We start from the raw sequence: 57,671 nt of genomic DNA on the forward strand, positions 1-57,671 counted from the left end.
CGCCCACCGATAGCCCCTGGTCTTTCACCATCCGTACTACTTCCAGCTTGAAGCTGGCATCAAATTGTCGGCGTTGTCTTGTCATCTGTTTCCTCGTCGATATGGATTGTCACCCTATCGACCTGTCCGAGGAAATTAGACCACTGCAATAGCCCCCCCAAAAGCTCCTACACCCCCTGCACGCTACGCCCCCAACTTCCTCTTCAACAACTCATTCACCTGAGCAGGATTCCCCTTACCCTTGGTGGCCTTCATGGCCTGGCCGACCAGCGCGTTGAACGCCTTCTCTTTGCCAGCGCGGAACTCTTCCACCGACTTTGCATTGGCAGCCAGCACGTCGTCGATGATCTTTTCCAGCTCGCCCGAGTCGGACATCTGCTTGAGGCCCTTGGCCGCGATGATGGCGTCGGCGTCGGCGCCTTCCTCGCCCGCCCACATGGCCGGGAAGACATCCTTCTTGGCCGTGTTGTTGGACACCGTGCCGTCGGCAATGCGCACCAGCAGCTTGGCCAGCTGCGCCGGCTTGACCGGGGCGGCTTCCAGCGCGATGCCTTCGCGGTTGAGCAGCGACGACACGTCGCCCATCAGCCAGTTGGCAGCCGGCTTGGCATTGGCCGCGCCAGCTTCAGCGACCACCGCCTCGAAATAGTTCGCGAGCGACTTGGAGGCGGTCAGCACGCTGGCGTCGTAGGCGGACAGGCCGTATTGCGACACCAGGCGCGCTTGCATGGCCACCGGCAGCTCCGGCAACTCGGACTTCACGCGCTCGATCCAGGCGGCGTCGATTTCCAGCGGCAGCAGGTCGGGGTCGGGGAAGTAGCGGTAGTCGTGCGCGTCTTCCTTGGTGCGCATGGCGCGCGTCTCGCCGGTGTCCGGGTCGAACAGCACGGTGGCCTGCTGGATTTCGCGGCCGTCCTCGATCTCGGCGATCTGCCACTGGACTTCGTAGTCGATGGCCTGCTGCAGGAAGCGGAACGAGTTCAGGTTCTTGATCTCGCGGCGCGTACCCAGCTTGGGGCTGCCGTAGGGGCGCACCGACACGTTGGCGTCGCAGCGGAAGCTGCCTTCCTGCATGTTGCCGTCGCAGATGCCCAGCCACATCACCAGCGCGTGCAGGGCTTTGGCGTAGGCCACGGCCTCGGCCGAGCTGCGCATGTCGGGCTCGGTGACGATCTCCAGCAGCGGCGTGCCGGCGCGATTCAGGTCGATGCCGGTCATGCCGGCGAAATCTTCGTGCAGCGACTTGCCTGCGTCTTCCTCGAGGTGGGCGCGCGTGAGCTGCACGGTCTTCTCGTAGGTTTCGCCCTTCTTGCCTTCGACCTGGATGCTGATGCTGCCGCCCTGCACCACCGGCAGCTCGTACTGGCTGATCTGGTAGCCCTTGGGCAGGTCGGGGTAGAAGTAATTCTTGCGCGCGAAGATGCTGCGCGGCGCGATGGTGGCGCCGATCGCCAGGCCGAACTGGATGGCGCGCTCGACCGCGCCGCGGTTAAGCACCGGCAACACGCCGGGCAGCGCCAGATCAACCGGCGAGGCTTGCGTGTTCGGCGCCGCGCCGAAGGCGGTGGAGGTACCGGAAAAAATCTTGGAGGCCGTCGACAACTGCGTGTGCGTCTCGAGGCCGATCACCACTTCCCATTGCATGGCGGTATTCCTGTTCGTGTGCTGTATGTGTTGCTACTTGTTTGCTACGTGTGCCTACGTGTGGCTATGTACTGCTACGTCTTCTGTCACGGATTCGGGCTGGCCAGCCATGAATCCAGTTGCGCCAGCGCCGCATCGCGCGAGATCGGGTCGCCGCCCACGGTCACGCCCTGGCCGTGACGCGAGCCGTTAGGCACATCGCGCCGCACCCGCAGCGGCTCGGTGCCGTCAAAGCCGTGATACGCGCCGGGGTAGATCTCCAGGCGAAAACGCGCATCCGGCTGGCGCGCCGCGACCGCCTCGCGCAGCATGGCGCAGCGGGTGGCGGGGGTCCAGTCGTCGGCGCCGCCGGTCAGCAGCAGCAGGGGCGTGCGCAGGCGGTACTCATGCCGCTGCACCGCGCTCTTGCAGCCCGGGTAAAAAGCCACGGCGCGCTCGATCGCCGGTGCGCCCGCCGGCCAGTCGCGGCTGGCGTCGATGGCGCTAAGCACCGCCTGCGCGCCGTTGGACCAGCCCAGCAGCACGATATGCGCAGTGTCCACGCCGGGCTGCCGCGCGAGCCACTGCAGCGCCGCCAGCACATCGCCGCGCCGCGTGGCGTCGTCGATGTCGCGGCTGTCCAGGCGTTCGGTACAGATGCCGTCCGGTTTGCCGCGCGGGCCAAAACTGTCGGGCAGCAGCACCGCGTAGCCGCGCGCGGTCAGCCACTGCACGTACTCGCGGTAACGGCTCTGGAGCGCCGCCGCATCCGCGCCGCCACTGCGGTGCAAGCCCCCGCAGCCGTGCAGCGCAATCACCACGCGTACGGCCGGGACCGGGGCCGCGGCGCTGCGCTGCGGCGCGAACCAGTAGCCGCTGAGCGGCTGGCCGCCGTCAGCGCCCGGGAAACGCACCGTCTGCGCCGCCGGCATGGCGCGCTCGCCGGCCGCTGGAACCACGGCCTGCACCAGCACGGCGTGGCTTGCCAGCAGCAAGGCGCACGCGCTCAGGCTGAAGGCCTTCAGGCGAGCGGCGATGCAACCGTGGGCGGTTCGGGACATGGCGTTGGGCGGGTTCATCGGGTCTGCGCGCAGCCACCGCCGCCAGGCTCGAACATCACCGGCCAGGCTTCTTCGTAGATGCCCGGGGAGCAACGTGCCTCGCAATTGGCGTGCGCGAGCGTGACCCGGCGCGGATCCTGCCAGATCATCAGCTTGCAGGCGCTGCCGTCATTGGCGCGCAGCTCGATATGCGGCTTCTTCTGGGTCTGGCGGAATTCGGCCAGGTTGAAGCTGCACGAGCCGCGCTTGCCCACCCACAGCTTCCATGACAACTGCTGCACGGTGTTGTCCGCCACGCGCACCTGCGCATCCTCGCGAAAGCCGTCTTCCTCGGTGCGGCGGCAATCGCCGGCGAGGTCGATGTCGCGGCTGGCAATGGGCGGGGGCTTGCCGCCAAAGCGCGGCAGCGGGATGCAGGCCGCCAATGCAGCGGCCAGCCCGATGCCGAGCACGATGCGGGACAGCCAGCGCGCTGCGATCATGGCTGCGCGGGCCGGCGCAGGTGCCAGTCCGTTGCCTGCTGGAAGGCGTGCGCCGTTTGCAGCAGCTCGGCCTCGCCAAAGTAGTTGCCAATCAGCTGCAGGCCAACCGGCATGCCGCCCTCGCCCAGCCCGCAGGGCACGCTCATGCCGGGCAGGCCGGCCAGGCTGGTCGACAGCGTGAAGATGTCGGCCAGGTACATCTGCACCGGGTCCGCGCTCTTCTCGCCGAGCTTCCACGCCACCGTGGGCGCCACCGGGCCCATGATCACGTCGCACTGGGTGAAGGCGCGCTGGAAATCGTCAGCGATGATGCGACGGATCTTTTGTGCCTGCAGGTAATAGGCGTCGTAGTAGCCGTGCGACAGCACATAGGCGCCCACCATGATGCGGCGCTTGACCTCGGGGCCGAAGCCTTCGGCGCGGGTCTTCTTGTACATGTCCATCAGGTCGCGGTACTCGGCGGCGCGATGGCCAAAGCGCACGCCGTCAAAGCGCGACAGGTTGGACGATGCCTCGGCCGGCGCGATCACGTAGTACACGGGGATCGACAGCTCGGTCTTGGGCAGCGACACCTCGACCAGCGTGGCGCCCAGCTTTTCGTACTCGGCAAGCGCCGCGCGCACGGCTTGCTCCACGTCCGCTGCCAGGCCCTTGCCGAAATACTCCTTGGGCAGGCCGATGCGCAGCCCTGACAACGGCTTGCCGGCACTGGCGCCGGCCCGCGCCTGGCCCAGCAGGCGGGTGTAGTCCTCGTCGACGCCGCCCAGGGCGGGCGCAACGCTGGTGGAGTCGCGCTCGTCGAAGCCGGCCATGCCGCCCAGCAGCATGGCGCAATCCTCGGCGGTATGCGCCATCGGGCCGCCCTGGTCGAGCGAGGAGGCGAAGGCGATCATGCCGTAGCGCGACACGCGGCCATAGGTAGGCTTGATGCCGGTGATGCCGGAGAACGAGGCCGGCTGGCGGATCGAGCCCCCGGTGTCGGTGCCGGTGGCGGCAGGCGCCAGGCCGGCGGCCACGGCGGCGGCGGAGCCGCCCGAGGAGCCACCCGGCACGCGGCTGGCGTCCCAGGGGTTCCTGACCGGGCCGAAGTGCGAGTTCTCGTTGGACGAGCCCATCGCGAACTCGTCCATATTGGTCTTGCCCAGCGTGACCATGCCGGCGGCGGCGAGGCGCTCGACCACGGCCGCGTCGAACGGGCTTTCGTAGTTGGCCAGCATGCGCGAGCCCGCCGTGGCGCGCCAGCCACGGGTGACGAACACATCCTTGTGGGCGATCGGCACGCCGGTCAGCGGGCCGGCTTCGCCGCGCGCGCGGCGCGCGTCGGCGGCGCGGGCCTGCGCCAGGGTGAGTTCGGGGTTGACGTCGACAAAGGCGTTGAGCGCGCCGGCCTGCTCGATACGGGCCAGGTAATCGCGCGCCAGTTCTTCGGCGGAGACGGAGCGGGCCGCCAGCGCGTCGGAAAGCTCGCGCAGGGAGGTCACGGAAGTTGCGGAAAAGGGCATGTCGGTCGGTTTGGCTTGGCAGGTGATGGCTGCCGGCGCAGCCTGGAGGCGGCGCGGCGCAGCCGCTGGGTCGAGGGCCGGGGTGCGTCTGACCTTTATTCGATGACCTTGGGCACCAGGTAGAGGCCGCCTTCGGTGGCCGGGGCGGGACGCTGGTAGTCCTCGCGGCGGCTGGGCTCGGTGACCACGTCGTCGCGCAGCCGCTGCGACATCTCGCGCACCGCGGACAGCGGGTGGGCCAGCGGCACGATGCCGGTGGTGTCGACCGCCTGCATCTGTTCGACCAGGGAGAAGAATTGATTGAGCTGCACAAGCGTCTGCCCAGCCTCGTCATCGTTGATTTCGATGCGGGCAAGGTGGGCGATGCGCTTGACGTCGGATAGGTCGAGAGCCATGGCTTGGGGTCGGTGCGAAAGGCGATGCGGGCGCGGCCGGGGCGGGCCGGGCAAGTGCTGCCGGGAGCGCCCGGGAATCGTCAAAGTTACAGGTTTTTTCGAGGAAGAAGCCCCCGAAACAGGGGGAATTATAAGGTATCATTGCGCGTTGCCATCCTTTGGCCGCGCCTTCGTCACATTGGCGCAAAACCGCCTCCTCCGGAGCTTTTTGGGACACGCCGGCGGGACGCCCGGCGGCGTACTCCGGCACCCGGGCCAGCCAGCACTGGCCATGTGGCCCGACCGCCCCCGCCGGTGCGGGGTTGAAGGCACCCAAGGGATGACAGACAGGTTCCTCCGATTAGGCCGCCCCCGCCAGCAATTAATTTGTAATTGCAGCGCCGTTCCACCGAACTTTCGCGCGTGGTCTAATCAAAGGTTCCCGTAGAGGCTGCTTTCGCCACCTGGCAAAGCGGCCTTGGTTGGCGGCCCTGGCCCTGGCAGTTCGCAGCGTATGACAACGCGGACTGGCAACGGCGCCGGCCCCACCGGACGATCGGGGGCCTTAATACTACCCGTCGCTATGAATATCGTGGCTGGCCCCGCAGCGGCGCCGGCCACTTCGCATACTCGCGAACCACCAGAAAACAGGATTCCTGATGTTCGGATTTCTCCGCAGCTACTTCTCCAACGATCTCGCGATCGACCTCGGCACCGCCAACACCCTGATCTATATGCGTGACAAGGGCATCGTCCTTGACGAGCCGTCCGTGGTCGCCATCCGCCAGGAAGGCGGACCCAACGCCAAGAAGACGATCCAGGCGGTGGGCAAGGAAGCCAAGCAGATGTTGGGCAAGGTACCGGGCAACATCGAAGCGATCCGCCCGATGAAAGACGGCGTGATCGCCGACTTCACGGTCACCGAGCAGATGCTCAAGCAGTTCATCAAGATGGTGCATGACACCAAGCTGCTGCGTCCCTCGCCGCGCATCATCATCTGCGTGCCCTGCGGCTCGACCCAGGTCGAGCGCCGCGCCATCCGCGAATCGGCGCTGGGCGCCGGCGCCAGCCAGGTGTACCTGATCGAGGAGCCGATGTCGGCCGCGATCGGCGCCGGCCTGCCCGTGTCGGAGCCGTCGGGCTCGATGGTGGTGGATATCGGCGGCGGCACCACCGAGGTGGGCATCATCTCGCTGGGCGGCATGGTCTACAAGGGTTCGGTGCGCGTGGGTGGCGACAAGTTCGACGAAGCCATCGTCAACTACATCCGCCGCAACTACGGCATGCTGATCGGCGAGCAGACCGCCGAAGCCATCAAGAAGGCCATCGGTTCGGCGTTCCCTGGCTCCGAAGTCCGCGAAATGGAAGTCAAGGGCCGTAACCTGTCCGAAGGCATCCCGCGTGCCTTCACGGTGTCGTCCAACGAAATCCTGGAAGCCCTGACCGATCCGCTCAACCAGATCGTGTCGGCCGTCAAGATCGCGCTGGAACAAACCCCGCCGGAACTCGGCGCCGACATCGCCGAGCGCGGCATGATGCTGACCGGCGGCGGCGCGCTGCTGCGCGACCTGGATCGCCTGCTGGCCGAGGAAACCGGCCTGCCGGTGCTGGTCGCCGAAGACCCGCTGACCTGCGTGGTGCGCGGCTCCGGCATGGCGCTCGAGCGCATGGACAAGCTCGGCAGCATCTTCTCTTACGAATAAAGCGTAAGCAGAGGATTCGCACGTGGCGCGACGCGGCCTGCCGGACTACCTGGTCGGGGCAGCGCCTTGCCGCGCTACCCTCCCGACCCGGCCAGCCCCCGTGCACCACACCGCGCCGCGACGCCCCAGCCACTCCGGCTGGCGTGCCGCGGCGCGGTCGTGCCTGCGGCACCGGGGGACCTTTCTGCCAGCGCACGGGTAAATGGATTACACTCCGCCGCCGCTCTTCAAGCAGGGCACTTCCGCCGTTGCGCGCCTCGTCTTCTATGTGACGATCGCGCTGGCGCTGCTCATCGTAGATGCGCGCTTTGACGCCCTGCGCGTGGTGCGCCAGGTTGCCGCCACCGTGCTGATGCCGGTGGAGCGCACGGTGCTGGTGCCGCGCGACGCGCTGCGCGCCACCTTCGACTACGCCCAGTCATCCGCCACCCTCGCCAGCGAGAACCGCGACCTCAAGCGCCGCATGGTGACCGAGGCCGAGGGTTCGGTGCGCCAGTCCCAGCTCGAGGCCGAGAACAACCAGCTGCGCAAGCTGCTTGGCCTGGTGCAGCAGTCGGCCACGCCGGTGACGGCGGCCGAGATCCTGTACGACGCCCGCGACCCCTATAGCCAGCGCATCGTGATCGACCGCGGCAGCCAGCATGGCCTGCGCGCGGGCTACCCCGTGATCGACGAACGCGGGGTGATCGGCCAGATCACGCGGGTTTCGCCGTTCCAGTCGGAAGTCACGCTGCTGACCGACAAGGAGCAGGCCATTCCCGTGCAGGTAGTGCGCAACGGCTTGCGCAGCGTGGCCTTTGGCGGTGCCCGCGCCGGCCTGCTCGACCTGCGCTTCATGGCCGCCTCGGCCGACCTGCAGCAGGGCGACCTGCTGGTGACCTCCGGCCTGGACGGCACCTACCCGCCCGGCCTGCCGGTGGCCAAGATCGTCCAGATCGAGCGCAAGGCCGATACCGCCTTCTCGCGCGTGTACTGCGAACCGGTGGCCGGCGTGCGTTCGCACCGCCAGTTGCTGGTGATCCGCTACGAAGCGCAGTTACCGCCGCGCGAGTCCATCGACGGCCCACGCGACGCCAAGGAAGCGCGAAGCGTGAGGGCGAACCGCCCGGGCGTGCGGGATGCCGAACGCTCAGGAGAGCGGCCGGCCGAAAAGCCCGCTGAAAAGCCCGCCGCAAAGCCTGCTGACAAGCCGGCGGAAAAGCCGGCGGAGAAGCCCGCCGACAAGCCCGCCCCGGCCAAGGAGCCCAAGCGTTGACCAATCCCCAATACCTGCTGCGCCCGGTCAACCCCGCGTTTATCGCGCTGAGTTTCGTGCTGGCCTTCCTGTTCAACCTGATGCCCTGGGGGACCACGCTGTGGGTGCCCGACATGGTGGCGCTGGTGCTGGTGTTCTGGAACATCCACCAGCCGCGCAAGGTCGGCATGGGTGTGGCCTTCGCGCTCGGCCTGCTGATGGACGTGCATGACGCGCGCCTGCTGGGCGAGCACGCCATGGCCTACTCGCTGCTGGCGTACTTCGCCATCACCATCCATCGCCGCGTGCTGTGGTTCACGGTCTATACCCAGGCGCTGCACGTGCTGCCGCTCCTGTTCATCGCCCACGCTGTGCCGGTGCTGATCCGCCTGGCCATGGGCGCGCCGCTGCCCGGCTGGCAATTGCTGCTGGCGCCGGGCATCGAAGCGCTGCTATGGCCGCTGGCCACCGGCATGCTGCTGGCGCCGCAGCGCCGCAGTGCCGACGTGGACGAAACCCGGCCAATCTGACGCTTTACCCCAACCGAAGTCCCGCCGCGCCCCCTTGGGGGGACGCGGCAAACCGCAAGGCTGACGCAGTACCATGACCGAAATACGCAATGTCGAACAGGAGCTCGGCCGCTTCCGCATCCGCGTAGCGGCGGCGGGCCTGTTTGCCGTGATCTGCTTCGGCCTGCTGTTCAGCCGTTTCCTGTGGCTGCAGTGGTACAAGCATGACCAGTACTCGGCCAAGGCCGAGGATAACCGCATCTCGGTGGCGCCGATCGAGCCCAACCGCGGCATCATCATGGACCGCAACGGCGTGGTGCTGGCGCGCAACTATTCCGCCTACACGCTGGAAATCACCCCGTCCAAGCTGTCCGACACGCTCGACAACACCATCGAGGAACTGGCCCARCTGATCGACATCCAGCCGCGCGACCGCCGCCGCTTCAAGCGCCTGATGGAGGAGTCACGCAGCTTCGAAAGCCTGCCGATCCGCAGCCAGCTCACCGACGAGGAAGTGGCGCGCTTCTCCGCCCAGCGCTTCCGCTTTCCCGGCGTGGACGTGCGTGCCCGGCTGTTCCGCCAGTACCCGATGGGCGAGTCCGCCTCGCACGTGATCGGCTACCTGGGCCGCATCTCGCAGCGCGACCAGGAACGCATCGAGGCCATGGATGAGGCCAACAGCGCAGAAGGCGCCAAATACGATCCGCGCAAGGACGCCGACAACTACAAGGGCTCCAACTACATCGGCAAGATCGGCATCGAGCAAAGCTACGAGACCGAGCTGCACGGCCTGACCGGGTTCGAGGAAGTGGAAGTGAGCGCGGGCGGACGCCCCATCCGCACGCTGTCCACCTCCCCTGCCACGCCCGGCAACAACCTGATCCTGTCGCTCGATATCCGCCTGCAACAACTGGCCGAGGCGCTGTTTGGCGACAAGCGCGGCGCGCTGGTGGCGATCGAGCCGGCCACGGGCGACATCCTGGCCTTTGTCTCCAAGCCGACCTACGACCCCAACTTGTTCGTCGAAGGCATCGACACCAATACCTGGAACGAGCTCAACGGCTCGCCCGACAAGCCGCTCCTGAACCGCCCGCTGCGCGGCACCTACCCGCCCGGCTCCACCTACAAGCCGTTCATGGCGCTGGCGGCACTCACCACCGGCAAGCGCACCGCGGCCTGGGGCTTCCACGATCCGGGCTCGTTCACGCTGGGCAACCACACCTTCCGCGACGACAAGCCAGGCGGCCACGGCTGGGTGGACATGAACGCCTCCATCGTGCAGTCGTGCGACACCTATTACTACATGCTGGCGCGCGACATGGGCGTCAACGGCATCCACGACTTCATGAAGCCGCTGGGCTTCGGCCAGATTACCGGCATCGACATCGAAGGCGAGAGCCGCGGCATCCTGCCCTCCACCGACTGGAAGCGCCGCGCCTACCGCAAGCCCGAGCAGCAGAAATGGTATGACGGCGAGACCATCTCGCTGGGGATCGGCCAGGGCTACAACAGCTTCACCATCCTGCAGCTGGCCAACGCTACCTCCATCCTGGTCAACAACGGCATCGCCATGAAGCCCCACCTGGTCAAAGCGGTGGAGGACTCGGTCAGCCGCGAGCGCGAGCTCACCGTGCCCAAGGAAAGCTACCGCCTGCCGCTCAAGCAGTCGGATATCGACGTGATCAAGCGCGCCATGGTCGGCGTGACGCACTCGGGCACCGCCGCCCGCGCGTTCGCCGGCGCCGCCTATGAGTCCGCCGGCAAGACCGGGACGGCGCAGACCTTCACCATGGGCAAGAACGAGAAGTACAACCACCACGCGCTGGACGAGCGCAAGCGCGACCACGCGCTCTATACCGCATTCGCTCCGGCCGACAACCCGAAGATTGCGCTGGCGATGATCGTGGAAAACGCCGGCTTCGGCGGTGCCGTGGCCGCGCCGATCGCACGCAAGGTGATGGATTACTATTTGACGGGCAAGTGGCCGGAAGAGCTGGCGAACATCGCCCCGCCCGCGTCCGAACGCGCCGGCGGCAAGCCGCCCGTGGATACGCCCAGCGTATTTACCACCGGCCACACCGCCAGCATCGCCAGCGCCACCGTCATGGGCGCGAGCGAAGCCGCCGCCACCAGCGAAGGCGCCAGCGTGTCGGCGGCGCGGGTGGCAGCCCGTGCCGGCGCCCCCGCCGCGGCCGCCTCTGCCGTGGTGGCGCCGGTGATCGACCCCGCCGCCATCCCGCCCGCCTCGGCGGTGCAGACGCTGGACCAGCGCATGGCGCAGGCCCTAGGCCACAGCCGCCCGGCGCCGCCCCCCGCTCCGGCCGCGTCGCCCGTCATGGCGCCCGCCAGTTCGAAACCCCGCGCCAAACCGGCAACCGCGCCCGCCGCGGCCGGCGGCAACGCTTCACGCTGAAGGAGACGCGCCATGGATCGCCGCCGCGTCCTATCGTTCATCAAGACGGCCCTGACCGGCTTTGACAAGCCACTCGCGCTCATCGTCTTCCTGCTGTTCGCCACCGGCATCGTGGCGCTCTACTCCGCCGCCATCGACATGCCCGGCCGGGTCGAGGACCAGTTGCGCAACATCCTGCTGTCCTACCTGGTGATGTGGGTCATCGCTTACCTGCCAACCCAGACGCTGATGCGGGTGGCGGTGCCGCTCTATACGGTCGGCGTGGCCCTGCTGGTGGCGGTGGCCATGTTCGGCCTGATCCGCAAGGGCGCGCGGCGCTGGCTCTATGTCGGCATGGTGATCCAGCCCTCCGAGATCATGAAGATCGCCATGCCGCTGATGCTGGCGTGGTACTTCCAGAAGCGGGAGGGCTCGGTCAGGTGGTTCGACTTTGTGCTGGCGCTGGTGCTGCTCGGCGTGCCCGTGGGCCTGATCGCCAAGCAGCCCGACCTCGGCACCGGCCTGCTGGTGATGGCCGCCGGCCTCTATGTGATCTATTTCGCCGGCCTGTCGTGGAAGATCATCCTGCCGCTGCTTGCCATCGCGGTGGTCGCCATCACCGCGCTGGTCAGCTTCGAGCACGATATCTGCGCCCCCGGCGTGAACTGGCCAATCCTGCACGACTACCAGCAACACCGCATCTGCACGCTGCTGGACCCCACCACCGACCCGCTCGGCAAGGGCTTCCACACCATCCAGTCCATCATTGCCATCGGCTCCGGCGGCGTGTTCGGCAAAGGCTGGCTCAAGGGCACGCAGACGCACCTCGAGTTCATCCCCGAGAAGCACACCGACTTCATCTTCGCCGTGTTCTCCGAAGAGTTCGGACTGATCGGCAACGCCGTGCTGCTGGTGCTCTACCTGCTGCTGATCTTCCGCGGGCTGTACATCGCGGCCAACGCACCGACGCTGTTCTCGCGGCTGCTGGCGGGCTCGATCACGCTGATCTTCTTCACCTATGCCTTTGTGAACATGGGCATGGTGAGCGGCATCCTGCCCGTGGTGGGCGTGCCGTTGCCGCTGTTGAGCTACGGGGGAACGGCGCTGGTGACGCTGGGCATGGGCATCGGGATCCTGATGAGTATCTCGCGGCAAAAGCGGCTGATACAAACATAGCCTGGCGTGCGATTTGGCCGCTGAAATGACACCTTGCTAAGGTATCCTCTCTCCTTTGGAACGTTCACCTCCAAGGGCTCAAATGCGGCGCGTCGTATTTAATCAGAAGGGCGGAGTCGGCAAGTCGACCATCGTCTGCAACCTGGCGGCCATCAGTGCCAGCGAAGGCCTGCGCACCCTGGTCATCGACCTCGATGCGCAAGGCAACTCCAGCCAGTACCTGCTCGGCGCGCACGCCGCCGAGGCCACCCCGACGGTGGCCGACTTCTTCGAGACCGCGCTCACATACAGCTTCAAGCCGCTGGATGTCACCGCGTTCATCCACGCCACGCCGTTCGAAAACCTCGATGTGATGCCCGCCCATCCCGAGCTCGATACGCTGCACGGCAAGCTCGAATCCCGCTACAAGATCTACAAGCTGCGCGACGCGCTGATCGAGCTGGAAGACGCGTACGACGCCATCTACATCGACACCCCGCCCGCGCTGAACTTCTACACCCGCTCCGCGCTGATTGCGGTCCAGCGCTGCCTGATTCCATTCGACTGCGACGACTTCTCCCGCCGCGCGCTCTACACGCTGCTCGACAACGTGAAAGAGATCCAGCACGACCACAACGCGGACCTGGAAGTCGAAGGGATCGTGATCAACCAGTTCCAGCCGCGCGCCACCTTGCCGTTGCAACTGGTGGAGGAACTGGTCGGCGAAGGGCTGCCGGTGTTGAATTCACGGTTGTCGTCGTCCGTGAAGATCCGGGAGTCGCATCAGCATGCGATGCCGATGATTCACCTGGATCCGAGGCATAAGTTGGCGTTGGAGTATTTGGCGTTGCATCGGGAGTTGGTGGGATAGGGATTGCCATGAGGGGTTGGTCGCTGTTTCTTTTTGCGGCGATGGCTCTTGCACCCAAGGGCCGTACGGCAGCCCCCGCAGGGGGATGTCGTACGGTTTTTGGGTCCAAAAGCCATCACCGCTCAAATAAACAGCGAAAGCCCCCCAAAAACCCCTCCCCCCTACACCCCCTACCCCCCCACCCCCTTCATCAAAAAATCCCGACTAACCCCACCCCCAAGCTCATGGATCCTGCGAAGAAAATCGCTAAGCCACCCATGAATCCCGACAGAAAAAATATCCTCGATCCGAGTGAATTTAAGCTCGGCATGCAGTTTCCCCGCCCGCCGCTCCGTCTCCACTGACTGCGCATTGCGCACCTGCGCCAGCAACGAAACCACCTCCCGCAAACTGGCTGCCAGCGACCGCGGCATATCCGGATGCACGATCAGCAACTCGGCCACGCGCTCCGGCGTGACCACCGAGCGATAGACCTTGCGATACATCTCCAGCCCCGACACGGAGCGCAATACCGCGGCCCACTGGTAGAAATCGTCTTGCTGCAGGCCGAGGTCGGTGGCCTGGAACTTGACGTCGAGAATGCGCGCGGTATTGTCGGCGCGCTCCAGGAAGGTGCCCAGCCGCATGAAACAGTAGGCTTCGTCCTTGAGCATGGTGCCGGCTTCCACACCGCGCGTTAAGTGGGAGCGGAACTTGACCCACTCGAAGAACTGCGCCGGATCGTGGCGCAGGATGCCGTCGGCAACCATCTGCTGGACATCGAGCCAGGTGGTGTTGATGGTCTCCCACAGCGGCGTGGTGAGTGCGCCGCGCACGGCGCGGGCGTTTTCGCGGGCGGCGCGCAGGCAGGACATGATCGACGCCGGGTGGCTCAGGTCGCGCACCATGAAATCGATCACTTCCTCGTGCACGACCGCGCCGTGGTGCGCGGCGAATACCGGCGTGAGCTCCGTCACGTCGAGCATCGCCAGCCAGCCTTGCTGTGCCACCTCGGGTGATTGCGGCAGCATCGAAGCCTGGTAGTTGACGTCGAGCATGCGGGCGGTGTTTTCCGCGCGCTCGGTGTAGCGGGCCATCCAGAACAGGTGGTCGGCGGTGCGGCTTAGCATGGTGATTCCCCCTTTTCTCGGCAAACCCAGGCTACTGGCAAGCAATTGGCTTGCCAGCCGCTGACCGCGGCGCGGTGCCTACTCGACCGGCAGCACGCTGACCTCCACTTCCACATCGTGCGCGCCGCCGCCCACGATGACGCCGCGCAGCAGCGAGACATCGCTATAGTCGCGCCCGAACGCCAGCGTGACGTGGCTGGTGTCGGCCAGCACGTCGTTGGTGGGATCGAGGTCGACCCAGCCGGCCAGCGGGCAGTACACCGACAGCCACGCATGCGAGGCGTCGGCACCGATCAGCCTGGGCTGGCCGGGTGGCGGCTCGGTGCACAGGTAGCCGCTGACGTAGCGCGCCGCGAGGCCGAGCGAGCGCAGGCAGCCGATCATGACCTGGGCGAAATCCTGGCACACGCCGCTGCGCAGGCCGAAGGCTTGCAGCGCCGGGGTATCGACCTCGGTGGCGGTGGTCTGGTATTCGAAGTCGGCGTGCACGCGATGCATCAGGTCGATGGCGCCGGCCACCACGGGCACGCCGGGCGCGAAGCTGGCGAGCGCGTAGGCCTTGAGATCGGGATGCAGCGCCACGTTGGGCGAGGCGAAGCAGAACTCGCTTTCCGGCAGGAAGGGCTGCCTCGCGCGAAAGCGCAGCGCGGCGACGGCCGTCTCCCACGGCATGCTGGCGGCGGGGTCGAGCGACGCCCAGCGCGGCGTGACGCTGACTGTGCTCTCGCAGGCGAGCTGCATGTAGTCGTGCGGCACGTCGATGGTGAAGTACAGCACGTTGTTGCCGAAGGCGTYGATGTCCGCATGCTGGTGCGACGGCGGCGGCTCGATCTGCGTGCTGTGCGCGTGCACCGCCTGCCACGGGCAGGTCACCGGAAACACCACGGCGCGCTGCTGGGCGTTCTCCACCGGCGCGGAGTAATCGTAGATGGTTTTGTGATGAATCGTCAGCACGGAGGCCACGCGTTCTGGCGCGGGCTCGGCAACGCCTTGCGCCTGGCTCATCGACGCATTCATGGTTGCGCTCATGGCTGCGCCCCGACGCGGGTGCCGGCCATGCCGGCATGGCTGAAGTAGCGCGCACTGATTTCGTCTGAGAGCTGCACCATCATGTCAGTCAGTTGCTCGCATAGTTGCACCAGATTGGTGTATTTCCCGTCGGCGCCGCGCTGGCATAGTGCTTCCCAGCCGGGCAGCGTCTCCACGGTGGGCAGCCATTGCGGCAGCGGCACGCGCCCGGTGCCGGCCGGGCTGGCGGGCGGCGAGATCTGGCCGAGCTTGACGCGCAGCCGCGCCAGCAAGCCATAGAGCCCGCGCGGGTTGGTGGGTTCGATCACCAGCTGGTCGACCAGCGCGGGCACATCGGAGCGGCCCGGGTACAGCGCGCGGAAGGTCAGCGTGCTGTCGAACAGGTGCAGCAGCAAATCGAAGCAGGTCCGGTGCAGCAGCGCGCCGTTGTGCGCAAACACGCGCAGGAAGGTCGAGAGCGTGGCCACGCGCTCGATATGGCGGCCGATAAACAGCAGGCGCCAGGCTTCGTCGCGGGTCATGCGGTCGCCTTGCGCGCCACTGATGGCGGCGAGCTGCATGGACAGGTGATCCAGCGCCGCCAGCACGCGCGGGCGGTCGTAGATGCCCGCGTCGCCGGCACCGCCGAGGTTCCCCGCGCAGGCCGCCTCCATGGCATCGCCGAAATCGTTGCGCGCGGCCAGGATGGTGCGCCAGTGATCGTTGGACAGCCGGTTGCGGATCTCGGTGGCGGCGTGCACGTGGCTGGCCAGGTTCTGGCCCACGCTGGTCCAGCCGGCGCTTTCCGCCAGCGCGGATACCAGGCTGCGCTCGAACACGCGCAGCGAGGCGCGCGGCTGCGGCGCGCCGGTCGGCAGCAGGCCGCAGGCGAGCACCAGTTCGCCGATCACGTCGAGCGCGCTGTCGTCGCGGTCGTCGCTGCTTTCGATCGAGCCCAGCACCAGGCGGCACAGGCGTACGTTGTTTTCCGCGCGCTCGGCATAGCGGCCGGCCCAGAACAGGTTCTCGGCGGCGCGGCTGGATACCGCCAGCGGCTTGGCCGCCGGCCCGCGCGCCGCGCCGGCCATGGGGAACTGCAGCGGCGTGCCGCCCGGCTGCGCCGGCTGGCTCGACAGCACCCACGTGTCGACGCTGGAGCCGCCGAGCTGCATCGATACCGCCGGCTGCCCCTCGCCCGCGAGCCGGGTGAAGCCGCCGGGCATCACCTGCCAGCCGCCTCGTCCGTCGGCAATGGCATAGACCCGCAGCATGGCGGCGCGCGAGCCGATATGCGGCCCTTCCCAGCGCGGTGCGTGCGACAGCGGCAGGTCGGCCTGGATGGTGAACAGATCCGGCACCTGCTCGATGCGCTCGCGCCAGTCCGCCAGGCGCTGCAGCCCGCGCTCCATGCCCAGGCGCGGGCCTTCCCACGGCTGCGCCATGCCGCGCGGGTAGGTTGGCATCAGGAAGGCTTCGGTGAATTCCCCGAGCGCCTCCTCGCGCGCCGTGGCCTCGCCGCACCACCAGCTGGGCACGCCTGGCAGCAGCAATTCCTCGCCCAGCAGCGCGCGGGAAATGGCCGGCAGGAAGCCGTGGATGGCCGGCGTCTCCAGGAAGCCCGAGCCGGGCGCGTTGGACACCAGCACATTGCCCGCGCGCATCGCCTGCAGCAGCCCGGGCACGCCGAGCGTGGAATCCTGGCGCAGCTCGACCGGATCGCAATAGGCGTCGTCCAGGCGGCGCAGCACCACGTCGACGCGCTCCAGCCCGGCCAGCGTCTTCAGGTACACCACGTCGTTGCGTACCGTCAGGTCCTTGCCCTCGACCAGCGTGATGCCAAGGTAGCGGGCCAGGAAGGTGTGCTCGAAATAGGTTTCGTTATAGGGCCCCGGGGTGAGCAGCACGATGTGCTTGCTGACCGACGCGGCGGCGCCCGCCGCGGATTCCGGTGCGGGTGGCTGCGCTGCGGGCTGCTGCGCCAGCGTGGCCACCAGTTGCGAGAACGCGGCGGGCAGGCGCCGCACGCGCAGCTCGCGAAAGGCATCGGCGAACAGGCTGGAGATGATGAGACGGTTCTCCAGCGCGTAGCCCATGCCGGAAGGCGTCTCCGTGCGGTGGGCCATCACCGTCCAGCCGCCCTCCAAGGTATGCGCGAGGTCCACCGCGACGATATGCAGGAAGTTGCCGCCCGGCGGCTGGTAGCCCTTGAGCGGGCGCAGGTAGCCGGGATGGCCAAAGACCAGGCCGGCCGGCAGCAGCCCCTTGGACAGCAATGCCTGCGGCCCGTAGATGTCGGCCACCATGGCGTTGGCCAGCTCAGCGCGCTGCGCCACGCCGCGCTCGATCCGCTGCCAATCCTCCTCGCTCACCAGGAAGGGCAGCAGGTCCAGCGCCCAGGCGCGCGCACCGGCCTTGTCCGTGTTGTCGGCGTAGACGTTGTAGGTCACGCCGTTGTCGCGGATCTGGCGCGCCATGGCGGCGGCCTGCTGGTCAAGGCCGTCGATCCCTTCCTCGCCCAGTATCTGGAAAAAGCGCGCCCAGGGTTCGCGCAACCCGTCCCCGCATGCCCCCAGTTCATCAAGGTGCCCGGGCGGCACCGGCCGCGCGCGGTGCATCACCGCGTCGACGGCAGGGGCGGTTTCATCAAAAGGCAGGGACGGCTGAAGAGACACGGGGCGCGGCTTTGGGGGCGTGCCGGATCAGCGTTGTCGCAAATCCAGCGTGAACGGAAACTCGAGGCTGCGCCGGGGCGGTTCCACGCGCATCACGCCCGGCGTGTGGCCAAGCGTGAAGAAGCGTGTCAGGCGCCGGCTCTCAGCCTCGTACGCATTAACCGGGAAGGTCTCATAGCTACGCCCGCCCGGATGCGAAACATGATACTGGCATCCACCGATGCTGCGCCCCATCCATGTGTCGACAACGTCGAAAGTCAGCGGCGCATGCGAGGCGATGGTGGGGTGGAGCGCAGACGGCGGCGCCCAGGCGCGGTAGCGCACCCCGGCCACGAACTCGCCGACGCGCCCGGTGGGCTGCAGCGGTACCGCGCGGCCATTGACGGTGACCACATGGCGGCTGTCGTTCATGCCCAGCACGCGCACCTCGATGCGCTCGAGCGACGAATCCACGTAGCGCACGGTGCCGCCGGCACTGCCCTCCTCGCCCATCACATGCCAGGGTTCGAGCGCGGTGCGCAGCGTCAGCGACAGGCCACCGGCCGCGAGTTCGCCCACGCGCGGGAAGCGGAACTCGAAGTGCGGCGCGAACCAGGCGTTGTCGAACGCGAAGCCGGCTTCGCGCATCTCGGTGAGCACGTCCTCGAAGTCCATCTGCACGAAGGTGCCGAGCAGGAAACGGTCGTGCAGCTCCGTGCCCCAGCGCGTGAGCCGCCCGCGATAGGGCTCGCGCCAGAAGCGGGCCACCAGCGCGCGCAGCAGCAGCTGCTGCACCAGGCTCATGCGCGCATGCGGCGGCATCTCGAACGCGCGCAGCTCCAGCAGGCCGAGCCGGCCGGTGGGGCCGTCGGGCGAATAGAGCTTGTCGATGCAGAACTCGCTGCGGTGGGTGTTGCCGGTGACGTCGATGAGGATATTGCGCAGCGCACGGTCAACCAGCCACGGCGGCATGTGCGCGCCGACCCCACCCTCGGCGCCGCAGAGCCGGTCGAGCTGGTGCTGCAGCTCGGCAAAGGCGATCTCGAGCTCGTAGAGCTGGTCGTTGCGCGCCTCATCCACGCGCGGCGCCTGGCTGGTCGGGCCGATGAACATGCCCGAGAACAGGTAGGACAGCGAGGGATGGTTATGCCAGTAGGCGATCAGGCTGGACAGCACATCGGGGCGGCGCAGGAAGGGGCTGTCGGCCGGCGTGGCGCCGCCCAGCACGAAGTGGTTGCCGCCGCCGGTGCCGGTGTGGCGCCCGTCGAGCATGAACTTCTCGGTGCTGAGGTAGGTCTCGTGGGCGGCCTGGTAGAGGAATTCCGTATGGTCGACCAGTTCGTCCCAGTTGGCGGCCGGATGGATGTTGACCTCGATCACGCCGGGATCGGGCGTGACCTGCAGCAGCTTGAGGCGCACGTCGCGCGGCGGCGGGTAGCCTTCGAGCACGATCTTCACGCCCAACCCGGCGGCGGTGGCTTCCACCGCCGCCAGCAGCTCCAGGTAGTCCTCCAGCACGGTCAGCGGCGGCATGAAGACGTAGAGCATGCCGCGCTTGTCGCCCGCGGCCGCCCGCTCGGCCTTGGGGCCGGCGGCGCGACTGGGATGGCGCACTTCCACGCACAGCGCCGTACGGGTGATCCAGCCCGCGGATTCGCCGCGCTCGGGCACGCGCGCCAGGTCCGCGGCCAGGGCAGCGGGCGCGGCCGTGCCGCCGATCGTGCCCGCCCCCGGCTTGGCCCCGGCAAGCTTGCCGGCACGCGCGGCCGCGGCCGAGCCGGGCGCGGGATAGGCCGCGGTGCTGGCACGGAACTCCGCCGCCTGGCCAGGCTCGGCGCCTTGGCCGGCAAGCCCGGGCAACTGCGCGCGCAGCTGCGCCCCGGTGGGCAGCGGCGAACGCGCCGCGAACGGGTCCTGGTCGAACTGCCACGGGTAGTCGGCCTCGCTGACCCAGGGCAGGGCATCCAGCGGCAGGCGGTAGCCCATCGGCGAATCGCCGGGCAGCAGGTACATGCGGTCGTCGCGGAAGAACCACGGCCCGCTGATCCAGCGGTGAGCGGCCAGCGCCGGGCCATCTTCCAGGCCGGTGCGGCGCAGCGGCAGCACGTAGCCGGTGGGCCGCGCCAGGCCGCCATCGAACACGCGGCGCAGGCGCATGCGCTCCATCTCATCGTCGAGCCGCGCCTCCAGCGGGTCGACATTGACCGGCAGGCGGCGCTCGCGCCAGAGGTAGTACCAGGTGTCCTCATAGCCGGGCTGCACAAAGCCGGGGTTGAGCCCGAGGCGGTTGGCCAGGCTATCGAGGAAGCGGTGCGCGTCGGCCTCGGTATAGTCAGCCGGCTCGCGCTCATCGGCGAACAGCGACGGGTCCTGCCAGCAGGGCTGGCCGTCGGCGCGCCAGCAGATCGACAAGGCCCAGCGCGGCAGTTGCTCGCCCGGGTACCACTTGCCCTGGCCAAAGTGCAGGAAGCCGCCCTTGCCATAGCGCGCGCGCAGTTTATGCACCAGTTCGGTGGCATAGGCGCGCTTGGTGGTGCCGAGCGCATCGGTGTTCCATTCCGCGCCATCGCGATCCTTGACCGCGACAAAGGTCGGCTCGCCGCCCATGGTCAGGCGCACATCTTGCGCGTTGAGCTGGATATCGACCTCGGCACCCACGGCCGCCACCGCCTGCCACTGCGCCTCGGTATAGGGCTTGGTCACGCGCGGCGATTCATAGATGCGGGTGATCGACATCTCGTGGTGGAAGGTCACCTCGCTCTTGTCGACCGCGCCGCTGACCGGCGCCGCGCTGCCCGGCTCGGGCGTGCATGCCACCGGGATATGGCCCTCGCCGGCCAGCAGGCCGGAGGTGGGGTCGAGCCCGATCCACCCCGCGCCCGGCAGGTAGACCTCGCACCATGCGTGCAGGTCGGTGAAGTCCACGTCGGTGCCGCTGGGGCCGTCGATGGATTTCACGTCAGGCGCCAGCTGCAGCAGGTAGCCGGACACGAAGCGCGCGGCCAGCCCCAGGTGGCGCAACGTCTGCACCAGCAGCCAGCCGGAATCCCGGCACGAGCCGGCGCCCGTCTCCAGCGTCTGCTCCGGCGTCTGCACGCCAGGCTCCATGCGGATCAGGTAGCGGATGTCCTCTTGCAGGCGCTGGTTCAGGGCCACGAGGAAATCGCTCGTGGTCTGCTTGTTGCGCGGAATGCTCTCCACGAAGGCGGCAAAGCGCGGCGTCAGCTCGCCCTTGACCATATAGGGCGCCAGCTCGTAAGCCAGGCCGGGCTCATAGGTGAAGGGAAAATTCTCCGCGTAGGGCTCGAGAAAGAAGTCGAACGGGTTGTAGACCGCCATCTCGACCACCAGGTCGACGGTGATCTTGAACTCGGTGGTCGGCTCGGGGATCACCAGCCGGGCGAGGTAGTTGGCGAACGGGTCCTGCTGCCAGTTCACGAAATGCTGCTCGGGTTCGATGCGCAGCGAATACGAAAGGATCGGCGTGCGGCAGTGCGGGGCAGGACGGAGCCTGACCACCTGCGGCGAGAGCTTCACGGGCCGGTCGTACCGGTAGTGGGTGACATGGTTCAGTGCGACGTGTGTTGCCACTAGTGCCTCCCATTGGCGCAGGTTTCGTGTGGTTCTCTCAAGCAAGAGTTGTACCGCCCCCGGCGGCACACCCCGGATAGCGGCCGGCGGCGGCCGCCCTTGCATGGCAACATGCCCAGACTACCGCAGCATTACATGGCGCCAGCCTGTTTTGCCTTCAGGCCCTGCTCGATCAGCGAGCGCAGCTTGGCCAGCGCCCCGGGGTCGCCGTGCGCGGCGGCGCGGGCGTACCAGATCTTGGCCTGCTCGATGTCCTTCTCGACCACGCCGGGCTCGCCACGCTCGTAATAGCTGGCAACGATGTACTGGGCACCGCCGTCGCCCGCCGTGGCGGCGCGCGTGTACCACTCGAAGGCCTTGCCGTAGTCCCGCGCGAGGCCCCGTCCGGTGAAGTAATTGGTCGCCAGTTCCACCTGGGCCTGCACATGGCCGCCTTCGGCCGCGCGGCGGTACCACTGGTTGGCGGACTCCAGCGAGCGCGGCACCAGTTCGCCGTGCTCGTACATCTCGCCAAAGGTGAACTGGGCCTGCGTCATGTCGTTCTCGGCCGCGCGGTGCAGCCAGATCAGCGCCTCCTCCTGGCGCACCGGCGTGCCCTCGCCGCGCAGCAGCATCATGGCGTAGTTGTACTGCGCGAGCCGGTTGCCTTGCTGGGCCGCCTTGGCGAAATCCCGCAAGGCCGAATCGAAGGCGCCGGCATCATAGGCGGTCACCGCCTGGCGCGTGAGTTCCTGCGCCGGCGCCGGGGGCTGGCGCGCGGCCTGGGCGTGCTGGACGACAAACAGGCAGAGGGGAAGCAGCGCGGCAATTGCGGCGGCGCGCAATCGCGAAGGAAAGCGAACAGGAAGGTAGGCAGGAAAGCGACGGACAAGCGGCATGGCAGGCTCCAGGCAGGGCACGCGCTGACTCCAAGTCTACAAGTGTAGGACTCCGAAGCCGGCAGGTGCAGTCGGAAGCGGCCGGCCAGACCTTACGGTTGGCGCCACCAGTTCTGCGCCGGCTCCGCAGGCGCGGGTACGCTGCTGGGCAGCGCTTGCGCCTGCGCCAGCAGGGCCTCGGCCTCCGTGTGCAGCCTGGACAGGCAACGCGCCAGCACCCGCGCCTCCTCCGGATCCAGGCAGGCGGCCAGGCGGGCGTTGAAGGCCTGGGCCTGCGCAAAGGCAAGCTGGTAGACCGCCTCGCCCTGCTCGCTCAGGGCAAACGCCGCCGCCCGCTTGTCCTGCTCGCGCGTGGCGCGCTGCACCAGCCCGCGCGCCATCAGCGCGTGCACGGCGCGGCTTGCCAGCACCTTGTCCAGCCCGGCGCTTTGCGCCAGCTCCGTCAGGCGCGTGCCCGGCTGCTCGCCGAGGAAGGACAGCATGCGCCACTCGCGCCGGCTCACCCCGGCCGCGGCGCGCAGGTGATGCCCGCTGGCTTGCAGGGCAACGCGGGTCAGGTGATAGAGGCGGTAATTGAGGAAATCCGCCAGGCGGGCGGGATGCCGCAGCGTTTCGCCGGCGTCCCGCTCCTGGTCCTCCTGTGCCTCTGCCTGTGCCTGCTCGCCCGCCTGGCTGCCGTTCATGCCGCACCCGCAAATTTAGTTGATTTTGTCAATTATATGGCTGGGTGTTAGCGTCTGTGCCGCTGCCTAAGAACTGGCGGGCCGCGTGCCAAGCGCATCCGCCGGGGTACGGCCGGGCAGCCATGCGCCCAGGAACGAAATGCGCACATCGATGCGCGAAATCCTTCTTTGGCGCCCGCGGGCCGTATCGATAAATTGGCCGGCTTCCCGCCGATGCCGAACCAACAGGAGAACCCGTGAAACCCGCCAAACTGCTGCGCGCGCTAGTCCCCACCCTCGCCACCATGACCGCACTGGCCGCCGTGTTCCTGGCCAGCGCGCCGGCCAGCGCCCAGAACGACCGCCCGCTGCGCATCCTGGTGGGCTACCCCGCCGGCGGCACCGCCGACCTGGCCGCCCGCCTCATCGGCGACAAGCTGCGCGAGGAACTCAAGCAAACCGTGGTCATCGAGAACAAGCCCGGCGCGGGCGGCCGCCTGGTCATGGACTATGCGCGCACCCTGCCCGCCGACGGCAACACGCTGGTGGTCGCCAACTCCGCAGTGATGACCATCGCCCCGCTGACCTACCGCAAGCTGAACTACGACATCCAGCGCGATTTCGTGCCGGTGGCGCAAACCGCCAACTTCCAGCTGGCCCTGGCCACCGGCCCCGGCGCGCCGGCCAAGACGCTGAAGGAGTACGTCGAGTGGCTCAAGGCCAGCCCGGCCAAGAACAATTCCTACGCCTCGCCGGCGCTAGGCAGCATTCCTCACTTCTTTGGCTTGCTGATCGGCAAGCAGGTGGGCGTGGAGATGTTGCACGTGCCATTCAACGGCTCGGCACCGTTGATGAATGCGCTGGTGGGCGGGCAGGTGCCGGCCTCGGTCGATACGCTCGCCGATCTCACCGAGATGCATCGCGCGGGCAAGATCCGCGTCCTGGCGAGCTCAGGGACGCAGCGCTCGGTGGCATTGCCGGATGTGCCCACGTTTACCGAGCTTGGCGACAAGGACATCGAAGGGCTTGGCCGCTACGGGTTCCTGGCGCCGGCCGGCGTGCCGAGGGCAACGATCGACCGGCTGAATGCGGCGATCGTGCATGCGGTGCAGTCGGCGGATCTGAAGGAGCGGTTCCTGAAGCTGGGGCTGGAGCCGCAAACCGGGAGCGCGGAGCAGTTCGGCAAGGTGCTGGCAGCGGATGCCGGGCGGTGGGGGCCAGTGGTCAAGGCCTCTGGCTATACCGGAGATTAAGAATATCCTGCCATATTTCATCGAATTTATTCATTCCATAAATGTTATATTCCACATGGATTGAATAAACAAAAAATTACATCACGTTATTTACCGAATTGATGCCGATCAGGTCAGCGGCCCGACCGGCACCGACAAAGCCATGCCCACCAGAAACACCCTGTTCATCATGTGCGACCAGCTGCGCCAGGACCACCTGGCGTGCTACGGTCACCCCACGCTGCGCACAAAGCACATCGACGCCCTGGCCGCGCGCGGCGTGCGCTTCACCAAGGCGTTCGTCACCTCCGGCGTTTGCGGCCCGAGCCGCATGAGCTTCTACACCGGGCGCTACCCCAGCAGCCACGGCGCCACCTGGAACCGCGTGCCGCTGTCTGTTGGCGAAGTCACGCTGGGCGAATACCTGAAGGACAGCCACCGCGCGCTGGCGCTGGCCGGCAAGACGCACGTGATGCCCGACAACGCCAACATGAAGCGCCTGCATCTCGACGGCGGCAGCGAGCTGGAAACGCTGCTGCGCAGCGGGCACTTTGTCGAAGTCGACCGCCATGACGGCCACCACGCCGAGCCGCACAGCGCTTATGCCGAGTGGCTGCGCAAGCAAGGCTACGACAGCGCCGACCCGTGGACGGACTACGTGATCAGTGCCGAGAATGCGCAGGGCGAGATCGTGTCGGGCTGGCAGATGCGCAATGCCGGCCTGCCCGCACGCGTGGCGCAAGCACATTCGGAGACGGCGTATACGGTGGGCCAGGCAATGCAGTACATCGCCGCGCGCGGCGACGACCCGTGGGTGTTGCACCTGTCGCTGGTCAAGCCGCACTGGCCCTATATGGCGCCCGCGCCCTACCATGCGGCCTACTCGCTGGACGACTGCCTGCCGCTCAAGCGCCACGAGGCGGAGCTGGACAACCCGCATCCGGTGCTCGACGCGTACCGCACGCAGGAAGAATGCGCCAACTTCATGCGCAGCGAAGTCTCGGACACGGTGCGTCCCGCCTATCAAGGCCTGGTGCAGCAGATCGACGATCGCCTGGGTGAGTTGTGGGAACAACTGGAGCGCCTGGGCCGCTGGGAAGACACGCTGATCGTGTTCACGGCAGACCACGGCGACTTCCTGGGCGACCACTGGCTCGGCGAGAAGGAGCAGTTCTACGACACCGTGCAGAATATCCCGCTGATTGTCTACGACCCCTCGGCCGAAGCCGACGCCACCCGCGGCAGCGCGGACGCGCGCTTGGTCTCGGCCGTGGACGTGGTGCCGACCGTGCTGGACGCGCTGGGCCTGCCGCCGGCCGACCATCGCGTGGAAGGCCGCTCGCTGCTGGACCTCACGCGCGAGCGCGGCAATGGCCAGTGGCGGGATTTCGTGGTGTCGGAGCTGGACTACGCGTATCGCGGCGCGCGGATCGCGCTGGGCCGGCAGCCGGGCGAGTGCCGGGCGTGGATGGTGCGCAATGCGCGCTGGAAGTATGTGCACTGGCAGGGTTTCCGCCCGCAGCTGTTCGACCTGGAACGCGACCCGGACGAGTTCTTCGACCTGGGCGAGGATGCCGGCCACGAAGCCATCCGCTCGACGATGCGGCTGCACCTGCTGGAGTGGTTCTGCACCCTCAAGCCGCGCACAACGGTGAGCAACGACGAAGTAGCGGCCAAGACCAATGTCTACAAGCAGGCCGGCGTGTTTTTTGGCGTTTGGTGAGGTGGCTTGAATCGTGGCATGCCGCGCCGGGATAGCGCCCGGGATAGCGCCCGGGGTTAAAGATTCCTGCCGGTCTGGCCGTAATACCGCTTAAGCCGCCCTGGGCACTAATGCCAGGGCAATGGCCAGGAGGGGTGGAGCCCGGGCTGACGCCGTCGAATCTTGTCAGGCAAGCATGGAGAGTCCTCGCCACGATCATGGAACGCAACCGCTGCAAGGTTTTGGAATGGGCAATTTGGTCCTGCTCGAGGATGAGGTCGAGCTGCGCGAGGAAATAGCGGCTTTCCTGCAAAAGCGAGGCTGGAAGGTCAGCCAGGCCGGCAGCCTGGCGCAATTCCTGCCGCTGGCCGCGCAGGCGGACATCGCCGTCATCGACGTCATGCTCCCCGACGGCACGGGTTTCGATGCGGCCAGCCGCCTGCGCCGCGAGCGCCCCGGCTGCGGCATCGTCATGCTCACGGCCCGCGGCGAAACGCAGGACAAGCTGCACGGCCTGAACGGCGGGGCGGACCACTATCTCGTCAAGCCGATCAAGCTGCTCGAATTCGACGCCATCCTGCGCGCCCTGAGCCGCCGCGTCGTCTCCAACTGGTGGCTCGACCGGCAGGCCAGCACGCTGGTGGCGCCGGCGGGAGCCCGCCTGGCCGTGTCGTCCAACGAGAGCAAGCTGCTCGAAATGCTGGCGCTCCATCCCACCCAGCCCGTCGATCGCCGCCAGATCGCCGAAGGCTTCGGCTTTGACTGGCTGAGCTACGACGAGCGCCGGCTGGAGACCATGGTCAGCCGCCTGCGGCAACGCTGGCGCAGCGAATCGGGCAGCGAATTGCCGCTCAAGACCGCCCACCGCAAGGGCTATACGTTCGCCGCGCCCATCGCGCTGGCCTGAACCTGCACGCCCGGCGGCGCCGACGGCAGAAAAATCGTGGCGCGGCATCCCTGCCCGGGCGCACTGTCCAGGGTCAAGGTGCCACCCTGCATTTCCACCATGCGCCGGGCCAGCGACAAGCCAAGCCCGGTCCCCGGTTTCTGGCCGGCATTCTGGCCGCGATAAAAGCGCTCGAATACACGCGGCAGGTCCGCCGCCTCGATACCGGGACCGTTGTCCTGCACTTCCAGCACCACGCCTTCGGCCACCTCCCGGCCCCGCAAGACCACCCGGCAGCCCGCGGGCGTGTACTTCACCGCGTTATCGGCCAGCGTGCGCAATGCCAGCCGCAGCAGGCTGGCGTCGCACGGGAAGGCTTCTGGCAAGCTCGCCCCATCCACCGCCAGCCGGTGCCCCTCTGACAGCAGTTGCGCCGCTGCCGCGGCGTCCTCCAGCAAGTCCGCCAGGCTGGTGGGTGACGGCCGGGAGCCATGCCGCAGCAATTCGAAGCCATCCTCATGCAGGGAGTCATTGAGCAGCATGGTCAGGCGCTGTGTGGCGCGCAGGATCTTCTGGTACCGGGCCGAGGTCTGCGGGTCATCATGGGCATCGTCCAGGTCCAGGTTCTGCGCCGTGGCATCGATCACCGCCAGCGGCGTGCGCAGTTCATGCGAGACGGTGGACAGGAACTGCCGCTGCTCCTCCTGCGCGCGCCGCTCCAGCGACAGCGACGCTTCCACCTGCGCCATGGCGCTCCTGAGCGCCTGGGTGCGCAAGGCGACCTTGACCTCCAGGTCGCGCTCGGCCTGGCGGGCCACGCGCAAGGCTTCGGCCTGGGCGGCCTCCTTTTCGGCGCGCATGTCGGTGTAGCGCCAGCTGATGGCCGAATTCATGATGAGCAAGAACGCCATCATGCCCAGGTAGTTGGCGTTATCGACGAACGGGCCGGGATCGATCACGCCGACATTGCGCGCCAGGCGCAGCACGGTGCCGCCAAAGAGCAGAACCAGGACGAAAAAAAGCACACGCGCGGCCTTTTGGCCGCGCCAGGTCATCGCCGCGGAAGCGATCAGCAGTATGCCCATGGTAACCAGGCCCCAGAGCAGCGCCAGTGGGCGTATCCACCAGACGTTACCCAGCAGCAGGCAGGGGGTCATGACCAGCGCCACGCCCCAGGCCAGCAGCGAAAAACCGATGGCCCAACGCCGCCATGGCGACTCGTACAGGCCCAGGTAGTGCGCCGTGAACAAGGTGCCAAGCGGCGTCGCAAAAAACCAGCTCACCACGTAGACGGCATCGCTCGTCAACGGCCATCCAGGCAGGAGGTACTGATACGTGAAGCCCTCGGCGGACAGCGAGGTGAACAGATTGGCCAGTACCGTCAGGCTGAACAGGCCAAAGGAGAGATTACGCGTGACCCAATAAAACCAGACGCTGGTAATCAGCAAGACCAGGTGCGCTGCGTAGAACAAGCCAAACAGAAGCAGCTCGGTGCCGATAAAGGAAATGAACGCTTCCGGCGACCACACCACCAGGGGAAAGCTCATCGTGCTGGTACTGCGCACGCGCAAATACAGCGTGACCGGCTTGTCCACGGGCAAGTCGAGCTGAAACACCGGATTGCGGTAATCCACGTCGCGCCCCGCCACCGGCCGCCTGTCGCCGGACACCCGCTGCGCGTATCCGCCCGCCGCTAGCGGCTCGAACAGCGTGACGTCGTCCAGCAGCGCCGAGCGCAGCTCCAGCAACCATACCGGCGCGGCTTCCTCGGGGCGCGTCAAGGTGATGCGCAGCCAGACGGCCCCCTTCAGGTAGCCAAGGGCGGGAGGGGAGTACTGGGGCTGGAAGGCCACCGCGAACTCGGGCCGCGTTAGCTGCTCGATGGTCAGCACATCCTGCGGATCGCGCAGCAACTCCCAATGCTCGCCGAGAGAGACCTCTCCCGCCGGCGGCAGACGCATTTCCGCCCATGCGGCGGAGTGGCAGAGCCAGCACAAGAGAACGATCCAGAATAGCCGAAGCATTGTCCTTTCCAGTCGTGTTTCGCGAAAAAGGCCATGACTATATCCCAGCAAGGATCGGGCTTTTTCACTTTGCCTGGCAATGTCAGGATTTGTCAGTTTTGCGGTGATTCCATTGGATAGGATCGGCGCAGATAAAAGTACTCGACATCTATCCGCCATGCGTAATCCAGCCCGTCGCACTCACTGCGATATCCAACATGGCGTCACCGAGGGGAACCAGTCAGTGACGACACCGCAAGACAAAGCGCGACGGCCCCGCTCAGCCACCCACGGCGCCGTCGCCACCGTGGGCCTGGCAGCGTTCCTGCTTGCCGTTACCATCGTGCGCACCGACCGGCCCTTCGGCGAGAACATGGTCCATTCGGCCTTGTTCATCGTCGGGGCGACGGCAGCGGCCATCTTCCTGCTCGACCTGAGCTGGCAGAAGGTGCACTTGCGCGCCGCCACCGGCCTGGATTTTTCCCGGGACAATCCGTCGTGGCACCGCAGCCTGGCCAAGTTTGCGGGCCTGCTTGGCAGCATGGGCTTTGTCGGCCTGCTGTACTGGCTGTTCCCCGAATACCATGCGGCCTTCTACGCGCGCTATTTCTCCATGCTGGCGATCGTGCTGCCGGCCTGGGTCGCACTGGCGCTGCCCTATTTCTTCTTTGTCGACCGCAAGATGGCCCGGCCCCTGGACGGCTACTGGCACATGGGCAAGCTGGTCACGTTGCAGTGGGACAAGATGGATGGCAAGGTGGTGGGGCAGCATCTGCTAGCCTGGTTGATCAAGGGCTTCTTCCTGCCCCTGATGTTCACCTATATGTGCAATGACCTGGCACGCTTCATCGCCGCCGACTTTGCGCTGCTGACGAGCTTCAAGGCCTGGTTCGACCTGCTCTACGGCTTGCTGTACTTCATCGATGTCGGCCTGGTGGTGATGGGCTACCTGATGGCGCTGCGCATCACCGACACGCACGTGCGCTCGGCCGAGCCGTCCATGCTGGGCTGGGCGGTGGCGCTGATATGCTACGAGCCGTTCTGGTCGCTGATCGGGCGGCAGTACCTGCATTACGAGACCGGCCTGCAGTGGGGCGCGTGGCTTTGGAACACGCCGCTGCTCTATGGCATCTGGGGCAGTGCGATCCTGGTGCTGACGGCGATCTACGTCTGGGCGACGGTGATCTTCGGCGCGCGGTTCTCGAACCTGACCCACCGGGGCATCATCACCAACGGGCCTTACCGGTGGACCAAGCATCCCGCCTATGTGGCCAAGAACCTGTCCTGGTGGATGATCTCCATCCCCTTCATGGCCCAGGGCTCAGCGGATGAAACGCTGCGCCACTGCCTGCTGCTGCTGGCCTTGAATGGCATCTATGCGATGCGGGCCATGACGGAAGAGCGGCATTTGTCCCGGGATCCGGACTATGTGGCTTACGCCAGATGGATCGACCACAATGGCATGTTCCGCTTCCTGCGGCATCTGCCTGTGCTGGGGAATCTGCGCTACAGGCCACCGGTGCCACTTGAGCCGACCGTCTGACTCCCTGGCCGCCTGATTACCCATCGGCCGGCACCCTGTTGCCGGCCGATGGCATCACCCCACGAACCGATATCCCACCCCCACCTCCGTCATCAGGTGCGAGGGTTGCGCGGGATCGGCTTCCAGCTTGTGCCGCAGGTGCCCCATGTACACCCGCAGGTAGTGGCTGCTCTCCGAGTGCGCCGGCCCCCAGACTTCGCGCAGCAGTTCGCGATGCGTCATGACCTTGCCGCGATGCGCGATCAGCACGGCGAGCAGCCGATACTCGATCGGCGTCAGGTGCACGTCCTGCCCGGCGCGGGTGACCACGCGGTTGGCCAGGTCGATCTGCACCTCGCCAAAGCCGATCTGCGGCGTGCCTTGCGGATTGGTCTTGGCATGGCGGCGCAGCAGCACGCGCACGCGCGCGATCAGCTCGCCCACGCCGAAGGGCTTGGTCAGGTAGTCGTCCGCGCCGGCGTCCAGCGCGGCGATCTTGTCGTCCTCGCCGGAGCGCGCCGATAGCACCAGCACCGGCACTTCGGTCCAGGTGCGCATCTCGCGGATCAGCGTCATGCCGTCGCCATCGGGCAGGCCCAGGTCGAGGATCACCACGTCGGGCTGGCGCGTGCCTGCATCGATCAGGCCGCGCTTGAGCGTCTCGGCCTCATGCACGGCGCAGCCTTCTGCCTGCAGCGCCTCGCGCACGAAGCGCCGGATATGCGGCTCGTCTTCGACCAGCAAGACAGTTGGCGAAAATTCAAATGCCATTTCAGTTGGACTCCTTGTTTGCTGCATCGTGCGCAACCAGCCCGGCACCGTTGCCGTGCGCGGCTAGCAGCGCCGATTCAAGTGCCTCGGGCGGCTCGGGCTCGATCGCAGGCGGATTGCCGCGCGGCAGCGCCACGACAAAGCACGCGCCGGTGTGGTCCGCGTTCACGCTCTCCACCCAGATGCGCCCGCCGTGCACCTGCACGATGGCCTCGCACACGGCCAGCCCGAGGCCAACGCCCGCAGTCGCGGACTCGCGCTCGCCGCGCGTGAATTTCTGGAAGATCGAGAGCTCTTGCCCGCGCGGCACGCCGGGGCCGTCGTCCGCCACCGCGAGCCGCACCTCCGCTTCGACCACTTCGCCGGAGATGCGGATGCCGGTGCCCGGCGGCGTGTACTTGGCAGCGTTCTCCAGCAGGTTGCACAGCACCCGCTCCATCAGCACCGCATCGCACTCCACCAGCGGCAGCGCCGATAGATCCGCGACCGACACGCGGTGCCGCGACAACGCATCACGCATGCCGGCCAGCGCCGCGCCGACCAGCTCTTCGAGCGACTGCCACTCCTTTTGCATACGCACGTCGCGGCTTTGCAGCCGCGCCATGTCGAGCAGGTTGACCACCATGGTGCGCATGCGCAGCGCTTGCTCGCGCATGGCACCGACGGTTTCCGACAGCGACGGCGGCAGCGGCGGCTCGGTGCGCTGCATGGTCTCGGCCATGCCGATCAGGCTGGTCAGCGGCGTGCGCAGATCATGCGAGACGGCGGCCAGCAGCGAGCTGCGCAGCCGCTCCGACTCCATCGACACCAGCGCCTGCTGCGCCACCTCCACATAATGCAGCCGCTCGATGGCGATGGCGATCAGCGTGGCGAACACGTCGATCTGCCGGCGCCGCTCGGGCCGCGCGAAGGCGCGCCACTCCTGCGGCTCCACCGCCAGCACGCCGCGCGTCTGCATCGGCGCCTTGAGCGGCAGGTAGAGCACGGTGCTGCCCGGCAGCGTATGCGTGCCGGTGCCGGCGGGCTGGCCGTGATCGAACACCCATTGCGCCAGCACGGGATCGATCGCGTCATTGCCACGCTGCGTGGGGTCGATCACCGGCGGCATCAACCGCCCCTTGGGCGAGACGAGGAAGAATGCCGAGCGCGCGCCAAGCGCGGCTTGCAGGAAGCGGCTGCTGATGTCGATGATCTGCTCGGGCATCAAGGCAGCGGACAGCTCGCGCGCCAGCTCGTACAGGGTGCGCGCATCGGTCTCGCGCTCCACCGACACCTGGGCCTGCTCGCGCAGCCCGGCGGTAAGCTGGCCGATCACCAGACCCACCGTCAGCAACACCGCGAACGTCACGAGGTACTGCACGTCGCTCACCGCGAAGGACATGCGCGGCGGCACGAAGAAAAAGTCGAAGGCCGCCACCGACAGCACCGAGGCCAGCGCGGCGGGGCCGCGGCCGTGGCGCAGCGCCACGCCGACCACGGCCGCGAGGAACAACATCGCGATATTGACCAGGTCGAACCACGGCCGCGTCAGCGCCGACAACAAGCTGGCGCCCCCGCACCATGCAACCGCCCACAGGTAGTCGATGCGGTGCGCCACCACGCTGCTGTCGTCGTTGCGTGCCGGATCCTCGCGCACGTCGGCGCGCCCGCCAGCCGGTTGCGCGCGGCCGCGCGTATCGGCGCCCATGGCGTCGGCGGCCACGCGGATCACGTCGATCTCCGGACAGCCGAGCGCCAGCGAATCGGCAAAGCTATGGCGCCCGAACAGCCAGGCGCGCGCGCCCAGGAACGGCGACAAGCCGAGTGCCAGCAGCGCCCGGCCGCGTGCCAGGAGGCTGCCGCCGCTGCGGCGCCAGTTGCCGGGGGCCCGCCCGACCACCACCTTGGTGAGGTTGTGGCGCCGCACATAACCCGCCACCGCCTGCACGATATCGCTGCCAGCCAGCGTCTCGGTGCGCGCGCCCAGCTCTTCGGCCAGCCGCATCGCCTCCTCGATATTCGCGCGCTCGTGCTCCGCGAGCGGCGCCAGGCGCGGCGTGGCCACCGTGACCACATGCCAGTCGCAATCGAGCTGCCCGGCCAGCCGGCGCGCGCTCTTGACCACCTGCGCGGCATCGTCGCCGGTGCCGATGCACGCGAGCACCGCCTCGCGCGTGCGCCATACGGGCCGGATGGATTCGGCATGGCGGTATGCGCGCACGTCGTCGTCGACGCGGTCGGCGGTGCGGCGCAGCGCGAGCTCGCGCAACGCGATCAGGTTGCCCTTGCGGAAAAAATTGGTGGCCGCGGTGCGCGCCTGCTCCGGCAGGTAGACCTTGCCGTCGCGCAGGCGCCGCAGCAATTCGTCGGCGGGCAGGTCCACCAGGATGACTTCGTCGGCGTCATCGAAGACCGTGTCAGGTACCGTCTCCCACACACGGATGCCGGTGATGCCGCCCACCGCCTCGTTGAGGCTGTCCAGGTGCTGCACGTTGACGGTGGTCCACACATCGATGCCGGCCGAGAGCAGCTCCTCGATGTCCTGCCAGCGCTTGGGGTGGCGGCTGCCGGAGGCGTTGGAGTGCGCCAGTTCGTCGACCAGGATCAGCGCCGGGCGCCGGGCCAGCGCGCCGTCCAGGTCGAACTCCTGCAGCACGCGGTCGTCGAGCTTGTGATGCGGCATGGCCTTCATCGGCAGCCGCTCCAGCCCCGCGATCAGCGCCTCGGTCTCGGCGCGGCCATGGGTCTCCACCACGCCGATCACGACATCGCTGCCCTGCTCGCGCAGCGCACGCGCTGCGCTCAGCATGGCGAAAGTCTTGCCCACGCCCGCGGAGGCGCCGAAATACACCCGCAGCTTGCCGCGCGCGGCGCGCTCGCCCTCCTGCTGCATGCGTTGCAGCAAGGCATCTGGATCGGGCCGGCCGGGGGCGTCGCGCTGGGCGGTGTCAGGCATGGTGGGGGTCATTGCCCGGGAGGAGGATGGATGAAACGATTGTGCCACGCTTAAGGTCTAGCACAGGCACGAATAACATACTTCGGGCGCGGGCCGAAGCCGCCGAACGGGCCAAGACCACGAGCTACGACGACGGCTGTCTCTCCCTTAGTGGATGCATGGCGAGGCAATCGCGTGCGCCCTCACTGCTTCCCGGCATCCAGCGCCAGATTCAACTGGAGCACATTCACCACCGGATCCCCCATCACCGCAAGCAGCGGCTTTTCCGTGTTGGCCGCAACCAGCGCTTCTACGCGCTCCAGCGGCAAGCCGCGCAACCGGGCCACCCGTGCCGCCTGGTACTGCGCGGCGGCCGGGCTGATCTGCGGATCGAGGCCACTGCCGGAAGCCGTGACCAGATCCACCGGCACGGGCGCCTTGTTGCCAGGGTCCGCCTCGCGCAGCGCGTCGATACGGGCGCGCGCGGCATCGGTCAGGGCCGGGTTGCTCGGGCCGAGGTTGGAGCCGCCGGAAGCTGCCGCGTTGTATGGCATGGGCGCGGTGGCCGACAAGCGGCCCCAGAAGTACTTCGGATCCGAGAACGGCTGGCCGATCAGTTCCGAGCCGATGGCGCGGCCGTCCTTGACGATCAGCGAGCCGGCCGCTTCATGCGGGAACGCGACGCGCGAGATGCCAGTGATCACGCCGGGGTACAGCAGGCCGGTAACGGCCGACAGCACGACGAAGATCGTCAGCATGGGGCGCAGCAGGCCACCCTGGATGGGCGTGGCGGGCTGGGCGGGTTGGACTTGCGTATTCATGGATGGCTCCGTTTATGTTCAGCGCGTTCGATGCGTTCGATGCTGCGCTCAGACCCAGCCGAACAGGGTCAGGATCATGTCGATCACCTTGATGCCGACAAAGGGCACCAGGATGCCGCCAAGGCCGTACACCAGCAGGTTGCGCCGCAGCAAGATGGCCGCGCCGAGCGGCCGGTACACCACGCCGCGCAGCGCCAGCGGGATCAGCACCACGATGATCAGCGCGTTGAAGATCACCGCCGACAGGATGGCCGAGGCCGGCGTGGACAAGCCCATCACGTTGAGCTGGTTGAGCTGCGGGTACGTGGTGGCGAACGCTGCCGGGATGATGGCGAAGTACTTCGCCACATCATTGGCCACGCTGAAGGTGGTGAGCGAGCCGCGCGTCATCAGCATCTGCTTGCCGATCTCGACGATTTCGATCAGCTTGGTCGGATTACTGTCGAGGTCGACCATGTTGCCGGCTTCTTTCGCCGCCTGCGTGCCGCTGTTCATCGCCACCGCCACGTCGGCCTGCGCCAGCGCCGGTGCGTCGTTGGTGCCGTCGCCGGTCATCGCCACCAGGCGGCCTTCGGCCTGGTAGTCGCGGATCAGCTTGAGCTTGGCTTCGGGTGTGGCTTCGGCAAGGAAGTCATCGACGCCGGCCTCCGCTGCGATCGACGCGGCGGTGAGGCGGTTGTCACCGGTGATCATCACCGTCTTGATGCCCATCTTGCGCAGCTCGCCGAAACGCTCGCGAATGCCGGCCTTGACGATGTCCTTGAGCTCCACCACGCCAAGCACGCGTACATGTTCGCCATCGGTGCTGGACTCCGCCACCACCAGCGGCGTGCTGCCGGCGCGGGCCACGTCGTCCACCGCCTGCATCACGGCGTCGGGGAACTTGCCGGCGCGCTCGGTCACGTACTTGCGCACGGCATCGGCGGCACCCTTGCGCACGCTGCGCCCGCCGGCATCCACGCCGCTCATGCGGGTCTGCGCGGTGAACGGCACGAAGATCGGGCGCAGTGCGCTGATATCGGGCGTGGCGGCGCCGGCCTGCTGGCGCGCCAGCGTGACGATGCTGCGGCCTTCCGGCGTCTCATCGGCCAGCGATGACAGCCAGGCGGCTTCGGCCAGTTGCTGCGCCGACACGCCGGGCGCGGCGATAAAGCGCGAAGCCTGGCGGTTGCCGTGCGTGATGGTGCCGGTCTTGTCGAGCAGCAGCACGTCCACGTCGCCGGCGGCTTCCACCGCGCGGCCCGAGGTGGCGATCACGTTGGCTTCCATCATGCGGCTCATGCCGGCCACGCCGATGGCCGACAGCAGGCCGCCGATGGTGGTCGGGATCAGGCACACCAGCAGCGCGATCAGCACGGTGATGGTGACGGGCATGCCGGCCTTGGCGACGAACACGCTGTACACCGAGAACGGCTGCAGCGTGGCGGTGGCCAGCAGCAGCACGATGGTCAGGCCCACCAGCAGGATGGTCAGCGCCAGTTCGTTCGGCGTCTTCTGGCGCTTGGCGCCTTCCACCATGGTGATCATGCGGTCGATGAAGCTCTCGCCCGGATTGGTGGTGATGCGCACCACGATCCAGTCGGACAGCACGCGCGTGCCGCCGGTGACCGAAGAAAAGTCACCACCGGATTCGCGGATCACGGGAGCCGATTCACCGGTGATGGCGCTCTCGTCCACCGAGGCCACGCCTTCGATCACGTCCCCGTCGCCAGGCACCATGTCGCCCGCCTCGACCAGCACCACGTCGCCACGGCGCAGCGCGGCAGCGCCGCGCGCCTCGGTGGCGCCCGCGGCGCGGTAGTCGCGCCGGCCTTCCTTGACCAGCTTGGCGGTGACGGTGGTCTTGAGCCCGCGCAGCGCTTCGGCTTGCTGCTTGCTGCGGCCCTCGGCCAGCGCTTCGGCAAAGTTGGCGAACAGCACGGTGAACCACAGCCACACCGACACGGCCAGGATAAACCCGGCGCTCTCGCCGCCCGCCGTGGCGGGCGAGAACAACGCGCGGAAGAACAGGATCGTGGTCAGGATGCTGCCCGCATAGACCACGAACATCACCGGGTTGCGCAACTGGTCGCGCGGCGAGAGCTTCTTCACCGAATCGAGCAGGGCCGGCTTGACGAGCTCGGGCGCGAACATGCCGCCGCGCGGGCGATGATGGCCGCCGCTCTTTTGCGCGGCCAGGGCCGGCGTGACCACGCTGGTGGCCGGGGTAGTGTTTGCCGGTGCCGCGCCGGCATTCTTGCTGCGCGTCACCATGGATTCTTGTTGCATGCGTTTCTCCATTACTTGCTAGCCGCCGAGACCACCGGCGCCTGCAGCTGCTCCGCCACCGGGCCCAGCGCCAGCGCCGGGATATAGGTGAGCGCGCCCACCATCAGCACCGAGCCGACCAGCAGCACCACGAACAGCGGGCCGTGCGTGGGCATGGTGCCGCCCGTCACCGGCAGCCTGCGCTTGGCCGCCAGCGAGCCCGCCATGGCCAGGATCGGCACGATGATCCAGAAGCGGCCGAACCACATCGCCGCGGCCAGCGCCACGTTGTAGAAGGGCGTGTTGGCGGACAAGCCGCCGAAGGCGCTGCCGTTGTTGTTGGCAGCCGACGAGAACGCATAGAGGATTTCCGAGAAGCCGTGCGTGCCTGGGTTGAACACACCGGCGCGGCCCGGCTCCACCATCACCGCCACCGCCGTGCCCAGGAGCACCAGCAGGGGCGTGACGAGGATCGCCACCGCGGTCATCTTCATCTCATAGGTCTCGATCTTCTTGCCCAGGTACTCCGGCGTGCGGCCGATCATCAGGCCCGCGATGAACACGGCGAGCACCGCATACACCAGCATGCCGTACAGGCCCGAGCCCACGCCGCCGAACACCACTTCGCCAAGCTGCATCAGCAGCATCGGCACCAGCCCGCCGATGGCGGTGAAGGAGTCGTGCATGGCGTTGACCGCGCCGCACGACGCCGCCGTGGTGATGGTGGCGAACAGCGCGGTGGCGGCAATGCCGAAGCGCGTTTCCTTGCCTTCCATATTGCCGCCCGCCTGCAGCGCGCTGGCCGCATGGTCGATCGGCAAACCCGCCAGTGCGGCGTTGGCCTGCTGCTCGGAGGCTGCGGCGACGCATGCCATCACGATGAAGATCACCGCCATCGATGCCAGGATCGCCACGCCCTGGCGGCGGTCCTTGACCATCTCGCCGAAGGTGAAGCACAGCGCCGCGGGGATCAGGAAGATGGCCAGCATCTCGATCAGGTTGGCAAGCTCGGTCGGGTTCTCGAACGGATGCGCCGAATTGGCGTTGAAGAAGCCGCCGCCGTTGGTGCCGAGCATCTTGATGGCTTCCTGCGAAGCCACCGGGCCCATTGCCAGCGTCTGCTTGTCGGTCTTCATGGCCTCCATCACCGGCGCGCCCTTGGCGTCGAGCACGGGCTGGCCGGCTGCGTCCACCTTGGGCTGGCTGTATTCGACCGGCGTGACCAGGCTGACTTCCTTGTAGCTGTCGAAATTCTGGATCACGCCCTGGCTGACCAGCGCCAGCGCGATCGCGGCGGCAATCGGCACCAGCACGTAGAGCGTGCAGCGCGTCATGTCGACCCAGAAGTTGCCGATGGTGGCCGCGCTCTGGCGCGCAAAGCCGCGGATCAGCGCGAACACCACTGCGATGCCGGTGGCCGCCGAGAAGAAGTTCTGCACCGTGAGCGCCAGCATCTGCGTGAGATAGCTCATGGTGGATTCGCCCGCATAGCCCTGCCAGTTGGTATTGGCGACGAAGCTCACGGCGGTGTTGAAGGCCGAGTCCGGCGACACCGCGCCGAATCCTTGCGGGTTAAGCGGCAGCCAGGCCTGCATGCGCTGCAGCGCATAAACCGCCACCACGCCCAGCATGTTGAAGGCGATGACCGCGATGGCATATTGCTTCCAGCCCATCTCGGCATTGGCGCGCACGCCCGCCACGCGGTACAGCACGCGCTCAAGCGGGCGGCCCCAGGCCGTGGCGAGGTAGCGGTCGTCTTCCATCGCGCGGCGGATATAACGCCCCACGAAGGGCGCGAGCGCCAGCAGGATGGCTAGGTAGAGGACCAGTAGTCCCAGGAATTCGGTGGACATCAGAATTTCTCCGGCCGGAACAGGGCGATCAGGAGGTAGATAAAGACAGCAACGGCGAGCACGCCGCCCAGCAGGTCAGCCCAGTCCATCACAGCCTCCTGTCGGTGGCGCTGTCCTTGCGGCGCGCGTCGGCGGCTTCTGCGCCCGGCCCCTCGGCCGCTCCCGGCGGTTTGCCTCCGAGCGCGGCGCACAAGAGCAGCAGTGCGCCAGTCAGCGCACCAAACAGCAACAAACCAATGAAATAGATCCCGTCCATGGCAACACACCGTGAGTGATTCACAGATGGCAGATTAGGGATCGAGTGGTAAAAACGGGGTAGAGAGGGGAGGCGGGGGTGTAAAGAAGATATAAAAATCGCGTAAAAACGGTGCGAGAGCCCGTGGCGGCGCCCATCCCGCTTGCCGGGCATCGGCGCCAGCCAAAAAAATGCCCCACAGGCTGTTGGCCTTGCGGGGCTATGCAGGTCGCCGAAGCCGGCTGTGGCGCCGGCCGCGTCAGGAGCGCCTGATCCGTTACGTCGGTTGCATGGTCAGTTGTACGGTCAGTTGTAGGTAAAGACCGCCGACTTGTTGCTGTTATCCAGCATGCGGTACCCGAACAGCAGCCCGCGGTTGGTGGTAGCCGTAAAGGCCGGCACCGCTGCGTTGACCACGATCGAGGTCGCGCCCCTGGGCGCCGGCGTGGAGGTGCTCCAGGTGCCGCTGTTGTCGACCGTGGCGGCAACGCTGCCGATCTGCTGGGCGGAGACATTCTGCACCCAGTCCGCCGTCAGCGACGTCTGCGCACCGGCCAGGCTGGCGTTGGACGGGTCCAGTGCGGCCAGCGACTTGCTGCCCAGCGTGTTCCACGGCAGGTTCGCCCCTTGGGTGGCCGGCACGAGGTCGCTCAGCAGGGTCTTGTTGTAGCTGTAGGTCGGCGTGGTGCTGGTGCCATGGAACAGCTCGATGCGGTACTTCGCACCCTTGACCACCTTGGAGGCATCCGCGTTGTCCGCCGCTTGCGCCCACACCAGGCTGGCAGGATTGCCCGCCAGGGTGCTGGCCGCGCTACCGCTGAGGCCCGCGGTCCGCGAGAACCAGAAGTTCGGGCAGTTGTACGACGGCGAGGGCGGGCTGAGCTCGTTGCCGCACTGGGCGGTGACGGGCACCGTGCCGGTCTTGTTGCTCACGTCCATATAGGTCTGGCCCACCTCGGCCGGGACCGGCGCGATATAGACGATGCCATTGCTCGGCAAGCCGGGCCCGGTTACGCGCGCATAGCTCAGGGGGGCGTTGTTGACGACGCTGCCCGGGCCCTTGGCGTTGATCATGAACTGGATGCCGCTCTGGAAGTGGCTGTAGTTGTTGTTGCTCTTGTTGAAACCCGGGTTCATCTGCTCGACGCGCCGGATCTGGAGCTTGAGGGTCACATCGACGGGCTGCTGGTTGCCGACCAGCCACCAGCTCGACGGATGCGCGCTGGACGCGCCGCCCGCGATATCGCGTGCCGTGGTGATGATGTTGCCGGGGTTGCCGCTGGCGTCCAGGTACCGGATATTGAAGATGGCTTCGTCACGCCCCGAGGCCGTTGACGCGGCGGGATAGAACGCCATGATTTCCGGCACGCTGAACTGTGCGCCCGTCATGGTATCGCTGGTCAGGATGCCGTAGAGCAATTGCCCGAAGTAAAAACCGTTGTGCAGGAAATCGACACCGGCCGCGTTGCTGATGTCGGCAGCGATGTTCTGGCATGCGGACGCCACCCCATCGACTTCCGGGCCGCCCTGCGATGCGCTCAGGCTGGTATTGGAGGACGTCACGCGCTGCGCGACGGGCAGCGCGAAGCAGGCTGAGAGCCCCTTGGCGACCGCCTGCGCTGCCTGCGGCAGGGCCGCAACGGCGACTGCCGGCGCGGCGAGCGTGCCGCCCGTGCTGGTGGCGGTGGCGATGGCCACGGGCGTCGGGTTGTCGACGGTGGCCAGCGCCAGCTTGCCGGTGGCCGGATCCGTGACCACCTTGACGATATCGAGCACCTGGTCGGCGGTATTGCCCACGCCGGCGGCCGTGGCGGCGGTGATGGCGGTCGAGAACGGATCGTAATTGGCGGGCGCGCCGATGGCGGCGAGCACGCTGGCGAGCTGCGCGACCACGTTGGCGGTGACCTTTTGCAAGGCGGCGGCGTCCACCGTCTTGCCACTGACGAAAGTCAGCGGATTGCCGTCGGCGGCGAGTTGCGCCACGATGGCCGTGGTCAGCGGCGTGGCGTTGATGGTCAGCTTGGCGCCGGCAGCTGGCGTGACGGTGCTCACGCTGACCAGCGGGGCGGTGTTGCCCGTGGGGTCGGTGACGACCACGAAGAACGGCGCCACCTCGCCCGTCTTCAGGGTACAGGTGTAGGTGCCCAGCGCGCCGGTGGTGATCGCGGCTTCCTGGCAGGGGGACGCGCCCGCGCTGTCGGTAATGGCCACATTGGCGTTGGCCAGCGCCGCGCCGGTGGCAGCCGTGCCGGTCACCGCGGCCGCGGCCAGGACCGGCTTGTCGCCGGTGGAGCCGCTGCTTGTGCTATCGCTGCCGCCGCCACCACAGGCGGCCAGCGCCAGCAGCGCCGCGCCGCTCAGCGCGACCCCGAATGTCTGAAGTTGGAGCTTCATTGGATTTCCCCCCTGAGAATGGATTCCGGTGTTTCTTCTGCTTTTCTTTTTTGCCGGCGTCGTACCGGCAGCTTGATTTACGGCATGACCCTGTTATTCGTTAGCCGGCCGATGGCAGCGGGCTTGCGTCCACCGGCACGGGCAAGACTAAGCAGCCGGCCAGCAGGTGGGAATCCCATAAACATGGCATGGCGCCCCGCCCCGGACTGCGCGGGGAGGAATGGCGGGGAGGCGGGCGGGGAAAAACGGGGGCGCCGTGGGGGCGCCAGGCGTGGCAACCGGGTTGCCGCGCCGCGCGGCTCAGATCCAGCCGGACTTATGCAGCTTGCGCCAGAGCCCGCCGCAGGCGAGCGCGGTCACCCCGATCACGGTCGGATACGCATAGTGGAATTTCAGCTCGGGCATGAAGTTGAAGTTCATGCCGTACAAGCTGAACACCACGGTGGGAATCGCCAGGATGGCGCCCCAGCCGGCCAGGCGCTTGACCACTTCGTTCTGGCCCACCGTGACCAGCGCCAGGTTCACCTGCACCGCGGTGGTCAGCATCTCGCGCACCACGTCCAGGGTGCGCACCAGGCGGCTGGCATGGTCCTCGATGTCGCGGAAGTACGCGCGCAACTCCTTGGGCACCAGGTCCTCGTGCAGCCGGATCAGTTGTCCGCAGATCTCCTCGATCGGGTAGACCGCATTGCGCAGGCGCAGCACCTGGCGCTTGATGTGGTACAGGTGCTCGATCGCGGCACGGTCGAACTCGTCGCGGAAGATGCCTTGCTCAAGCTGCTCGAAGCCATCCTCGAGCCGGGTGACGATGGGCATGTAGTGGTCGACCACGAAATCCATCAGCGCGTAGAGCACGTAGCCCGGGCCGTTGGCCAGCGCGCGCGCGTCGCTCTCGCAGCGCTCGCGCACCGGGGCGTAGCTGCTGCTCACGCCGTGACGGACCGACACCACATAATTGGGGCCGACGAACAGGTGGGTCTCGCCCACCACCACTTCGTCGTTCACCAGTTGTGCGGTGTTCAGCACGATGAAGATGGAGTCGCCGTAAGTCTCCAGCTTGGGGCGCTGGTGGGCATCAAGGGCATCCTCCACCGCCAGGTCGTGCAGGCCAAACTCCTGCTGCACCTTGCGCAGCAGCGGCAGGTCCGGTTCGTGCAAGCCCAGCCAGACAAAGGTGCCCGGAACCGAGATTGCATCGCTGATCTGGTCCAGGGCGACATCACCTACGCGCTTGCCGCTGCGGTAGGCCACACTGTTGACGATCGCGCCCATGACTGCTCCGTTATTCAGATGGCGCAATCGTAACAAGAGCGCCGTCAACGCGCCGCATCCGGCACTGGTCTCAGGTCATCCGGCATTTGTTACAGTTCTGCACCCAGACGAAGTTAGAATGTCCCATTTCCACGGTCACCGACTATGTCCCAGAAGAAATCGCCACGCTTCGAGCTGCGCAGTGGCAATGTCGACGCCCTCCTCCTCGCTCTCAAGACCACCGACATCGCAGCGCTGCGTGACGATCTCCTGTCCCGCTTCGAATCGACCCCCGATTTCTTCTCCAACGATGTGGTGGCCCTGGACCTGCGCCGGCTGGAAAGCGACGACCAGGTGGCCCTGGACACGGTGATCGAGACCCTGGCCCAGCTCAAGGCCCGCGCTATCGGCGTGGTAGCCCGCGAGGCGCAGCGGGGCTGGGCCGAGTCGTTTGGCCTGCCGCTGCTCGACAGCCAGAGCCGGCGCGGCGGCCGGGACGAAACCCCGCCGGCCGAGCCGGCAGGCCCCTCCCCGGCCGAAGCCCCGGCCGAAGCCCTGGCCGAAGCTCTGGCCGACACCCAGGCTGCGGCCCAGGCCGAGGCAAAGGCTGCGGCCGCCGAAGTGGAAGCCGCCGCCGCGGCCGCCGTTGCGCAAGCCGCGGCGCGCAGCGTGCCCACCATGCTGATCGACAAGCCGCTGCGCTCCGGCCAGCAGATCTACGCCGCCGGCGACGTGGTGATCCTCGACCTGGTCAGCTACGGCGCCGAGGTCATCGCCGAAGGCAATATCCATATTTATGCCCCGCTGCGCGGCCGCGCGCTGGCGGGGGTCAAGGGCTACGCGCAGGCGCGCATCTTCTGCACCTGCCTGGAGCCCGAACTGCTCTCCATCGCCGGCATCTACCGCACCGCCGAACTGCCGCTGCCCGCCGATGTGCTGGGCAAATCGGCCCAGGTGCGGCTGTCCGGGGAGAAACTGATTCTCGAACCGCTCCGGATGAAGTAACACCCGCCGCAGAGCCCAAACCACAGCAGCGCAAGCTTCAACCATTACTGGATCCAAGAGCCATGGCAAAAATCATCGTTGTGACCTCCGGCAAGGGAGGCGTAGGCAAGACCACCACCAGCGCCAGCTTTTCCGCCGGCCTGGCCCTGCGTGGCCACAAGACTGCCGTGATCGACTTCGACGTCGGCCTGCGCAACCTCGACCTGATCATGGGTTGCGAGCGCCGCGTGGTGTACGACCTGGTCAACGTGGTACAGGGCGAAGCCAACCTGAACCAGGCACTGATCAAGGACAAGAAGTGCGAAAACCTGTTCATCCTGCCGGCCTCGCAGACGCGCGATAAAGACGCGCTCACCAAGGAGGGCGTGGAGAAGGTCATCAATGGCCTGGTCGACATGGGCTTCGAGTACATCGTCTGCGACTCGCCCGCGGGCATCGAGTCCGGCGCCCTGCTGGCCATGTACTTCGCCGACGAGGCCCTGGTCGTGACCAACCCCGAGGTGTCCTCGGTGCGCGACTCGGACCGCATCCTGGGCATTCTGTCGTCCAAGACCAAGCGCGCTGCCGAAGGCGGCGACCCGATCAAGGAACACCTGCTGATCACGCGCTACAACCCGAAGCGCGTGCACGGCGGCGAAATGCTGTCGCTCACCGACATCCAGGAAATCCTGCGCATCAAGCTGATCGGCGTGGTGCCGGAATCGGAAGCCGTGCTGCACGCGTCCAACCAGGGCACACCGGCCATCCACCTGGAAGGCTCCGACGTGGCCGACGCCTATGGCGACCTGGTGGACCGCTTCCTCGGCAAGGACAAGCCGATGCGTTTCACCGACTACCAGAAGCCGGGGCTGCTTTCGCGCATCTTCGGCAACAAGTAAGGGGGGTCTACCATCATGTCGATTCTGTCCTTCCTGCTCGGCGAGAAGAAGAAGTCCGCCTCGGTTGCCAAGGAGCGGCTGCAGATCATCCTCGCCCATGAACGCACCGGCCATTCCGCGCCGGCCGATTACCTTCCCGCCTTGCAGCGCGAGCTGGTCGCGGTGATTTCCAAATACGTAAAGATCAGCGACCAGGATCTGCGCGTGAGCCTGGAACGCCAGGACAATCTCGAGGTGCTTGAGGTCAAGATCGAGATCCCACAGGGATAACCCTGAGCCGGGCCGGCACTCCGTGGCCCGCTCGTCTAGCGGCGGCGCTTCACCGTGAAACGCCCGCCTGGCCTGCCTTGGTAACCGGAGCGCGCTCGCGCTGCCGGCGCCATCCCCACGCCGTGGGGTACACGAGTAACGCTGGCTTCATCTCGCGATGCACCATTGTGTAGATTTGTCGCGGCGTCGCAACGTTTTTGCACCAATTGCCAGCTTAGAGACTGTCAACGGCGTGCATTAGTGTCTAAATCTTTTCTGTTTTGTTAAATTTTCGCGGGCGTTTACACGAAACGTAAACTCGTCAGCCGTCGCGATCCGACCGCTGACACTACAGAATAGAAAAGGAGCCACATGAAGAAATCAGCCCTGACCCTCGCACTTGGTACGCTGCTGGCCGGCAGCGCCTACGCACAAACGTCCGTGACCCTGTACGGCATTGCAGACGTGAGCATTCGCTACACGAGCAATTCCAACCAGGCCAACAACAGCCAGTTCCAGATGACCGACGGCGCTGTGACGCAAAGCCGTTGGGGCCTGAAAGGCAGCGAAGCCCTCGGCAACAACCTGAAGGCGATCTTCCAGCTGGAAAGCGGCTACAGCCTCGACAACGGCTCGATGAATTCGTCGGGCGTGCTGTTCAATCGTCAGGCTTATGTGGGTCTGGCAGGCGATTTCGGCACCGTCAAGCTCGGCCGTCAGTACACCGAAGGGTTTAACTTCTTCGGCGACTTTGATCCGCTGACCATCGGTAACTACCAAGCCAATGCCTGGCCGTTCTTCCTGACCCAGTTCCGCGCCAACAACGTCGTGAGCTACGGCGGCAAGTTCAACGGCCTGGACGTGGGTGCCAGCTATGGCTTCGGCGAGCAGCCGGGCAGCCTGACCAAGGCCAGCTCCACCGGCAAGCCGTACTTCGGCGCCCGTGCAGCCTATACGGCTGGTCCGTTCGCCTTCGGTGGCGTGTACCAGGAAATCCGCGACACCTTCGGCAATAAGCAGCAAATGTGGGGCGCGGCTGGTAAGTACTCCATCGGCCCGGCGAAGGTATTCGTGGGTTATGTCGGCGGCAAGGACAAGACCGGCCAGATCGACACCAACTTCATGAACGTTGCCGGCAATCCGGTTCCGGTCGGTGGCAACGCTGTGAACAACCCCCGCAAGGATGCCCTCGGCTACCTGGGCCTGACCTATCAGGCAACCCCGGCCCTGGCGCTGACCGGCGTGTTCTACGGCGACCACATCAAGAACAAGAATGGCCTGTCCAACAACGCTGGCAATCGCTACACCGGTGTGCTGCTGGCCGAGTACTCGCTGTCCAAGCGCACCCAGGTCTACGGCACCGTGGACTACAACAAGGTGACTGGCGGCGTGACGACCGAACTGCCGGGCAAGAACAACCAGACCGGTGCGGCAGTCGGTATTCGCCACATTTTCTGATTGTCCTTGTCGGCATGCCCCGCGCTCGCGCGGGGTAACGTCTGACTGCAAGAAAGCACCTTCGGGTGCTTTTTTGTTTTTCAGGGCAGCATGGGCAAGTGCAGATGCCAGGTGACACTGCCATCGGCTTCAGTGCCGGCGTTGGCGTCGGTATCCGCGCTACGATCCGCATCGAGCGCTCCGCCATGGCGCAACAGCACGCGGCGGCAAAACTGCATCGCCGGTGCCCCGGCACGCGCGGCCCGCCACGCCTGTGCATCGCCGTCGGCATCAGGCACGAAGACGATGGAAATCCGGCAGAGGCGGCCGTCGAGCCGCTGGCGCACCCGTGGCGGCGTGCTCCCAGCCGCGGACATCATGGCCAGCGCCATCAGCACGCGCAGGGCTTCGGACAGCATGGCGGCATCGCCCCGTATCCAGGCCTTGCGGCCAGCCAGCTCGAGTTCGGGCGTGGGCCCGGCATGCAGGCAGAGCGTGTCGGCAGACTCGCGCAGCAGCGCCGTCAGCTCCAGTATCTCCATGCGGTAGCCGTGGGCAAGCTCGCGCAACAACCGCGCGATGTCGTCGGTGAGCCGCAGCGACGCCTGCGCATAGCCCGCTGTCTGCGCCACGAATGCCGCGTGCGCGCATGCGGACGGCGCGTCCTGGTGCAATTGCGCCAGCGCCAGGATGGCGCTCTGCGGCGAGCGCAGATCGTGCGACAACGCCCGCATAGCGGTTTGCCAGGATGCCAGCGCCGCGCTGTCGCAGGACGGCGCATCGACGGCGCCGCCGGCAGGCAGCATCGCGCGGAGGGCGGGCATGCCCGCGGGCCTGTCTTGCCCGCCCTCCTCCATGCCCGCCCCCATCCTGTGGGCGAGACGCTCCAGGCAACGCGCGACAGCACGCAAGCCCGCCACCCAGCGCAGGATTTCACAACGCAGCCACGCCGTCATGGCGCCGCGCGGGTGAGTTCGAGACGGTAGCCATGCGTGTAGACGGGCAGCAGCCGCAGCCCGTGTTCCGGGTGCAGGGCGAGCTTGCTGCGCACACGCGACATATGCGTATCGATGGTGCGCGACAGTGGCGAGATCTCGCGCCCCCAGACCGCCGCCACGATATGGTCGCGCGACACGATGCGCCCTTCGTTGCGAAACAGCAGCACGGCCAGGTCGAACTCCTTGGGCGTCAGCCTGAGCGGCTGGGCGCGATGCGCCACCGTGCGCGCGGCACAGTCGATGACGTAGTCGGCCAGCGCCACCTGCGCGCCGCCGCTGCCCGGGTCCGGATAGGCACGGCGCAGCAGCGAACGGGTGCGCGCCAGCAGCTCGCCGCGACGCACCGGCTTGAGCATGTAGTCGTCGGCGCCCGTGGCGAAGCCATCGACGATGTCTTCTTCCGCCACGCGGCAGGTCAGGAACATCACGGGCACGCGCCGGTCCAGGTTGGCGCGCACCCAGGTCAGCACCTCCTTGCCGGAAAGATCCGGCATCTGCCAGTCGAGCAGCAGCAGGTCGAAGTTCTCCTCGCGCAGTTGCCGCAGCAGGTCGCGGCTGCGCGTGAAGGTGGTGCAGGCATGCCCGGCCTCGCCGAGAATCTGCCGGATCAGGGCCGCCTCGGCGGGTTCATCTTCCAGTGATGCGATCTTCATACCCATGCAATTTGGCCGGAAAGGCTTGGACGCCTGCCGGTCTCGCGGTAATTGGCGCCGCTGGCGCCAGGGATTGACCCGACGATGCGGGGCTATCCGTCATTAGAAGCCGCGAGAGAAGCCTGTCGGATGAGAAATTTCGCAATCTGCGGCGGCAGCCTCGATTGACGATCCGCCACGCGGGCCGCGACGCTAAGATGCCCTGGCAATGCCGCGCACGAGGAGAGAGTTCATGCGAGTCGCAGTACTGGAGGACAACCCGGCGCGAGCCATCCTGCTGGAACAGACGCTCAGGCTCAGCGGCCATGAGGCAGTGCGCTTTCGCGAAGGGGGCGCGCTGATGCAGGCGCTGCGCAACGAGCCCTACGCGCTGCTGCTGATGGCCTGGGAGGTTCCCGGCATCCCGGCGCGCGACGTCTTGCTGTGGATACGCCGTACCCTCGGCGATGCGTTGCCGGTGATGCTGCTGAGCCAGCACAACGACGACGACCATATCGCCCGGTGCTTCGCCCATGGCGCGGATGCCTTCCTGCCACCGCCGGTGCGCCACGCCGAGCTGGCCGCGCGCGTCGATGCGCTGCTGCGGCGCATGGCGCCGGTAGCGCAGGCCTGCGGCAACCTTGAGCTGGGCGCCTACCGCTTTGTGCTGGCCGAGCGGCGCGCCTTCGTCAACGGCCGCCTGGTCAAGCTGGCGCCCAAGGAGTACGAGCTGGCGGTCTTGCTGTTTCGCCATGCCGGCCAGTTGCTGCTGCGCCAGACCATCGAGGAATCGGTCTGGCACCGCAGCATGCCATCCGCGTCGCGCACGGTGGACAGCCACCTGTCGCGCGTGCGCACCAAGCTGGCGCTGGAGCCGCGCAATGGCGTGCGCCTGTCGGCGGTGTATGCCACCGGCTGCCGGCTGGACCTGATCGAGCAGCCGTGATGCGGCTGCTCGGCCAGTCAGTCCGCCTTGATGCCCGCTTCCTTCACGATGCGGGCGTTGTCGTCGTATTCCGCATGGATGGCCTTGGCGAACTGCGCGGCCGTACCGCCGGTGGGGACTTCGCCGCCCTTGAGCAGGCGCTCGCGCACCTCGGGCTCTTGCAGGGCCTTGTTCAGTTCGGCATTCAGCCTGGTGATGATGGCCACGGGCGTGTGCGCGGGCGCGAAGATGCCGAAGGTGGAGGTGAGGTTGGCCTTGGGGTAGCCCAGCTCGGCAAAGGTCGGCACATTGGGCAGCGACTCGATGCGCTTGGGTGCGCCCACCGCCAGCGCGCGCAGCCGGCCGGCCTGCATGTGCTGGGTCAGCATGGGGCTGGCGTTGGTGCTCATCACCTCGAACTGCCCGCCGAGGGCGTCGTTCATCTGCTGGCCCGCGCCCTTGTAGGGAATCAGGGTGAGGTCGGCCTTGGCCTTCGACTTGACCTGTTCCAGCATGACATGGCCCACCGTGCCCAGTCCCGACGTGGCCCAGCGCACCGAGCCCGGCTTGGCCTTGGCTTGCGCCAGCAGGTCCTGGAACGACTTGCCGCCAAAGCTCGACGTGGCGATCACCAGCACCGGCGAATACATCACGCTCATGACCGGCGCGATGTCGCGCTGCGGATCGTAGTTGACGCGGCCCACGTGCGGGTTGAGCGTGAGCGGGCTGGTCGAGGCAAAGCCCAGCGTGTAGCCGTCCGGCGCGGCCTTGGCCACGGCGTCGATGCCGATGCTGCCACCCGCGCCCGCCTTGTTTTCCACCACCACCGAGGCACCCATCTGGGCCGACAGGCGCTCGCCGAGCGCGCGCGCCACGGTATCGCTGATGCCGCCGGTGGGATAGGCCACGATCAGCCGGATCGGGCGTGCGGGATACACACCAGCGGCGCTGGCAGCGTCAGCGGCATTGGCGAGCGGGCTCGTCAGGGCGGCGGCAAACACGGAGGCAGCAGCCAGCAGGGGAATTCGGTGGGAAGCGGACATGGCGGGGGACGACGAGGACAACGGTTGGAAGACGGAACAACGGAACGACGGAACTGGCCGTGCTGGCGCCGCCGGGCGGCCCGGAACCGGGCGCTGGACCGTCAGCACGCAGGCAGGAAACAGGCGCTATTTTATCCGATCGGCGCCGCGGCCCAGCGCGCGGTCCGGCACCCACGAGACAAAGAGCTCGTTGGCGCGGTCATAGAGCCGCCAAACGGTGCCGCACTCGCGGCACGTGAACGTGAGCATGCTGAACGGCACGCCGGCGGCGCTCTGGCTGACCAGCGGCGCGGTGTGCTTGAGCACAAGCCGCTCATGCGGCTCGCGCCGGCGGGAATCCGCCGCTAGCGCCAGACAGTGATCACAAGCGGGCCGGGAGGAGGTGGGGGAAGGTACGGCAGGCGTCATGCCCGCCATGATGCCGCAAAAACGGGGCGCCATTCACCCTGGTCGTTCACCTTTGCTTCGCCCTTGCGTTCACCCTTGCCGCGGCGCCAACGGCGCATGCGCCTTATCTGAAGCCCCGGAGCCTCCGGCAGCGGCGTGTGCCGCCTTCGGCGCGCGCTGCCCGAGCCACACGCTGGCCAGCACCAGCAGCGCGCCGGCCATCTGCGCCGGGCTCAGGCTCTGGCCGAGCACCAGGAAGCCCAGCACGGTGGCGCTAACGGGGCTGAGCAGGCCCAGCGCGGACACCGCCGCGGTCGGCAAGCGGCCAATGCCACGGAACCAGAGCGCATAGCTCACGCCGGCGCCGGCCACGCACAGCCACAGGTAGCCGAGCAAGTTGGACACCGTCAGCCGCGCCGGCAGCGTCTCGAAGGCCAGCGCGAACGGCAGCAGGAACAAGGCGCCCGCGGTGAGCTGCCACGCGGTGAGCACCAGCGGCGAGACCGGTGCCCGCCAGCGTTTGGCGAGCACCGTGCCCAGCGCCATCGACACCGCACCGGCCGCCGCGGCCGCCACGCCCACGCCGTCCAGCCGCGCGGCGGGTCCCAGCACCAGCAAGGCCACGCCGCCGATGCCCCCCAGCCCGGCCAGCCACGTAGCCGGACGCGGCCGCGCGCCCAGCAGCAGCCACGCCAGCACCACCACCAGCAACGGCTGGATCGCGCCTACGGTGGCCGCCACGCCGCCCGGCAGCCGGTAGGCGGCGATAAACAACATGGCCTGGAACAGGCCAATATTGAGCACGCCCAGCACCGCCGCCTTCCACCACCAGCCGCCGCGCGGCAGTTGCCGGCCCCACGCCAGCATCGCCAGGCCGGCCGGCAGCGCGCGGATCACGCCGGACAGCAGCGGCTGTCCCGGCGGCAGCCACTGGCTGGTGACCAGGTAGGTGCTGCCCCAGATCAGGGGCGCCGAAGCGGTCAGCAGGACATCCGCCGTGCGTACCTGAACCTGCGGGGCAGGCGTGGAAGACGGCGAGGATGGGCGCGCTGCGGGCGGCGCGGGCGAGACGGGTTGAGAGGGGGGCTGAGGGTCGGGTTTCATGTCGTCATGGCTCCATTTTTCTTCATGACAATATTCTTGACATCAAGATATAAAATCCACTTTACGAACTGAAAGCCTTGATGTCAAGATTCTCGTCATCCAGGATCAACAACAGCCCACCATGGCCACCCGCGGCAAACCCAAGGCAAGCAGCGCGACGGCGCCCTCCCCGAAAGCCGGCAACGACGAGGCGCCCCAAGACGGGGGCGATCGCGTCGACCATATCCTGGCCCAGTGGGCGCGCGAGCGCCCGGACCTGGACGCCGCGCCAATGGGCATCATTGGCCGGGTCTGGCGCCTGGCGCGCCACACCGACCGCGCGGTGGAGTCCGCGCTGGCGCCGACCGGCCTGAATACCTGGGAGTTCGACGTGCTGGCCACGCTGCGCCGCTCCGGCCCGCCTTATGCGCTGTCGCCGGGCGCGCTGATCGATTCGCTGATGATCACCTCGGGCACCATGACCAATCGGATCGACCATCTGGAGCGCGCCGGGCTGGTGCGCCGCAGCCCCAACCCGGATGACCGGCGCGGGCTGCTGATCGAGCTGACCCAGCCGGGCCGGGTGCGCATCGACCACGCGCTGGAAGTGCACGTGGCCAATGAGCATCGTTTGCTGGAGCGGCTCTCGGCCGCCGAGCGCAAGCAGTTGGCAAGCCTGTTGCGGCGCTGGCTGCAGGGCTTCGAGGCGGCCGGCGAATGACGCGGCAGGCGAGGCGCGTCGCAGCAACGCATGCGCCACGCCTGGCACGAACCCTGCAATCCGTCGTGCCTTTTATCTGTTTCCCCCCACTGCGTTTTTTCTTACTGCATCACGGAGCCCCCACATGCGCTTGAACCTTAGCCCGCGCGCCAGCGCGCTTGCCCACCGCCGCCATCCGTCCTTGAAAGCGGCGGCCGCGCTCGCCGCCCTGCTCTGCGCCGCTGCCGCGCAAGCGGCGCCGGTGGAGCCCGCCTACCAGCTGTCCCAGCAAGAAAAGCCAGCGCTGATTGCCACCCTCAAGGACTTGGTCTCGATCGAGTCCGGCAGCAAGGACATCGAAGGGCTGGACCGCATCGCCACGCTGATCCGCGACCGCCTGGCCGCGATGGGCGGCGACGCGCAGCTGATCGAGCCCACCGAGGTCTACCGCATGGAAGACACGCCCAAGCAAGTGGGCAAGATGGTGATGGCGCAGTTCAAGGGCACGGGCAAGCGCAACATCATGCTGATCGGCCATATGGATACGGTCTACCTGCGCGGCATGCTGGCGCAGCAGCCGTTTCGCATCGACGGCGAGCGCGCCTACGGCCTGGGCATCGCCGACGACAAGAACGGCGTGGCGGTGATCCTGCATACGGTGGCCATCCTGCAAAAGATGGGCTTCAAGGACTACGGCACACTGACCGTGCTGATCAACGGCGATGAGGAAATCAGCTCGCCGGGCGCGCGCGCCATGCTGACCAAGATGGGCAGCCAGCAAGACGCGGTGTTTTCCTGCGAAGCCACGCGCGTGACCGGCGACCGCCTGTCGCTGGCCACCAGCGGCATCGGCGCCATCTCGCTGACCGTGCACGGCAAGGCCTCGCACGCCGGCAGCTCGCCCGAGAACGGCCGCAACGCGCTGTACGAACTATCGCACCAGATCCTGCAGATGCGCGACCTGTCCAACCACGAGACCGGGCTCAAGGTGAACTGGACGATCTCCTCGGCCGGCACCAACCGCAACGTGATCCCGGCCACCGCCACGGCCCAGGCCGACGTGCGCGTGCTGCGCACCGCCGACTACGACAACCTGGAGCGCACGCTGCAGGAACGCGTGAAGAAGCAGCTGATTCCCGATACCAAGGTCGAGGTCAAATTCGAACGTCGCCGGCCGCCGCTGGAAGTCACCGACGCCGCGCGCAAGCTGGCCGCGCACGCGCAGGGCGTGTATGCGGAGATCGGCGAGAAGCTGGCCGTGTACGACACCGCCGAAGGCGGCGGCACCGATGCGGCCTTTGCCGCGGCCGCCACCAAGGCGCCCGTGATCGAGCGCTTCGGCCTGCGCGGCTTTGGCGCGCACTCCAACGATGCGGAATACGTCGACCTCAACTCGGTCACGCCGCGCCTGTACCTGCTTACGCGCATGATCATGGACGTGTCGCAGGACAAGACCGGCCACTGATCGGCTCGCCCAGCCTGTCGCGCGTGCTGGCCTGATGCCGGGCTGGCACGCTTCTCGCCTATGGAGTACGACAGGAGCGAGGCAGCACGCGCCGGTGATGTGGGCCGCGGCTTCAGCGTCGTGGCGAATCAGGTCAAACAGGTCTCCGAGCGCATCTCCGGCATCGCCGGCGAGCTCACCACGGAGCTGGGCGGCTCCACCACCGAGCTCACCCAGCTCGATATGGCCACGGGCTGCCGCGCGCAGGCTCAGGCCAGCTTTTTTCGCCCGCCCAGGTCTGGCAGGAAAATGGCCAGCAGCCCCAGCAACGGCAGGAAAGCACACAGCTGGTAGACCGATTGGATGCCGTGCGCATCGGCCAGCTTGCCCAGCACCGCGGCGCCGATGCCGCCCATGCCGAAAGCAAAGCCAAAGAACAAGCCCGACACCATGCCCACCTTGCCCGGGATCAGCTCCTGGGCGAACACCAGGATGGCCGAGAACGCCGAGGCCAGGATAAAGCCGATGATGAACGACAGCACGCCAGTCCAGAACAGGTTGGCATGCGGCAGCATCAGCGTGAACGGCGCCACGCCCAGGATCGACGCCCAGATCACGCGCTTGCGGCCGATGCGGTCGCCGATCGGGCCGCCCAGGATGGTGCCGGCCGCCACCGCGAACAGGAACACGAACAGGTAGAGCTGCGAGCTCTGCCGCGTCAGGCCAAAGCGCTCCATCAGGTAGAAGGTGTAATACGTGTTCAAGCTCGCCATGTAGAAATACTTGGAGAACACCAGCGCCATCAGCACCACCATGGCCCGCACCACGGTGCTGCGCGGCAGCGGCGCGGCGGCGGCGACAGCCTTGCGCTTGCGCGTGGTGTGCGCCAGTTCACGGCCATACCAGCCGCCGATCTGCCACAGCACGGCAATCGCCAGCAGCGCCGCCAGCGAGAACCACGCCACGCTGCTCTGCTGATGCACGATCCACGCCGCCAGCAGCGGCCCGGTCGCGCTGCCCGCGTTGCCGCCGACCTGGAAGATCGACTGTGCCAGCCCGTGCTGCCCGCCCGACGCCATGCGCGCCACGCGCGACGACTCCGGATGGAAGATCGACGACCCGGTGCCCACCAGCGCGGCGGCCACCAGCAGCACGCCATAGGTAGGCGCCACCGACAGCAGCAGCAAGCCGCACAACGTGAACCCCATGCCGATCGACAGCGACTGCGGCTTGGGATGCTTGTCGGTGTACAGGCCCACCACCGGCTGCAGCAGCGAGGCGGTGATCTGGTACGTCAGGGTCAGCAGCCCGATCTGGGTAAAGCTGAGGTTGAAGCCGCCCTTGAGCATCGGATAGATGGCCAGGATCAGCGACTGGATCATGTCGTTGAGGAAGTGCGAAAAACTGATCGCCCCCAGCACCCGGAAACCGGTCCGCTCGGTGGCCTGCGCGGTAGTGGAAGTCTGGGCCAGGCCTTGCGGCGAGGCATTCGCGCCGCCGGGCGCGGTTTCGATGCGGCTGCTCATGATGGAAACGGGGGCTGAAAGGGCAATGGAGGAATCCTGGCGCTCATCCTAAATGGCACGATCCCGTCTGTCCTGCGAGAATAGGGCCAGAACCTTGGAGAAAAGGACATGCCCCGCCTTCCCCGCCCGATCGCACAGCGAAGCGCCGAAAGCGCCGAAAGCGCCGCACCCACAGTGCCCTCCTCCCTGCCCGCCTCCCCCCGCGCCGACACCTACTCCAAGTCGCCCGCCTACCTGCAGTACGACCGCAGCGCCATGCCGGTCACCGCCATGGCCGCCGACTACGTGCCCGGCCACGTTACCAAGCCACACCAGCATCCCAATGCGCAACTGGTGCACGCGGTGCATGGCGTGATGGTGGTCGCCACCGCCGAAGGGCAATGGATCGTGCCCCCCACGCGCGGCATGTGGATGCCTGGCGGCATGGTGCACTGGATCCGCATGGTCGGGCACGTGCGCATGCGCACCGCCTACATCCGGCCGGACGCCGCTGACAACCTGCCCACCCGCTGCACCGTGCTGGGCATCACGCCACTGCTGCGCGAGCTCATCCTCGCCGCGATCGATATCCCTTCGCCCTACGCGGAAGCGTCCCGGGACGGGCGGCTGATGCGGTTGTTGCTGGATGAAGTCATGCTGGTGCCGACGTTGCCGTTGCACTTGCCGCGTCCTGCCGATGCGGGATTGCGGGAGATTTGCGACGCGATTGTCGGGGCGCCCGATACAGCGCTGACTTTGGCGCAATGGGGGGAGCGGCTGGGAGTGGATCCCAAGACCATTCAGCGGCGCTTTGCTCGGGAGACCGGGATGACGTTCGGGCAGTGGCGGCAGCAGGCTCGGCTGCTGTCGGCGTTGGAGGGGCTGGCCGCCGGGGCCAAGGTGGTGGATGTGGCGTTGGATCTGGGGTATGAGAGTCCTAGTGCGTTTTCTACTATGTTCAGGAGGCAGTTTGGGGTGCCGCCTAGTGGGTTTTTTCGGTGATTTTTGCGCCCATGGCTCTTGTCCAAGCTTCGGATTTGATTGATACGGCGGTGGCTTTTGCACCCAAGGTGCCGTACGACATTGCCCTGCGGGGTTGGTCGTTGCTTATTTCATCGGCGTTGGTTTTTGCACCCAAGGGCCATACGACATCCCCCTGCGGGGGCTGCCGGTCACTTTTCTTTGACCGGCAAAGAAAACTAACGAAAAGAATGCCGCCCTGCCGGGAGCAGAGCAATAAGGCATATGTGGGGCAGTGGTTGCGTCGTACGGCCCGGAGCGTTGGCTGAGCCTTGCCATACCGGCTTGAAGGACATCGCTACGGCATGACCCTATGGTCACGTGGTGGTGCCCCTGATCGCTTTGCTCGGTGCGCGTTCGGGCATCTGCCGTTCGCGGTGCGCAGCACCACGATCCTGCCTGCCTTGGTGGTTTCGTGGTTTTGTCTCTGGCGGTGGGCGCCCGGCCATTTGATGCCCTGCCGTACCGGCTCTACCGGTGCCTTACTCTCGGCTCCCCTGGTTTCGTGGTGGGCACCGTGGCCCGTCCGCGAGGTCCGCGCTTGCACCTCACCGCGCTCGTCCTCTGAGACAAAACCACGAAACCAGCCACACTCGAAACGGCGCAGCACTTCGCCCCGCGAACGGCAGATGTGGGAACGGTCACCGCGCACGAGGTCAGAGGCCGCACGACGTAACCCATGGGTCATGCAGAAATAATATCCTTGGGGCCGGAAGGATTCGCTAGCCAACACGCCGGGCCGTACGACGAAACCACCGAGGCAAAAACAGCCTGATTGCTCTGCGCCCGGCAGGGTTGGCTTTCTTCTCGTTAGTCTTCTTTGCCGACGCAAAGAAGAGTGACCGGCAGCCCCCGCAGGGGGATGTCGTATGGCTCTTGGGTTCAACGGCCAACGCCGTCCAAAAAACACCAGCCAATACAACAAAAACCAACTGGTCTGCCCTTGCGCGCCCCCCTTCAAGCCTCCAAATACCTCTCCACCAACCTAGCCCAATAAGCCGCCCCAACCGTCAAATTCTCATCATTAAAATCATACCCAGCGTTATGCAGCAAAGGCTGCCCCGCCCCATTCCCCATCCGCACAAAACACCCCGGCCGCTGCTGCAGGAAGTAAGCAAAATCCTCGCTCCCGGCGATCAGCGGGAAATTCGCCACCACCTTGTCAGGGCCCACCAGTTCCTCAGCCACCTGGCGGGCGAACTCGGTCTCGCGCTCACTGTTGATCAGCACCGGGTAGCCCCGGATGTAATCAATCTCCACGGTCGCGCCATAGCCCTCCACATGCGAGGTCACCAGCCGCCGGATACGATCCTCCAGCGTGCGCCGCACATCGGGGCTGAACGACCGCACGCTCAACTCCAGCTTGGCGCTCTCGGGGATCACATTGGGCACATGCCCGGCATGCAACGTGCCGATGGTGACCACGGCGGTTTCGTTCGGGTCAATATTGCGCGACACGATGCTCTGCAGCGCCATCACCAGGCTGCCGGCAACCAGGATCGGGTCGATCGACTGGTGCGGGCGGGCCGCGTGGCCGCCCTTGCCGCGGATAGTGATGGCGACGGTATCGCAGGCTGCCATGAAGGGGCCGGCGCGGAACATGAAGGTGCCGGCTTCCACGCCGGGATGGTTGTGCAGCCCGAAGATCGCGTCGCAGGGAAAGCGCTCGAACAGGCCGTCGGCGAGCATGCGCTCGGCGCCGCCGCCAGCGCCGATTTCCTCGGCGGGC

Annotated in this window: 46 protein-coding genes (1 of these 46 running past the window's edge); 18 read left to right on the plus strand and 28 right to left on the minus strand. The window is 67.0% G+C overall.

Features of this window, described 5'->3' with window-relative positions:
• Window positions 1-183 precede the first annotated feature (183 nt).
• The 5 genes from gatB to gatC form a co-directional block, all read right to left on the minus strand.
• Window positions 184-1,644: an Asp-tRNA(Asn)/Glu-tRNA(Gln) amidotransferase subunit GatB gene (gatB, locus tag AC1DQR_RS27745; RefSeq protein ID WP_477134159.1), complete on the minus strand. Its 1,461-nt coding sequence runs from the start codon at window positions 1,642-1,644 to the stop codon at window positions 184-186.
• 86 nt (window positions 1,645-1,730) lie between these two features.
• The gene (locus AC1DQR_RS27750; RefSeq protein ID WP_477134160.1) at window positions 1,731-2,702 is read right to left on the minus strand and encodes a dienelactone hydrolase family protein; all 972 of its coding nucleotides are present in this window, start codon (window positions 2,700-2,702) and stop codon (window positions 1,731-1,733) included.
• Window positions 2,699-3,166 carry a hypothetical protein gene (locus tag AC1DQR_RS27755; RefSeq protein WP_043342791.1) on the minus strand — a complete coding sequence of 156 codons (468 nt, stop codon included), beginning with the start codon at window positions 3,164-3,166 and terminating at the stop codon, window positions 2,699-2,701. The genes AC1DQR_RS27750 and AC1DQR_RS27755 overlap by 4 nt, the downstream gene beginning before the upstream one ends.
• Window positions 3,163-4,668 (minus strand): Asp-tRNA(Asn)/Glu-tRNA(Gln) amidotransferase subunit GatA, encoded by a 1,506-nt coding sequence (gatA, locus tag AC1DQR_RS27760; protein WP_477134161.1) that lies wholly within the window; start codon window positions 4,666-4,668, stop codon window positions 3,163-3,165. Before gatA ends, AC1DQR_RS27755 begins: the two co-directional genes overlap by 4 nt.
• Window positions 4,669-4,763: 95 nt before the next feature.
• Window positions 4,764-5,063, minus strand: coding sequence for an Asp-tRNA(Asn)/Glu-tRNA(Gln) amidotransferase subunit GatC (gatC, locus tag AC1DQR_RS27765; protein ID WP_006156463.1), 300 nt, complete (start codon window positions 5,061-5,063; stop codon window positions 4,764-4,766).
• 638 nt (window positions 5,064-5,701) lie between these two features.
• Here gatC and AC1DQR_RS27770 point away from each other — a divergent pair.
• From AC1DQR_RS27770 to AC1DQR_RS27795, 6 genes are all read left to right on the plus strand, one after another.
• A complete protein-coding gene (locus AC1DQR_RS27770) occupies window positions 5,702-6,745 on the plus strand; it encodes a rod shape-determining protein (protein ID WP_035859663.1) in 1,044 nt (347 codons plus the stop codon).
• A gap of 202 nt (window positions 6,746-6,947) precedes the next feature.
• A complete protein-coding gene (gene mreC / locus AC1DQR_RS27775) occupies window positions 6,948-8,000 on the plus strand; it encodes a rod shape-determining protein MreC (RefSeq protein ID WP_416050163.1) in 1,053 nt (350 codons plus the stop codon).
• A complete protein-coding gene (gene mreD / locus AC1DQR_RS27780) occupies window positions 7,997-8,509 on the plus strand; it encodes a rod shape-determining protein MreD (RefSeq protein ID WP_150992634.1) in 513 nt (170 codons plus the stop codon). Before mreC ends, mreD begins: the two co-directional genes overlap by 4 nt.
• A gap of 73 nt (window positions 8,510-8,582) precedes the next feature.
• Window positions 8,583-10,901, plus strand: a complete 2,319-nt coding sequence (gene mrdA / locus AC1DQR_RS27785; RefSeq protein WP_477134162.1) for a penicillin-binding protein 2 — start codon at window positions 8,583-8,585, stop codon at window positions 10,899-10,901.
• Between the two features lie 12 nt (window positions 10,902-10,913).
• The gene (gene rodA / locus AC1DQR_RS27790) at window positions 10,914-12,056 is read left to right on the plus strand and encodes a rod shape-determining protein RodA (protein WP_150993635.1); all 1,143 of its coding nucleotides are present in this window, start codon (window positions 10,914-10,916) and stop codon (window positions 12,054-12,056) included.
• A gap of 82 nt (window positions 12,057-12,138) precedes the next feature.
• Window positions 12,139-12,906, plus strand: a complete 768-nt coding sequence (locus tag AC1DQR_RS27795) for a ParA family protein (RefSeq protein WP_150993633.1) — start codon at window positions 12,139-12,141, stop codon at window positions 12,904-12,906.
• Between the two features lie 170 nt (window positions 12,907-13,076).
• Here the strand turns inward: AC1DQR_RS27795 and AC1DQR_RS27800 are convergent, their stop codons facing one another.
• The 6 genes from AC1DQR_RS27800 to AC1DQR_RS27825 form a co-directional block, all read right to left on the minus strand.
• Window positions 13,077-14,015 carry an alpha-E domain-containing protein gene (locus AC1DQR_RS27800; RefSeq protein WP_416050161.1) on the minus strand — a complete coding sequence of 313 codons (939 nt, stop codon included), beginning with the start codon at window positions 14,013-14,015 and terminating at the stop codon, window positions 13,077-13,079.
• A gap of 78 nt (window positions 14,016-14,093) precedes the next feature.
• A complete protein-coding gene (locus AC1DQR_RS27805; protein WP_477134185.1) occupies window positions 14,094-15,020 on the minus strand; it encodes a transglutaminase family protein in 927 nt (308 codons plus the stop codon).
• A 20-nt stretch (window positions 15,021-15,040) separates the two neighbouring features.
• A complete protein-coding gene (locus tag AC1DQR_RS27810) occupies window positions 15,041-17,695 on the minus strand; it encodes a circularly permuted type 2 ATP-grasp protein (protein ID WP_477134163.1) in 2,655 nt (884 codons plus the stop codon).
• 27 nt (window positions 17,696-17,722) lie between these two features.
• On the minus strand, window positions 17,723-21,265 hold the full coding sequence (locus AC1DQR_RS27815; RefSeq protein ID WP_416050160.1) for a transglutaminase family protein: 3,543 nt from the start codon (window positions 21,263-21,265) through the stop codon (window positions 17,723-17,725).
• A gap of 131 nt (window positions 21,266-21,396) precedes the next feature.
• Window positions 21,397-22,143 carry a tetratricopeptide repeat protein gene (locus AC1DQR_RS27820; protein WP_416050159.1) on the minus strand — a complete coding sequence of 249 codons (747 nt, stop codon included), beginning with the start codon at window positions 22,141-22,143 and terminating at the stop codon, window positions 21,397-21,399.
• Between the two features lie 92 nt (window positions 22,144-22,235).
• Window positions 22,236-22,826 (minus strand): MarR family winged helix-turn-helix transcriptional regulator, encoded by a 591-nt coding sequence (locus AC1DQR_RS27825; protein WP_416050158.1) that lies wholly within the window; start codon window positions 22,824-22,826, stop codon window positions 22,236-22,238.
• A gap of 284 nt (window positions 22,827-23,110) precedes the next feature.
• Here AC1DQR_RS27825 and AC1DQR_RS27830 point away from each other — a divergent pair, with 284 nt between their 5' ends.
• The 3 genes from AC1DQR_RS27830 to AC1DQR_RS27840 all read left to right on the plus strand — a co-directional run bounded on the left by AC1DQR_RS27830 (window position 23,111) and on the right by AC1DQR_RS27840 (window position 26,646).
• On the plus strand, window positions 23,111-24,058 hold the full coding sequence (locus AC1DQR_RS27830) for a Bug family tripartite tricarboxylate transporter substrate binding protein (protein ID WP_477134186.1): 948 nt from the start codon (window positions 23,111-23,113) through the stop codon (window positions 24,056-24,058).
• Window positions 24,059-24,200: 142 nt separating this feature from the next.
• Window positions 24,201-25,760, plus strand: a complete 1,560-nt coding sequence (locus AC1DQR_RS27835; RefSeq protein WP_416050157.1) for a sulfatase-like hydrolase/transferase — start codon at window positions 24,201-24,203, stop codon at window positions 25,758-25,760.
• 226 nt (window positions 25,761-25,986) lie between these two features.
• Entirely contained in the window at window positions 25,987-26,646 is a 660-nt protein-coding gene (locus AC1DQR_RS27840; protein WP_416050156.1) for a response regulator transcription factor, read from the plus strand.
• Here the strand turns inward: AC1DQR_RS27840 and AC1DQR_RS27845 are convergent.
• Window positions 26,613-28,649 (minus strand): sensor histidine kinase, encoded by a 2,037-nt coding sequence (locus tag AC1DQR_RS27845; protein WP_477134164.1) that lies wholly within the window; start codon window positions 28,647-28,649, stop codon window positions 26,613-26,615. The two genes, AC1DQR_RS27840 and AC1DQR_RS27845, sit on opposite strands and share 34 nt — an antisense overlap.
• 223 nt (window positions 28,650-28,872) lie before the next feature.
• On the opposite strand from AC1DQR_RS27845, the gene AC1DQR_RS27850 reads away from it, so the two are divergent.
• The gene (locus AC1DQR_RS27850) at window positions 28,873-30,171 is read left to right on the plus strand and encodes an isoprenylcysteine carboxylmethyltransferase family protein (RefSeq protein WP_416050154.1); all 1,299 of its coding nucleotides are present in this window, start codon (window positions 28,873-28,875) and stop codon (window positions 30,169-30,171) included.
• Window positions 30,172-30,225: 54 nt separating this feature from the next.
• On the opposite strand, the gene kdpE is transcribed toward AC1DQR_RS27850, so the two are convergent.
• From kdpE to AC1DQR_RS27895, 9 genes are all read right to left on the minus strand, one after another.
• Window positions 30,226-30,921 (minus strand): two-component system response regulator KdpE, encoded by a 696-nt coding sequence (gene kdpE, locus AC1DQR_RS27855; RefSeq protein WP_253932621.1) that lies wholly within the window; start codon window positions 30,919-30,921, stop codon window positions 30,226-30,228.
• A gap of 1 nt (window position 30,922) precedes the next feature.
• Entirely contained in the window at window positions 30,923-33,856 is a 2,934-nt protein-coding gene (locus tag AC1DQR_RS27860) for a DUF4118 domain-containing protein (protein WP_477134165.1), read from the minus strand.
• Between the two features lie 182 nt (window positions 33,857-34,038).
• Window positions 34,039-34,656 carry a potassium-transporting ATPase subunit KdpC gene (gene kdpC / locus AC1DQR_RS27865; RefSeq protein WP_416050152.1) on the minus strand — a complete coding sequence of 206 codons (618 nt, stop codon included), beginning with the start codon at window positions 34,654-34,656 and terminating at the stop codon, window positions 34,039-34,041.
• A gap of 48 nt (window positions 34,657-34,704) precedes the next feature.
• The gene (gene kdpB, locus AC1DQR_RS27870; RefSeq protein WP_174425654.1) at window positions 34,705-36,924 is read right to left on the minus strand and encodes a potassium-transporting ATPase subunit KdpB; all 2,220 of its coding nucleotides are present in this window, start codon (window positions 36,922-36,924) and stop codon (window positions 34,705-34,707) included.
• 11 nt (window positions 36,925-36,935) lie between these two features.
• A complete protein-coding gene (gene kdpA, locus AC1DQR_RS27875; protein ID WP_416050150.1) occupies window positions 36,936-38,756 on the minus strand; it encodes a potassium-transporting ATPase subunit KdpA in 1,821 nt (606 codons plus the stop codon).
• Window positions 38,756-38,845 (minus strand): K(+)-transporting ATPase subunit F, encoded by a 90-nt coding sequence (kdpF, locus tag AC1DQR_RS27880; RefSeq protein WP_006164365.1) that lies wholly within the window; start codon window positions 38,843-38,845, stop codon window positions 38,756-38,758. Before kdpF ends, kdpA begins: the two co-directional genes overlap by 1 nt.
• Window positions 38,845-39,012, minus strand: coding sequence for a hypothetical protein (locus tag AC1DQR_RS27885; protein WP_183036040.1), 168 nt, complete (start codon window positions 39,010-39,012; stop codon window positions 38,845-38,847). The genes kdpF and AC1DQR_RS27885 overlap by 1 nt, the downstream gene beginning before the upstream one ends.
• Window positions 39,013-39,297: 285 nt before the next feature.
• The gene (locus AC1DQR_RS27890; RefSeq protein WP_477134166.1) at window positions 39,298-41,385 is read right to left on the minus strand and encodes a hypothetical protein; all 2,088 of its coding nucleotides are present in this window, start codon (window positions 41,383-41,385) and stop codon (window positions 39,298-39,300) included.
• A 300-nt stretch (window positions 41,386-41,685) separates the two neighbouring features.
• Entirely contained in the window at window positions 41,686-42,657 is a 972-nt protein-coding gene (locus AC1DQR_RS27895) for a magnesium and cobalt transport protein CorA (protein ID WP_416050148.1), read from the minus strand.
• 144 nt (window positions 42,658-42,801) lie between these two features.
• On the opposite strand from AC1DQR_RS27895, the gene minC reads away from it, so the two are divergent.
• The 4 genes from minC to AC1DQR_RS27915 all read left to right on the plus strand — a co-directional run bounded on the left by minC (window position 42,802) and on the right by AC1DQR_RS27915 (window position 46,226).
• The gene (gene minC / locus AC1DQR_RS27900) at window positions 42,802-43,641 is read left to right on the plus strand and encodes a septum site-determining protein MinC (protein ID WP_477134167.1); all 840 of its coding nucleotides are present in this window, start codon (window positions 42,802-42,804) and stop codon (window positions 43,639-43,641) included.
• A gap of 62 nt (window positions 43,642-43,703) precedes the next feature.
• Complete coding sequence (gene minD, locus AC1DQR_RS27905) at window positions 43,704-44,519, plus strand: septum site-determining protein MinD (protein WP_043342744.1); 816 nt, start codon at window positions 43,704-43,706, stop codon at window positions 44,517-44,519.
• A 15-nt stretch (window positions 44,520-44,534) separates the two neighbouring features.
• Window positions 44,535-44,789, plus strand: a complete 255-nt coding sequence (gene minE, locus AC1DQR_RS27910) for a cell division topological specificity factor MinE (RefSeq protein ID WP_006164360.1) — start codon at window positions 44,535-44,537, stop codon at window positions 44,787-44,789.
• A 351-nt stretch (window positions 44,790-45,140) separates the two neighbouring features.
• Window positions 45,141-46,226, plus strand: coding sequence for a porin (locus tag AC1DQR_RS27915; RefSeq protein WP_416050146.1), 1,086 nt, complete (start codon window positions 45,141-45,143; stop codon window positions 46,224-46,226).
• Between the two features lie 80 nt (window positions 46,227-46,306).
• Here the strand turns inward: AC1DQR_RS27915 and AC1DQR_RS27920 are convergent, their stop codons facing one another.
• Window positions 46,307-47,029 carry a histidine kinase gene (locus AC1DQR_RS27920; protein WP_477134168.1) on the minus strand — a complete coding sequence of 241 codons (723 nt, stop codon included), beginning with the start codon at window positions 47,027-47,029 and terminating at the stop codon, window positions 46,307-46,309.
• 128 nt (window positions 47,030-47,157) lie between these two features.
• Window positions 47,158-47,856, minus strand: coding sequence for a response regulator transcription factor (locus AC1DQR_RS27925; RefSeq protein ID WP_416050144.1), 699 nt, complete (start codon window positions 47,854-47,856; stop codon window positions 47,158-47,160).
• A 232-nt stretch (window positions 47,857-48,088) separates the two neighbouring features.
• Here AC1DQR_RS27925 and AC1DQR_RS27930 point away from each other — a divergent pair, with 232 nt between their 5' ends.
• The gene (locus AC1DQR_RS27930) at window positions 48,089-48,781 is read left to right on the plus strand and encodes a response regulator transcription factor (protein ID WP_416050143.1); all 693 of its coding nucleotides are present in this window, start codon (window positions 48,089-48,091) and stop codon (window positions 48,779-48,781) included.
• A 17-nt stretch (window positions 48,782-48,798) separates the two neighbouring features.
• Here the strand turns inward: AC1DQR_RS27930 and AC1DQR_RS27935 are convergent, their stop codons facing one another.
• From AC1DQR_RS27935 to AC1DQR_RS27945, 3 genes are all read right to left on the minus strand, one after another.
• Complete coding sequence (locus tag AC1DQR_RS27935; protein ID WP_477134169.1) at window positions 48,799-49,803, minus strand: Bug family tripartite tricarboxylate transporter substrate binding protein; 1,005 nt, start codon at window positions 49,801-49,803, stop codon at window positions 48,799-48,801.
• 126 nt (window positions 49,804-49,929) lie between these two features.
• On the minus strand, window positions 49,930-50,220 hold the full coding sequence (locus tag AC1DQR_RS27940) for a hypothetical protein (RefSeq protein ID WP_416050418.1): 291 nt from the start codon (window positions 50,218-50,220) through the stop codon (window positions 49,930-49,932).
• Between the two features lie 60 nt (window positions 50,221-50,280).
• The gene (locus tag AC1DQR_RS27945; RefSeq protein WP_416050141.1) at window positions 50,281-51,294 is read right to left on the minus strand and encodes an EamA family transporter; all 1,014 of its coding nucleotides are present in this window, start codon (window positions 51,292-51,294) and stop codon (window positions 50,281-50,283) included.
• Window positions 51,295-51,415: 121 nt separating this feature from the next.
• Between AC1DQR_RS27945 and AC1DQR_RS27950 the strand changes: the two genes are divergently transcribed.
• On the plus strand, window positions 51,416-51,994 hold the full coding sequence (locus tag AC1DQR_RS27950) for a MarR family winged helix-turn-helix transcriptional regulator (RefSeq protein ID WP_416050140.1): 579 nt from the start codon (window positions 51,416-51,418) through the stop codon (window positions 51,992-51,994).
• A 124-nt stretch (window positions 51,995-52,118) separates the two neighbouring features.
• Window positions 52,119-53,438, plus strand: a complete 1,320-nt coding sequence (locus AC1DQR_RS27955; RefSeq protein WP_416050139.1) for a M20/M25/M40 family metallo-hydrolase — start codon at window positions 52,119-52,121, stop codon at window positions 53,436-53,438.
• A gap of 248 nt (window positions 53,439-53,686) precedes the next feature.
• Here the strand turns inward: AC1DQR_RS27955 and AC1DQR_RS27960 are convergent, their stop codons facing one another.
• A complete protein-coding gene (locus AC1DQR_RS27960) occupies window positions 53,687-54,943 on the minus strand; it encodes an MFS transporter (RefSeq protein ID WP_477134170.1) in 1,257 nt (418 codons plus the stop codon).
• A 108-nt stretch (window positions 54,944-55,051) separates the two neighbouring features.
• On the opposite strand from AC1DQR_RS27960, the gene AC1DQR_RS27965 reads away from it, so the two are divergent.
• Window positions 55,052-55,924, plus strand: a complete 873-nt coding sequence (locus tag AC1DQR_RS27965) for an AraC family transcriptional regulator (RefSeq protein ID WP_477134171.1) — start codon at window positions 55,052-55,054, stop codon at window positions 55,922-55,924.
• 975 nt (window positions 55,925-56,899) lie between these two features.
• On the opposite strand, the gene AC1DQR_RS27970 is transcribed toward AC1DQR_RS27965, so the two are convergent.
• Window positions 56,900-57,671 carry the 3' portion of a M20 aminoacylase family protein gene (locus AC1DQR_RS27970; RefSeq protein ID WP_416050136.1) on the minus strand. 494 nt of this gene lie beyond the right edge of the window, so only the last 772 of its 1,266 coding nucleotides appear in the window; the start codon falls outside the window, past its right edge — the gene reads right to left on this strand; the stop codon is at window positions 56,900-56,902.

Source organism: Cupriavidus sp. 05L411, assembly GCF_056398045.1.

Coding starts and splice junctions, on each gene's coding strand:
- gatB (WP_477134159.1), bottom strand. CDS start 1,644: ATGCAATGGGAAGTGGTGATCGGCCTCGAGACGCACACGCAGTTGTCG.
- AC1DQR_RS27750 (WP_477134160.1), bottom strand. CDS start 2,702: ATGAACCCGCCCAACGCCATGTCCCGAACCGCCCACGGTTGCATCGCC.
- AC1DQR_RS27755 (WP_043342791.1), bottom strand. CDS start 3,166: ATGATCGCAGCGCGCTGGCTGTCCCGCATCGTGCTCGGCATCGGGCTG.
- gatA (WP_477134161.1), bottom strand. CDS start 4,668: ATGCCCTTTTCCGCAACTTCCGTGACCTCCCTGCGCGAGCTTTCCGAC.
- gatC (WP_006156463.1), bottom strand. CDS start 5,063: ATGGCTCTCGACCTATCCGACGTCAAGCGCATCGCCCACCTTGCCCGC.
- AC1DQR_RS27770 (WP_035859663.1), top strand. CDS start 5,702: ATGTTCGGATTTCTCCGCAGCTACTTCTCCAACGATCTCGCGATCGAC.
- mreC (WP_416050163.1), top strand. CDS start 6,948: ATGGATTACACTCCGCCGCCGCTCTTCAAGCAGGGCACTTCCGCCGTT.
- rodA (WP_150993635.1), top strand. CDS start 10,914: ATGGATCGCCGCCGCGTCCTATCGTTCATCAAGACGGCCCTGACCGGC.
- AC1DQR_RS27795 (WP_150993633.1), top strand. CDS start 12,139: ATGCGGCGCGTCGTATTTAATCAGAAGGGCGGAGTCGGCAAGTCGACC.
- AC1DQR_RS27800 (WP_416050161.1), bottom strand. CDS start 14,015: ATGCTAAGCCGCACCGCCGACCACCTGTTCTGGATGGCCCGCTACACC.
- AC1DQR_RS27820 (WP_416050159.1), bottom strand. CDS start 22,143: ATGCCGCTTGTCCGTCGCTTTCCTGCCTACCTTCCTGTTCGCTTTCCT.
- AC1DQR_RS27825 (WP_416050158.1), bottom strand. CDS start 22,826: ATGAACGGCAGCCAGGCGGGCGAGCAGGCACAGGCAGAGGCACAGGAG.
- AC1DQR_RS27830 (WP_477134186.1), top strand. CDS start 23,111: ATGACCGCACTGGCCGCCGTGTTCCTGGCCAGCGCGCCGGCCAGCGCC.
- AC1DQR_RS27835 (WP_416050157.1), top strand. CDS start 24,201: ATGCCCACCAGAAACACCCTGTTCATCATGTGCGACCAGCTGCGCCAG.
- AC1DQR_RS27840 (WP_416050156.1), top strand. CDS start 25,987: ATGGGCAATTTGGTCCTGCTCGAGGATGAGGTCGAGCTGCGCGAGGAA.
- AC1DQR_RS27845 (WP_477134164.1), bottom strand. CDS start 28,649: ATGCTTCGGCTATTCTGGATCGTTCTCTTGTGCTGGCTCTGCCACTCC.
- kdpE (WP_253932621.1), bottom strand. CDS start 30,921: ATGGCATTTGAATTTTCGCCAACTGTCTTGCTGGTCGAAGACGAGCCG.
- AC1DQR_RS27860 (WP_477134165.1), bottom strand. CDS start 33,856: ATGCCTGACACCGCCCAGCGCGACGCCCCCGGCCGGCCCGATCCAGAT.
- kdpC (WP_416050152.1), bottom strand. CDS start 34,656: ATGAATACGCAAGTCCAACCCGCCCAGCCCGCCACGCCCATCCAGGGT.
- kdpB (WP_174425654.1), bottom strand. CDS start 36,924: ATGCAACAAGAATCCATGGTGACGCGCAGCAAGAATGCCGGCGCGGCA.
- kdpA (WP_416050150.1), bottom strand. CDS start 38,756: ATGTCCACCGAATTCCTGGGACTACTGGTCCTCTACCTAGCCATCCTG.
- kdpF (WP_006164365.1), bottom strand. CDS start 38,845: ATGGACTGGGCTGACCTGCTGGGCGGCGTGCTCGCCGTTGCTGTCTTT.
- AC1DQR_RS27885 (WP_183036040.1), bottom strand. CDS start 39,012: ATGGACGGGATCTATTTCATTGGTTTGTTGCTGTTTGGTGCGCTGACT.
- AC1DQR_RS27890 (WP_477134166.1), bottom strand. CDS start 41,385: ATGAAGCTCCAACTTCAGACATTCGGGGTCGCGCTGAGCGGCGCGGCG.
- AC1DQR_RS27895 (WP_416050148.1), bottom strand. CDS start 42,657: ATGGGCGCGATCGTCAACAGTGTGGCCTACCGCAGCGGCAAGCGCGTA.
- minC (WP_477134167.1), top strand. CDS start 42,802: ATGTCCCAGAAGAAATCGCCACGCTTCGAGCTGCGCAGTGGCAATGTC.
- minD (WP_043342744.1), top strand. CDS start 43,704: ATGGCAAAAATCATCGTTGTGACCTCCGGCAAGGGAGGCGTAGGCAAG.
- minE (WP_006164360.1), top strand. CDS start 44,535: ATGTCGATTCTGTCCTTCCTGCTCGGCGAGAAGAAGAAGTCCGCCTCG.
- AC1DQR_RS27915 (WP_416050146.1), top strand. CDS start 45,141: ATGAAGAAATCAGCCCTGACCCTCGCACTTGGTACGCTGCTGGCCGGC.
- AC1DQR_RS27920 (WP_477134168.1), bottom strand. CDS start 47,029: ATGCCCGCCCTCCGCGCGATGCTGCCTGCCGGCGGCGCCGTCGATGCG.
- AC1DQR_RS27925 (WP_416050144.1), bottom strand. CDS start 47,856: ATGAAGATCGCATCACTGGAAGATGAACCCGCCGAGGCGGCCCTGATC.
- AC1DQR_RS27930 (WP_416050143.1), top strand. CDS start 48,089: ATGCGAGTCGCAGTACTGGAGGACAACCCGGCGCGAGCCATCCTGCTG.
- AC1DQR_RS27935 (WP_477134169.1), bottom strand. CDS start 49,803: ATGTCCGCTTCCCACCGAATTCCCCTGCTGGCTGCTGCCTCCGTGTTT.
- AC1DQR_RS27940 (WP_416050418.1), bottom strand. CDS start 50,220: ATGGCGGGCATGACGCCTGCCGTACCTTCCCCCACCTCCTCCCGGCCC.
- AC1DQR_RS27945 (WP_416050141.1), bottom strand. CDS start 51,294: ATGAAACCCGACCCTCAGCCCCCCTCTCAACCCGTCTCGCCCGCGCCG.
- AC1DQR_RS27950 (WP_416050140.1), top strand. CDS start 51,416: ATGGCCACCCGCGGCAAACCCAAGGCAAGCAGCGCGACGGCGCCCTCC.
- AC1DQR_RS27955 (WP_416050139.1), top strand. CDS start 52,119: ATGCGCTTGAACCTTAGCCCGCGCGCCAGCGCGCTTGCCCACCGCCGC.
- AC1DQR_RS27960 (WP_477134170.1), bottom strand. CDS start 54,943: ATGAGCAGCCGCATCGAAACCGCGCCCGGCGGCGCGAATGCCTCGCCG.
- AC1DQR_RS27965 (WP_477134171.1), top strand. CDS start 55,052: ATGCCCCGCCTTCCCCGCCCGATCGCACAGCGAAGCGCCGAAAGCGCC.